The organism is Dokdonia ponticola (assembly GCF_042653865.1).
GTDB classification, from domain to species: Bacteria; Bacteroidota; Bacteroidia; order Flavobacteriales; family Flavobacteriaceae; genus Dokdonia; species Dokdonia ponticola.
In genome coordinates this window covers 1-56730 of record NZ_JBHSFV010000019.1, presented here as the reverse complement: position 1 = coordinate 56730, position 56730 = coordinate 1, and the positions used below count along the sequence as shown (strand labels likewise).

63 protein-coding genes (1 of these 63 only partly in view) are annotated in these 56730 nt (G+C 35.8%); 17 read left to right on the top strand and 46 right to left on the bottom strand.

Going from position 1 to position 56730, the window contains the following annotated elements; translation table 11 throughout:
• Together ACFO3O_RS21150 and ACFO3O_RS21145 are read left to right on the top strand one after the other, a co-directional pair.
• Positions 1-270 carry the 3' end of a 3-keto-disaccharide hydrolase gene (locus ACFO3O_RS21150; RefSeq protein ID WP_379982611.1) on the top strand. Its footprint begins 492 nt before the window's first position, so the window shows 270 of its 762 coding nt (coding positions 493-762); the start codon falls outside the window, past its left edge; the stop codon is at positions 268-270.
• 12 nt (positions 271-282) lie between these two features.
• Entirely contained in the window at positions 283-651 is a 369-nt protein-coding gene (locus ACFO3O_RS21145) for an SdpI family protein (protein ID WP_379982609.1), read from the top strand.
• 89 nt (positions 652-740) lie between these two features.
• Here the strand turns inward: ACFO3O_RS21145 and ACFO3O_RS21140 are convergent, their stop codons facing one another.
• The 10 genes from ACFO3O_RS21140 to ACFO3O_RS21095 are packed head-to-tail and all read right to left on the bottom strand — an operon-like array spanning position 741 to position 9746.
• A complete protein-coding gene (locus ACFO3O_RS21140; protein WP_379982607.1) occupies positions 741-1352 on the bottom strand; it encodes a PASTA domain-containing protein in 612 nt (203 codons plus the stop codon).
• Between the two features lie 6 nt (positions 1353-1358).
• A complete protein-coding gene (locus ACFO3O_RS21135; protein WP_379982605.1) occupies positions 1359-2609 on the bottom strand; it encodes a PASTA domain-containing protein in 1251 nt (416 codons plus the stop codon).
• Positions 2610-2620: 11 nt separating this feature from the next.
• A complete protein-coding gene (locus ACFO3O_RS21130; protein ID WP_379982603.1) occupies positions 2621-3340 on the bottom strand; it encodes a hypothetical protein in 720 nt (239 codons plus the stop codon).
• A 12-nt stretch (positions 3341-3352) separates the two neighbouring features.
• Positions 3353-4459, bottom strand: coding sequence for a hypothetical protein (locus ACFO3O_RS21125; RefSeq protein WP_379982601.1), 1107 nt, complete (start codon positions 4457-4459; stop codon positions 3353-3355).
• Between the two features lie 3 nt (positions 4460-4462).
• Positions 4463-4963 (bottom strand): hypothetical protein, encoded by a 501-nt coding sequence (locus ACFO3O_RS21120; RefSeq protein WP_379982599.1) that lies wholly within the window; start codon positions 4961-4963, stop codon positions 4463-4465.
• Positions 4964-4968: 5 nt separating this feature from the next.
• Positions 4969-5844, bottom strand: a complete 876-nt coding sequence (locus ACFO3O_RS21115) for a hypothetical protein (RefSeq protein ID WP_379982597.1) — start codon at positions 5842-5844, stop codon at positions 4969-4971.
• Positions 5845-5878: 34 nt separating this feature from the next.
• Positions 5879-6328 carry a hypothetical protein gene (locus ACFO3O_RS21110; RefSeq protein ID WP_379982595.1) on the bottom strand — a complete coding sequence of 150 codons (450 nt, stop codon included), beginning with the start codon at positions 6326-6328 and terminating at the stop codon, positions 5879-5881.
• Positions 6328-8136 (bottom strand): OmpA family protein, encoded by a 1809-nt coding sequence (locus ACFO3O_RS21105; protein ID WP_379982593.1) that lies wholly within the window; start codon positions 8134-8136, stop codon positions 6328-6330. Before ACFO3O_RS21105 ends, ACFO3O_RS21110 begins: the two co-directional genes overlap by 1 nt.
• A gap of 18 nt (positions 8137-8154) precedes the next feature.
• Complete coding sequence (locus tag ACFO3O_RS21100; protein WP_379982591.1) at positions 8155-8706, bottom strand: hypothetical protein; 552 nt, start codon at positions 8704-8706, stop codon at positions 8155-8157.
• Positions 8706-9746, bottom strand: a complete 1041-nt coding sequence (locus tag ACFO3O_RS21095; RefSeq protein ID WP_379982589.1) for a hypothetical protein — start codon at positions 9744-9746, stop codon at positions 8706-8708. Before ACFO3O_RS21095 ends, ACFO3O_RS21100 begins: the two co-directional genes overlap by 1 nt.
• A gap of 239 nt (positions 9747-9985) precedes the next feature.
• Between ACFO3O_RS21095 and ACFO3O_RS21090 the strand changes: the two genes are divergently transcribed.
• From ACFO3O_RS21090 to nadD, 3 genes are read left to right on the top strand one after another with little or no spacing between them, the layout of a single operon-like run.
• Positions 9986-10843 carry a YicC/YloC family endoribonuclease gene (locus ACFO3O_RS21090; RefSeq protein ID WP_379982587.1) on the top strand — a complete coding sequence of 286 codons (858 nt, stop codon included), beginning with the start codon at positions 9986-9988 and terminating at the stop codon, positions 10841-10843.
• Positions 10844-10859: 16 nt separating this feature from the next.
• Positions 10860-11471 (top strand): guanylate kinase, encoded by a 612-nt coding sequence (gene gmk, locus ACFO3O_RS21085; protein ID WP_379982585.1) that lies wholly within the window; start codon positions 10860-10862, stop codon positions 11469-11471.
• 57 nt (positions 11472-11528) lie between these two features.
• The gene (gene nadD / locus ACFO3O_RS21080) at positions 11529-12110 is read left to right on the top strand and encodes a nicotinate (nicotinamide) nucleotide adenylyltransferase (protein WP_379982583.1); all 582 of its coding nucleotides are present in this window, start codon (positions 11529-11531) and stop codon (positions 12108-12110) included.
• Between the two features lie 414 nt (positions 12111-12524).
• On the opposite strand, the gene ACFO3O_RS21075 is transcribed toward nadD, so the two are convergent.
• Entirely contained in the window at positions 12525-13490 is a 966-nt protein-coding gene (locus tag ACFO3O_RS21075) for a nicotinic acid mononucleotide adenyltransferase (protein WP_379982581.1), read from the bottom strand.
• A 181-nt stretch (positions 13491-13671) separates the two neighbouring features.
• Here ACFO3O_RS21075 and ACFO3O_RS21070 point away from each other — a divergent pair, with 181 nt between their 5' ends.
• The gene (locus ACFO3O_RS21070) at positions 13672-14673 is read left to right on the top strand and encodes an NAD(P)H-dependent glycerol-3-phosphate dehydrogenase (protein WP_379982579.1); all 1002 of its coding nucleotides are present in this window, start codon (positions 13672-13674) and stop codon (positions 14671-14673) included.
• On the opposite strand, the gene ACFO3O_RS21065 is transcribed toward ACFO3O_RS21070, so the two are convergent.
• The 5 genes from ACFO3O_RS21065 to ACFO3O_RS21045 all read right to left on the bottom strand — a co-directional run bounded on the left by ACFO3O_RS21065 (position 14670) and on the right by ACFO3O_RS21045 (position 18225).
• Positions 14670-15065, bottom strand: coding sequence for a hypothetical protein (locus ACFO3O_RS21065; protein WP_379982577.1), 396 nt, complete (start codon positions 15063-15065; stop codon positions 14670-14672). The genes ACFO3O_RS21070 and ACFO3O_RS21065 overlap by 4 nt on opposite strands.
• On the bottom strand, positions 15058-15582 hold the full coding sequence (locus ACFO3O_RS21060) for a GNAT family N-acetyltransferase (RefSeq protein ID WP_379982575.1): 525 nt from the start codon (positions 15580-15582) through the stop codon (positions 15058-15060). The genes ACFO3O_RS21065 and ACFO3O_RS21060 overlap by 8 nt, the downstream gene beginning before the upstream one ends.
• Before the next feature lie 101 nt (positions 15583-15683).
• Positions 15684-16706: a phenylalanine--tRNA ligase subunit alpha gene (pheS, locus tag ACFO3O_RS21055; protein ID WP_379982573.1), complete on the bottom strand. Its 1023-nt coding sequence runs from the start codon at positions 16704-16706 to the stop codon at positions 15684-15686.
• 602 nt (positions 16707-17308) lie between these two features.
• Positions 17309-17863, bottom strand: a complete 555-nt coding sequence (locus ACFO3O_RS21050) for a tyrosine-protein phosphatase (protein WP_379982571.1) — start codon at positions 17861-17863, stop codon at positions 17309-17311.
• Positions 17864-17868: 5 nt separating this feature from the next.
• On the bottom strand, positions 17869-18225 hold the full coding sequence (locus ACFO3O_RS21045; RefSeq protein WP_379982569.1) for a hypothetical protein: 357 nt from the start codon (positions 18223-18225) through the stop codon (positions 17869-17871).
• A gap of 50 nt (positions 18226-18275) precedes the next feature.
• On the opposite strand from ACFO3O_RS21045, the gene ACFO3O_RS21040 reads away from it, so the two are divergent.
• Complete coding sequence (locus tag ACFO3O_RS21040) at positions 18276-18809, top strand: CvpA family protein (protein ID WP_379982567.1); 534 nt, start codon at positions 18276-18278, stop codon at positions 18807-18809.
• A gap of 146 nt (positions 18810-18955) precedes the next feature.
• Here the strand turns inward: ACFO3O_RS21040 and ACFO3O_RS21035 are convergent, their stop codons facing one another.
• The 11 genes from ACFO3O_RS21035 to ACFO3O_RS20985 form a co-directional block, all read right to left on the bottom strand.
• A complete protein-coding gene (locus ACFO3O_RS21035; protein WP_299216764.1) occupies positions 18956-19585 on the bottom strand; it encodes a carbonic anhydrase family protein in 630 nt (209 codons plus the stop codon).
• Between the two features lie 11 nt (positions 19586-19596).
• Positions 19597-21183, bottom strand: coding sequence for a SulP family inorganic anion transporter (locus ACFO3O_RS21030; RefSeq protein ID WP_379982565.1), 1587 nt, complete (start codon positions 21181-21183; stop codon positions 19597-19599).
• A 127-nt stretch (positions 21184-21310) separates the two neighbouring features.
• Entirely contained in the window at positions 21311-21577 is a 267-nt protein-coding gene (locus ACFO3O_RS21025) for a hypothetical protein (RefSeq protein WP_379982563.1), read from the bottom strand.
• A 79-nt stretch (positions 21578-21656) separates the two neighbouring features.
• On the bottom strand, positions 21657-22430 hold the full coding sequence (locus ACFO3O_RS21020) for a tetratricopeptide repeat protein (protein ID WP_379982561.1): 774 nt from the start codon (positions 22428-22430) through the stop codon (positions 21657-21659).
• A gap of 1 nt (position 22431) precedes the next feature.
• Positions 22432-24204, bottom strand: a complete 1773-nt coding sequence (locus tag ACFO3O_RS21015) for a BatD family protein (protein WP_379982559.1) — start codon at positions 24202-24204, stop codon at positions 22432-22434.
• A 16-nt stretch (positions 24205-24220) separates the two neighbouring features.
• Positions 24221-25090 (bottom strand): tetratricopeptide repeat protein, encoded by an 870-nt coding sequence (locus tag ACFO3O_RS21010; RefSeq protein WP_379982557.1) that lies wholly within the window; start codon positions 25088-25090, stop codon positions 24221-24223.
• A 10-nt stretch (positions 25091-25100) separates the two neighbouring features.
• Positions 25101-26135 (bottom strand): vWA domain-containing protein, encoded by a 1035-nt coding sequence (locus ACFO3O_RS21005; protein WP_379982555.1) that lies wholly within the window; start codon positions 26133-26135, stop codon positions 25101-25103.
• A gap of 72 nt (positions 26136-26207) precedes the next feature.
• Positions 26208-27212, bottom strand: coding sequence for a vWA domain-containing protein (locus tag ACFO3O_RS21000; RefSeq protein WP_379982635.1), 1005 nt, complete (start codon positions 27210-27212; stop codon positions 26208-26210).
• Positions 27212-28873, bottom strand: coding sequence for a hypothetical protein (locus ACFO3O_RS20995; RefSeq protein WP_379982553.1), 1662 nt, complete (start codon positions 28871-28873; stop codon positions 27212-27214). Before ACFO3O_RS20995 ends, ACFO3O_RS21000 begins: the two co-directional genes overlap by 1 nt.
• 9 nt (positions 28874-28882) lie before the next feature.
• Positions 28883-29749, bottom strand: a complete 867-nt coding sequence (locus tag ACFO3O_RS20990) for a DUF58 domain-containing protein (protein ID WP_379982633.1) — start codon at positions 29747-29749, stop codon at positions 28883-28885.
• Positions 29750-29872: 123 nt separating this feature from the next.
• On the bottom strand, positions 29873-30877 hold the full coding sequence (locus ACFO3O_RS20985) for an AAA family ATPase (RefSeq protein ID WP_379982551.1): 1005 nt from the start codon (positions 30875-30877) through the stop codon (positions 29873-29875).
• Between the two features lie 162 nt (positions 30878-31039).
• Here ACFO3O_RS20985 and ACFO3O_RS20980 point away from each other — a divergent pair, with 162 nt between their 5' ends.
• From ACFO3O_RS20980 to ACFO3O_RS20955, 6 genes are all read left to right on the top strand, one after another.
• Positions 31040-31912 (top strand): aldo/keto reductase, encoded by an 873-nt coding sequence (locus ACFO3O_RS20980; protein ID WP_379982549.1) that lies wholly within the window; start codon positions 31040-31042, stop codon positions 31910-31912.
• Between the two features lie 82 nt (positions 31913-31994).
• Positions 31995-32792 carry an SDR family NAD(P)-dependent oxidoreductase gene (locus ACFO3O_RS20975; RefSeq protein WP_379982547.1) on the top strand — a complete coding sequence of 266 codons (798 nt, stop codon included), beginning with the start codon at positions 31995-31997 and terminating at the stop codon, positions 32790-32792.
• Between the two features lie 186 nt (positions 32793-32978).
• Positions 32979-34115, top strand: a complete 1137-nt coding sequence (locus tag ACFO3O_RS20970) for an ATP-binding protein (RefSeq protein WP_379982545.1) — start codon at positions 32979-32981, stop codon at positions 34113-34115.
• 1 nt (position 34116) lies between these two features.
• Positions 34117-34878 (top strand): metallophosphoesterase, encoded by a 762-nt coding sequence (locus tag ACFO3O_RS20965; protein WP_379982543.1) that lies wholly within the window; start codon positions 34117-34119, stop codon positions 34876-34878.
• A gap of 355 nt (positions 34879-35233) precedes the next feature.
• Complete coding sequence (locus ACFO3O_RS20960; protein ID WP_379982541.1) at positions 35234-36364, top strand: SPFH domain-containing protein; 1131 nt, start codon at positions 35234-35236, stop codon at positions 36362-36364.
• A 76-nt stretch (positions 36365-36440) separates the two neighbouring features.
• Positions 36441-37562: a TFIIB-type zinc ribbon-containing protein gene (locus ACFO3O_RS20955; protein WP_379982539.1), complete on the top strand. Its 1122-nt coding sequence runs from the start codon at positions 36441-36443 to the stop codon at positions 37560-37562.
• 50 nt (positions 37563-37612) lie between these two features.
• Here ACFO3O_RS20955 and ACFO3O_RS20950 read toward each other — a convergent pair whose 3' ends face one another.
• The 6 genes from ACFO3O_RS20950 to amaB form a co-directional block, all read right to left on the bottom strand.
• The gene (locus tag ACFO3O_RS20950) at positions 37613-38341 is read right to left on the bottom strand and encodes a glycerophosphodiester phosphodiesterase family protein (RefSeq protein WP_379982538.1); all 729 of its coding nucleotides are present in this window, start codon (positions 38339-38341) and stop codon (positions 37613-37615) included.
• An 11-nt stretch (positions 38342-38352) separates the two neighbouring features.
• Positions 38353-39021: a hypothetical protein gene (locus ACFO3O_RS20945; RefSeq protein ID WP_379982536.1), complete on the bottom strand. Its 669-nt coding sequence runs from the start codon at positions 39019-39021 to the stop codon at positions 38353-38355.
• A gap of 136 nt (positions 39022-39157) precedes the next feature.
• Positions 39158-39760, bottom strand: a complete 603-nt coding sequence (locus ACFO3O_RS20940; protein WP_379982534.1) for a hypothetical protein — start codon at positions 39758-39760, stop codon at positions 39158-39160.
• 3 nt (positions 39761-39763) lie between these two features.
• Positions 39764-40678 carry an OmpA family protein gene (locus tag ACFO3O_RS20935; protein ID WP_379982532.1) on the bottom strand — a complete coding sequence of 305 codons (915 nt, stop codon included), beginning with the start codon at positions 40676-40678 and terminating at the stop codon, positions 39764-39766.
• 120 nt (positions 40679-40798) lie between these two features.
• Positions 40799-41977, bottom strand: a complete 1179-nt coding sequence (locus ACFO3O_RS20930) for an MFS transporter (protein ID WP_379982530.1) — start codon at positions 41975-41977, stop codon at positions 40799-40801.
• A 332-nt stretch (positions 41978-42309) separates the two neighbouring features.
• Complete coding sequence (amaB, locus tag ACFO3O_RS20925) at positions 42310-43863, bottom strand: L-piperidine-6-carboxylate dehydrogenase (protein WP_379982528.1); 1554 nt, start codon at positions 43861-43863, stop codon at positions 42310-42312.
• 120 nt (positions 43864-43983) lie between these two features.
• Here amaB and ACFO3O_RS20920 point away from each other — a divergent pair, with 120 nt between their 5' ends.
• On the top strand, positions 43984-44130 hold the full coding sequence (locus tag ACFO3O_RS20920) for a hypothetical protein (protein ID WP_379982526.1): 147 nt from the start codon (positions 43984-43986) through the stop codon (positions 44128-44130).
• Between the two features lie 52 nt (positions 44131-44182).
• On the opposite strand, the gene ACFO3O_RS20915 is transcribed toward ACFO3O_RS20920, so the two are convergent.
• Positions 44183-44722, bottom strand: a complete 540-nt coding sequence (locus ACFO3O_RS20915) for a 3-hydroxyanthranilate 3,4-dioxygenase (protein WP_379982524.1) — start codon at positions 44720-44722, stop codon at positions 44183-44185.
• Positions 44723-44857: 135 nt separating this feature from the next.
• Positions 44858-45352: a CAP domain-containing protein gene (locus ACFO3O_RS20910; protein ID WP_379982522.1), complete on the bottom strand. Its 495-nt coding sequence runs from the start codon at positions 45350-45352 to the stop codon at positions 44858-44860.
• Between the two features lie 266 nt (positions 45353-45618).
• On the opposite strand from ACFO3O_RS20910, the gene ACFO3O_RS20905 reads away from it, so the two are divergent.
• Entirely contained in the window at positions 45619-45975 is a 357-nt protein-coding gene (locus ACFO3O_RS20905) for a hypothetical protein (protein WP_379982520.1), read from the top strand.
• 684 nt (positions 45976-46659) lie between these two features.
• Positions 46660-47697, top strand: coding sequence for a hypothetical protein (locus ACFO3O_RS20900; protein ID WP_379982518.1), 1038 nt, complete (start codon positions 46660-46662; stop codon positions 47695-47697).
• Between the two features lie 103 nt (positions 47698-47800).
• Here ACFO3O_RS20900 and ACFO3O_RS20895 read toward each other — a convergent pair whose 3' ends face one another.
• The 5 genes from ACFO3O_RS20895 to ACFO3O_RS20875 all read right to left on the bottom strand — a co-directional run bounded on the left by ACFO3O_RS20895 (position 47801) and on the right by ACFO3O_RS20875 (position 50947).
• Positions 47801-48001 (bottom strand): class I lanthipeptide, encoded by a 201-nt coding sequence (locus tag ACFO3O_RS20895; protein WP_379982516.1) that lies wholly within the window; start codon positions 47999-48001, stop codon positions 47801-47803.
• Positions 48002-48444: 443 nt separating this feature from the next.
• Entirely contained in the window at positions 48445-49476 is a 1032-nt protein-coding gene (locus ACFO3O_RS20890) for a Vgb family protein (protein WP_379982514.1), read from the bottom strand.
• Between the two features lie 252 nt (positions 49477-49728).
• Positions 49729-49905 (bottom strand): hypothetical protein, encoded by a 177-nt coding sequence (locus ACFO3O_RS20885; RefSeq protein WP_379982512.1) that lies wholly within the window; start codon positions 49903-49905, stop codon positions 49729-49731.
• 540 nt (positions 49906-50445) lie between these two features.
• The gene (locus ACFO3O_RS20880; protein ID WP_379982510.1) at positions 50446-50607 is read right to left on the bottom strand and encodes a hypothetical protein; all 162 of its coding nucleotides are present in this window, start codon (positions 50605-50607) and stop codon (positions 50446-50448) included.
• Between the two features lie 169 nt (positions 50608-50776).
• A complete protein-coding gene (locus ACFO3O_RS20875; RefSeq protein ID WP_379982508.1) occupies positions 50777-50947 on the bottom strand; it encodes a class I lanthipeptide in 171 nt (56 codons plus the stop codon).
• 267 nt (positions 50948-51214) lie between these two features.
• Between ACFO3O_RS20875 and ACFO3O_RS20870 the strand changes: the two genes are divergently transcribed.
• Positions 51215-51544 (top strand): hypothetical protein, encoded by a 330-nt coding sequence (locus ACFO3O_RS20870; protein ID WP_379982506.1) that lies wholly within the window; start codon positions 51215-51217, stop codon positions 51542-51544.
• Positions 51545-52012: 468 nt separating this feature from the next.
• Here the strand turns inward: ACFO3O_RS20870 and ACFO3O_RS20865 are convergent, their stop codons facing one another.
• The 6 genes from ACFO3O_RS20865 to ACFO3O_RS20840 form a co-directional block, all read right to left on the bottom strand.
• Positions 52013-52564: a toxin-antitoxin system YwqK family antitoxin gene (locus ACFO3O_RS20865; protein WP_379982504.1), complete on the bottom strand. Its 552-nt coding sequence runs from the start codon at positions 52562-52564 to the stop codon at positions 52013-52015.
• A 39-nt stretch (positions 52565-52603) separates the two neighbouring features.
• Positions 52604-53092 carry a DinB family protein gene (locus tag ACFO3O_RS20860; protein WP_379982502.1) on the bottom strand — a complete coding sequence of 163 codons (489 nt, stop codon included), beginning with the start codon at positions 53090-53092 and terminating at the stop codon, positions 52604-52606.
• 224 nt (positions 53093-53316) lie between these two features.
• A complete protein-coding gene (locus ACFO3O_RS20855; RefSeq protein WP_379982500.1) occupies positions 53317-53853 on the bottom strand; it encodes a DUF6705 family protein in 537 nt (178 codons plus the stop codon).
• Positions 53854-53864: 11 nt separating this feature from the next.
• Positions 53865-55541 carry a hypothetical protein gene (locus ACFO3O_RS20850; RefSeq protein ID WP_379982498.1) on the bottom strand — a complete coding sequence of 559 codons (1677 nt, stop codon included), beginning with the start codon at positions 55539-55541 and terminating at the stop codon, positions 53865-53867.
• A gap of 238 nt (positions 55542-55779) precedes the next feature.
• Positions 55780-56268, bottom strand: a complete 489-nt coding sequence (locus ACFO3O_RS20845) for a DinB family protein (RefSeq protein ID WP_379982496.1) — start codon at positions 56266-56268, stop codon at positions 55780-55782.
• A 261-nt stretch (positions 56269-56529) separates the two neighbouring features.
• The coding region (locus ACFO3O_RS20840) for a hypothetical protein (RefSeq protein WP_379982494.1) at positions 56530-56730 on the bottom strand (201 nt) is incomplete at its 5' end.

Below are 56730 nucleotides of genomic sequence, written 5' to 3'. Positions count from 1 at the left end.
ATGGCAGCAAAGCCCACAGGCGAGTGGAATAGTTATGACATCGTCTTTCACGCTCCAGTATTTAATGAGGCGGGTAAAAAAGTAAAAGCGGGAACCCTTACTGTGTTTTTAAATGGTGTTTTAATACAAGATCACTTTGAATTGAAGGGTAGCACAGAATACATAGGCTATCCAAAAAATAATCCGCACGGGGATGGACCTATTATTTTGCAAGATCATGGCGACAAAAGTGGGGTAGGCTTTAGAAATATTTGGTTGCGTACCCTGTAAATGAATACGGGAATGTATACAGACGTGCTTTTTACAATAGAAAATGGTGCGCTCCTTTTTCAAGGGATTCTTTTCTTATGTTTAACTTATTATTACCGTAAAAACCCACCTAAAAAAATCAATCATTTTTACGGCTATCGTACCCGGCGTTCCATGGCCAATCAAGAGATATGGGACGTTGCCAATAGACAAAGTGCTAAAGATCTTTGGCGTGTAGCATTAGCTACAATGATCTCAGGTCTGATCTTACTTCCTTTTGAGACTACACCAAAAGTTTTTATACAACTAGGTGTATTGCTTCTAGGGATCGGGATTGCTGTGTGGCATACAGAAAAGGAATTAGATAAAACCTTTGATAAAAACGGGAATAAGCAATCATAATTAGCTATGCAAAGGAGTTGGGAAATGTTCCGCTTTCGCGAAAGCGTATATAATCAGCTAAGTCCTGTACCTCCTAATACACATTAATTTTAGGCATCACTACTATCTTCAAACGTGAGTGAAATAACATCTGATGCCCTTACAGTTGTTTTTGCTTCAGGGCTTTGACTTGTTATTTTTTTGGTGTCATCACCAGTAAGAATTTCATAGTTTAAATTAAATTCTCCTAATACATCTTGTGCTTCGGTTAAGGTTTTACCTATAAGATCAGGTGTTTTTCTAAGTTCAGCGCCTTCTGGAGCAGGAATAGGTTTTATGGTAAAATCTAACTCGACACTTGCATTTACATTAAGGTTATACTTGTTTGTATTGGTCGCATTAATAGGTGTTGCATACATTTTCACCTTTGATAATCTGTTAGATTGTATTTGAGAAGAACTTCCCGATTGAGACATTGCCAATGATATTTTGGCTTTTACTTTTGTTTCTGGAATGGTATAAAAAGTAGGCTGATATCCGATTTCGCGCAAGCGTTTATTCATAATATCCCCATCCTCATTATCGTACAAGGCAAGTGTTTGTGCCAATGAACCTGCATCGAGGGCAGCCTGTGCATCTGCGACGCCTTCACCTATAGAAGCAATAAGATTGCCCAAGGGTGCTGCCATAGTATCATTCATAAATTCTTTTGGATTTGACATGGTCTCTTAGTTTAGGTGTTGGTTGTTTTTTGCAAAAATGACAGTGATTGTGGTGTCTGGTGTTGTTGTTATTCCTGGCTCTGGAGACTGCTTAAATGCTTGTCCTTCAGAAAGGATGCTGTTCTCAGTATCTATTAATTGATATACAGGATCTAAACGTAAACTAAATTTTTCAAGGTAATTACGAGCCGCAGTTTCTGTAAGGCCTATAAGCTTAGGAACAATAAGTTCGTTTACGATAGGAGTTTCGTCTTCTGTAATATCAATTTTTATATCGCTAATAGCTGCTCCATTAATAGCCGAAGCATTATTGATATCAATCACTTGAAAACGTAATCCTCCTTCATCTTTTTCAGCAACAGTTTTTAGATTAATTGAAATATTAGAAAGTTTAAAACCAGAGGTCGCTGTGTTCTCCTTTGCTATTTTAATTTCGTCAATAACATCAGTATATAATTTGTTTGCAGCAACAGATTTAGGAATATATTCTTCTTCAACAGTTTCTTGTGATAATAGGTCTAATTGATCTTGTAATGTTTGCTTTTCAACCTTTAATGTTGAAATAGTATTTAGTTGTTGCTGTTCTATATTCTTATAATGATTGATTTCTCCAAGTTGTGTATTTATTGTTTGCCCCTGTTGTGTGATCGTAGCCTCTAGCACTCCTTTTTCTGCTTCCAAAGAGCTAACCCTACGGTTGAGGAAATCAATTTCTTCTGCTTGCTCAGCAGAAGTTGTATTTGTTTCAGTATTTGCCTCTTGCTGTCTAAGTTGCTCTTTTAATTCATCTACTTCTTTTTGTAAATCTTCCATTTCAGGAGTAGTATCCTGTGTAGTCTTTGTTGTGGTAATAAGCACAGAGGGTACTTTAGGATTGTCTAATCCTTCTATTTGTTCTCTTTCTAAGAGAAATAAATTTCCAAAATCATAAGAGATAGCATCCTCAAGCATACTATAATCTCCTTGCTTTGAAAGGAGATGTACCTGTTCTTTAGCATTAGCATCTACCAGTCTAAACATAGGCATTCCTCCAGCTTGTAATACTTCACGTACCTTGCGCAATGTAGGTTGGTCACCATATATACGAGAAGGTATGTAATAGTCAAAGGTGTAGCTGCCTTCTTGGTATCCTGTGATTTCCGAATCAATCTTTTCCCAAGTTTTTGTCTCACTATTAAAAAATTGAATGGCGAGTTTCATTTCTTGTGGTATTTTACCAAGATGATCTCGTAGGGTTACTTTAAAAAATAGTTTCATACTTGATAAGATTATAATTTACTAATAGAAATTTTTTTAAAAATTGTTCCCGCATTTATATCAAAAAAGAGCACTTTACCACTATTATAATCTGTAGGATCAATAGTAATTGTATTAGTCGCAATACCTAATCCATTTGTGAGCACTTCTTGTGCATCAAAGCTTGGCGTTGTTATTAATGCAGTATCATTAACAAGTGTTGTTTTATCTTCATTAAAGTTAAACTCTACACGCATGCCTGATAGTTTTTCTCCAGCAGCATTTTCCATGACGACCTCAATAGGTACGCTATAGATATTGTTTTGTAGTACAGGTTCTTGGTAGTTACAACGTAATAGTATTTGTGGCACTCCTTCATTAGGCATTGTAGCCACAAAACGACCACTTATGGTACTGACCACTTCACTAGATGTCTGAGAAGTTTTTTGCTGAGGTTTTATAGGCCTAAACATCATTTTAGGTTTGTAATACACAGCACTTTTAGAAGGAAGTGCATCATCATTTACTGGTGATGATACAGCAGTTGTTGATGTCTCTTGAGGAGTGCTTTCAAATTCTGAAGTGACTTGTAAATTAAAATCTAGGTATGGGATTTGGTACATGGTATTAGGGCGCCCATATTCGTCATAGGGTTCCATATTACGTAGTTTATGTTGTGCTTCATTAAGACTATCTGTGATTCCTAGTAGAATTTCTTTAAGTGTTAAAGCACCTGATGATTGATTATCCATAATATATATAGGTTAAAAAAAGCGATCGTCTTTTTTTTGTTGTTTACGTTCTTGAGCTCTTGCTTGCTTTCTAGCTTCGGCTTTGAGTTCTTCTTTTTTAAGAGCTAGCGCTTCTTTTAATCGCTCTTTCTTTAACAAATCTCGTTTTTCCCAAAGGCCTTTTGCAATTTTAGGAGCCACATTCATTTTACGTTCTATTTCTTTTTTGTACTTTTTTGTTTGAGAAACAGCTTCTCTTTTTTTATCAAGAATATCTCCCCAATTCTTTTTGATATCAGGTTTTTTAAAAGGCATTTCTTTTTTTGAAACTACTTTTTTGATATCGATAGTAAGCTTATTTATAGCCCCTTTTTTATTTTTTGAATCTAGGTATGCATATGCATCTTCTACAGGTTTCTTTATACGTTTAGGAATTACTTCTTGTACTCTTTTATCCTTCAGTATGTCTAATGCCTTTTGTTTTGTAGCCTCTTGTTTTTGAATCCACTTTGAAACAGTCTCTTTTTGTTCTTTGAGTTGCGCTAATGAACGTTGTGTGGTTTGCTCTCTTTTTGAAAGCCATTGTTGTGCCTCTTGTTTTTTTTCTTTTATGACTTTATTAGCTTCAAGACGTTCTTTAAGCCATTGTTCTATATCATTTTTGGTATGCTTTTTACGTACAGGATTTTTTGGCTTTGAAAAGGAGGAATCCTTTTTCTTAACAGGTCTTTCTTTTCTCGTTGTTTCTTTTTTTGCAACTGGATCAACCTGTTTTCTTTTGGGTTTGGCTACTGTTGGTTTTTTGGCATGTTTTTTTTCCCATGCAGCAGCTTCCTTTTTTTCTTGTCTCTTTTTTTCTAAGAGAGAGGCTCTGTTATCAGCCCATTTTTTTTCATCTTTTTTCTTTTTTGAAATGGGGATAATTTCGCTTTCGCGAAAGCGTGGATCTCCAGCTTCCTTTTTTTGAGTACCAGGGGCATTTTTAAGTGCGTGTTCTAGCTCCTCTTTCTCCTTAAGTAGTGTTTGAATGTCTTCATTCTCCTTAAGAATGTCTTCAAAATTTAACGAAGGAACTTGCTGTTCCTTTACTGTATTTTTTGAAGTATTATTCTTTAAAAATGAGGTCCACTTTTTTGCCATTACCTATGATGAAGGGTTTTCAGTACGTAATAATTCTTTTAATCGTTGTTCAAAAATAGCAGGAGAAGGTACTGTTACCAGTTTGGTGCGAATCATCGAACTTCCTTCAGCCGAGTATTGGTACTTTTGAGAGTAACTCGCATTTACAGATGCCGTTACCATAAAGGCTCTCACTTTTACCTCAGCACCAACACTAAATTCTCTAGATTGAGACATAGAAAAAGAGGTTTTGATTTCCATAAGTGTATCTACATACTGATAAAATGTAGGTGTAAACCCTAAGGCAAGCAAACTGTACCCTGGTTCTCCTTCTTTTAGTTTGATGAGTGTATTAGGATCTTGGACTAGTTTGCCATCATCATCTTCTTTAAAACCAGACATCATTTGAGCAATCTTAATAGATACTTTATCCAATGCATACTGTGCCTCAGCAATCCCTGTCCCGAGATTTTTAACCATCTCGGGAAGGGGTGCATTCATGAGTTCTTTGGTGATATTAGCCATTACCTCTAGTTGTTAGTAGCTTCTCCTCTTGCAATTTCCATTTGTTCTTGTATACGCTGTTCCAGAATTGCTGGTGGTGGGATAGGAACAAGTTTGGTGCGCATAAGACTAGATCCTTCTGCAGAGTAACTAAACTTTTGAGAATAATTTGCATTCACTTGAGTAGTCGTTATGTTGCGGCTTGCTCTAATCTGACCTCTTCTAAAACCTATAGAAGCACTTCTGGTTTTGCTATTTGTTTTTACATCAAAACTTGAAGAGCCTTCTCTTGTAAATTTAATAGCCACTTTTGCTTCTATGATAGTGTCTACAAATTGGTAAAACGTAGGAGTGAATCCTAATTCTAACATCGAAAGACGTTGTGGGATGAAAATCTCGGTTACAGAAGGAGAAGCAGAAGAAACGAGCTCTATTTTAGTGTCATCAACACTATACTCATTACTGGTGTTTTTTTCACGTACATGTCTAAATGTATCTGAATTATAGGCATCTTCGTTTACTATATGAGTTTTTGTTGTTACAGAAGTTTTATAAACCCCATCTACAATATCAAGACCGTGAGTTGGGCTAGTTGCAGTCTCAACATATGCAGGCCTAAAGATCTGATTTTTTATACTATCATCTGTCGTAGTATTATAAATGGTAACGGCATCAGAGATAGAAACTCTTTCTTTTCCAAAGAAGACCCGACTATCTGTAAATGTAGTATTTCCGTTTTCATCGGTGATGGTGTCAAGACCTCCCATCATTTCGGCTACTTCGATAGAATTTTCATCGAGTGCCATTTGCCCTTCTGCGATCGCAAACGCCATTTGGCGTATCATATCGCCCATGGGTACGTCAAGAATTTCTTGACCTATACGTGGATTGTTATTAAACATAGTTTTTATTTTTAATTATTAGTGATTTAAATCGTTATGAATCTGCAGCGAGTTCTTTTAATAGTTCATGATACGTGTCTGGCGCAGGTATGGCAACAATACGAGTAGCAATAGATGAGGCACCTTCTGCACTCATCTCAAACTTCCTAGCGTAACTTGCGGTAAGACTTGCACTAAATATCTCAGTTTTTAATTCTGCAGATCCTCCTACGCTAAAAGACTCTGACTCTGACAATGAGAATTCTAGTTTTGCCTCTACTGTGGCTTCGGTAAACTGATAAAAGGTAGGTGCAAACCCTAAAGCGATCAGACTATATTGCTGATCTCCAATAGTTACTTGATTTGCACTCATCGCATTTGAAAGTTGTATAGAATTTTTATCTAATGCAGCTTGTGCATTGGCAATAGAGACTCCCAATTGCTCAATGAGCTTAGGAAGTGGTGCATTGACCAATGTTCTTGATATTTCAGCACCAACAGACATTAAGAGGCACTATTTGAATTGGACAATACCTGCGTGATGTAATCCAAAAACTCTTGAGGTGCTGGCACAGATTTCATTCTAGCGGCAAGAGATGCATTTCCTTCTACAGACATATCAAATTGTCGCGAAGTTCTAAAATCTATACTTCCACTCACGGCAAAGGTTCTGTTACCATCTACTTCTTTTGAAGACGTATTTAAACGTGTCTTAGAAGTTTCGGTTTCGCTTACAAATACCTTTGTTTTTTCTTTGTCAAGTTCGGCAGAGGCAACACCATCTACCGTGACATCAAGCTCTTCTGACTCACTATTATATACAGTATAGTTTACCATAGATTCTTCGTGTAGCAAGTAGCTTAGCTCTCCTACTTTTTCGTGATGGAATCCAGCAATAAGACTTTTGCTAGAGAGTTTAGAACTCTCATCTACAGCAGCCTCTTTAATAACAACTTCTTCACCTCCATAGGTAAATTTGATAATAGCAGGAGGAGCAACAGCTGAGGTGTCTTCTAGAACAATAAATTTATTTGCATCTGTAGAAGCTACATTAGGTGTTGCTTGAGCAGCATTGATTTCCCCGCCTTCAAAGAAAATATAGTCATTATCTGAGATAACCTCTATAGACACATATCTAAGATTTTCATCTCTTGCGGTAGCCCCATTTGCTAATTTTTCACCTTCATAGAGTGCGCTTTTAATTCTATCTTTAAGCGTTGGGTCATTACTTATTTTTCCAAAGAAATGACGTGTGATAGCATCTACTCTTCGTTTACTAAGATCTTTATTATAATCAGCATCACCGCTTCCATCAGTATATCCTATGATATTGATTTTTGAATCTGTATCTTCTCTTAATACCTGTCCTAATACGTCTAAGTATAAAGATAATTCTGGAGTTGCATTTGAAACAGCTCCTTCTTGATAGGTTGGGTCAAACTCGTCTTTATCCCATCCAAAATAGATTTTAGGTTTTTCAAATGTAGTTCCATCTGTCGTAAAACCATCTTCTGTTAGACCGTATACGGTACCTGTGTTTTCTGTTTTTGCTCTGTTAAATGTCGTATTGAACGTTCCATATTTTTTGAAACTTTTACTAGTGTTTAGATTAATATCTATTCCACTAGCACTTGTTGTTGGATAGACACTATCTAATTTTAAAAGTCCATATGAACTTGTAGGTGTTTCAGGAATATACAGGGTAATATAAGGCCCTGCTTTTCTTATAATTACTCCAGAAGAAGATTGATTTACAACTTCTTTTGCCTCTTCAATTTCTTTGCTTACACGATACTCCTGATTATTGGTGCGTACATTTTCTCCGAAGTCTTCCACTCTAGAAATTGTTCCGTCTTCCTGATGCATGTTATAAGAATCAGCATTAAGGGTGATGTTACTTTCTATTTTCGCTTTAAGCGAAATATCTTTTACAGATTTAAATTCTTTTCGGGTTTTCTTCTTCTTTTTATCTTCTAAACTCTTGAAGAAATCTTTGTCAAAGTCGGCATTGCTTTTATAGTCTGCACTCAGTTTTAAACTAAACTCATCTGATTTTTTTAGAGCCATACGTAGGCTGATAGAAGCGCTCACATCTGCATAATCAAAAGAATAAAAAGCAGGTGTGAATCCTAATTCTAATAAAGATTTATCGCCTACTTCGGTTTCAGAAAGCTTGGTCAATTGTTTGATCGAATTATCATCTAACTTTTCTTGTGCTGCTGCAATTCCTAGAGCAAGTGACGTAATAATGTCAGTAACATCTACTTGTTGTAAGATGCTTGCGCCGTTAGTAATATCTTCTGTGTAACTCATGTGTTTTGGTTTTTTTAATTATGAAATAATTGCTGGGAGTTCAAAGGCAATTTTTGGGTTGACAACATCTGCTCTTACGATAAAGTATTGATGCTTCTTTTGTAAGGCAGCGATTTGTTGTTTGGTAATCATAAAACCACGTTGCAACCAGTTTACTAATTGATCTGTAATAGGTTGTTTGCCATTACCTACATGACTTTGAGCCTCTTTAAGTAGTTCTAATGAGATATCTTTCTCATCTTTATATAAGTACTGTATGGCTTTCTTTTCCAACACAGTAGCGTAATGTTTTTTTATAAGTGCACTATCATCACTTTTCTGATCCAGAAAATCTATATAGCGTTCACAAAAACTAATCACCTCATCATGAGCGCCAGATAGTTCTAAAGCTTCCATCACACACTGACTATAATGCTGAAAGAAGATTTCGCTATCTTTAGACTGTTGCATCATTTTGATAGCTTCTTTATAATGACGTAAGGCTTCTTTGTAGTTTCCTTCCAGACTATACATCTTTCCTTTTTCAGCAATACGTATATGTAATGTTTCGTTTTTAGTATGTGTTTCCATTAGGCAGTGATTTCTAAAGATGTTTGTATTTCGATTAATTTTGATTCGATATAACGAGCGATCAATTTTTTGATGAATGGAGAACTCCAAGACTGACCTTCTTTTGAAGGAAGTTGGTCTTCTGCAATAAATTGATTTAGTAAATTTTGTGTAGCTTCTAGATCGATTATTGAATCTATATGTATTTGCGTATCTGAGTTTGCCAAAGCTCTACATGCACAGTGTAATCCAGTTGTTTTATACTTTTCTATTTGTGTAATAGCTTCCTGTATTGTGATTCCTTCTTCTAGCTGTACAGGAAGATTTGTTAGTACAGTATCTATAATTTCTTCTGGCATTCCAATGGTTGTCATAAGAGTTTCTTTATGACGAGGATTGGATGTAGTTACTTTTTCCAGAAGAAGTTCATAACGAAGATGACTCTCATTGCAAATCGTCAGTTTATTACTAGTGCCATATTTACGCCATATACGCTGACTATCGCTGTATGAAATAGTAATAAACGGGTATTCTTTTGTGTTTAATTCTTTAGAAATCTGTTCTTGTAATAGCTTTTCTCCAGGTAGTACCGTAATTGTATAGGTGTCGTTTGTTATTTGAGAAGCTACCACTCTAGCATCTACTCTTTTTGAAAACGCATCTACTGTTGCTTTTGAGACCCCACCAAGTACAATCCCAGAGGGTTCAGCTAGGAGATGAAACGCCTCTTTAAGACTACATCCTAAAAATTCGCTTACTTGACGCGTAACGGTAGGTAATGCTTCTATATCTTCTATATATACACTTATTTCATAGCTTGTATTACTAACGGGTATAGATACAGAGGCATCTTGAACGCTTACTTCTAGACCTAATTGTGATAAGGTATCAGTAGCTTTTTGAGCAAGCGCATCATCTACTTTGTGAAGTAAAACAGAAGGGGCTCCATAAATAAGTTTTGTAATAAGTTCTTGAGGGATCTCAAAGGCATCTGAGAGTATTTTTGAAGCGATAGGTTTTGCAGTACCTATAGAATCAATAATCACGGAACTATTTGTCATAATGGATTTTTATTAATTAAGAACCCCAAAATTGATATAATTATAAACGATTTATGAGGGGCGATAACAGTTATTGCCTAAGGCAAATGCCCCTTTTTTAATTGGGTAAAATACTTGTACTTTTTTATATTTTTATTTGTACAGGTTTCCGCTTTCGCGAAAGCGTACTCACAAAATATCCTTGTTGTTCTTATTTTGATAAGACATTTGATCCTTGTAAAACTCGTATATTTGTTGATATGATAAAATCAATGACTGGCTTTGGGAAGAGTGTGATACAGCTTCCTGGAAAGAAGATTACCATTGAGGTGAAGTCTCTAAATAGTAAGAGTCTTGATCTTAATGCACGTATTCCTTCTACGTATAGAGAGAAAGAATTGGCCATGCGTAACCGTGTTGCAAAATCATTAGTACGTGGTAAGGTTGACTTTGCTTTGTATGTAGAAAGCACAGGTGAAAACACAAACACCAAAGTGAATGAAGGTGTTGTAAAGGAATACATGCGACAGCTAGGTAATGTGGCAGATAGTGAACCTGTAGAACTTTTAAAAATGGCTGTACGTCTTCCTGATGCATTAAAAATAGAGCGTGAGGAGATGGATGAAAATGAATATAAAAGTATCCTAACAACCCTAGATAAAGCATTAGAAGAGATTAATACCTATAGATCTGATGAAGGGAAGTCTCTAAAAGGAGAATTTGAATTACGGATCAATAATTTACAAGAGTTACTAGAAAAAGTAGTGGTGATGGATGTAGATCGTTTGGATAGTGTCAAAACACGTCTTGAAAAAGCAGTGTCAGATCTTAAAGTAGAGTTGGATGAAAATCGTTTTGAACAAGAATTGATTTATTACTTAGAAAAGTATGACATTACCGAAGAAAAGGTGCGTCTTAAAAATCATTTGGATTATTTTACAGAAGCATTAGACTCTGATGATTCTAATGGTAAGAAACTAGGCTTTATAAGCCAAGAAATAGGTCGTGAGATCAATACCATTGGTTCAAAGTCGAATCATGCTCAAATGCAACAACTGGTGGTGCAAATGAAAGACGAATTAGAAAAAGTAAAAGAACAAATGCTTAACGTACTTTAAAATCTTTACATAAGGCGTGACAAAAGAAAAACAACACTCAGGGAAACTTATCGTTTTTTCAGCTCCTTCAGGAAGTGGTAAAACAACCATCGTTCGCCATCTATTAGCACAAGAGGCGTTAAATTTAGAATTTAGTATTTCGGCGACGAGTCGAGAGGCGAGAGGTGAAGAACAAGACGGAAAAGATTATTATTTTATCTCTCTTAAGGAGTTTAAGCAACACATTAAAAATGAAGATTTCCTTGAATGGGAAGAGGTGTATCGAGATAATTTTTATGGTACACTTAAAAAAGAAGTTCAACGTATTTGGGCAATGGGCAAGCATGTGATTTTTGATATTGATGTGGTAGGAGGATTACGAATTAAAAAGAAGTTCCCAGATCAAACACTGGCCGTTTTTGTAAAACCACCTAGCGTAGATGAACTTAAGATACGCCTTAAAAAACGTAAAACAGAGAGTGAAGATAAGATCAATATGCGTATTGCAAAGGCATCTGTAGAGTTAGCAACAGCACCTCAATTTGATCACATCATTCTTAACGATGATTTAAATAAAGCATTGAGAGAAGCTGAAGCGCTTGTTTCAAATTTTATTAAAACTCCGTTGCCAAAAAGCAAAGAAGCATAAGCTTGAGATTTGAAAAATATATAAGATACAAAACAAGTATTATAACACCCATCATCATTGAAAGTAGGACTCTATTTCGGAACATTTAATCCTATACATGTAGGACATCTTGTCATTGCAAATCACATGGCAGAGTATAGTGATTTAGATAAAATATGGATGGTGATTACGCCTCATAATCCTTTTAAGAAGAAAAGTAGTTTGCTAGATAATCATCACAGATACCAGATGGTGCAACGGGCCCTAGAGGAGTACCCTAAGATTGACGTAAGTACTATAGAATTTAACTTGCCACAACCTAATTATACTGTCAATACACTCACCTATCTGCAAGAAAAATATCCTGATTACCAGTTTTGTTTGATTATGGGAGAAGATAATTTAAAGAGCTTCCATAAATGGAAAAATTACGAGGTGATTCTTCAAAATCATGAGATTTATGTGTATCCACGTATTTCTGAAGGCACTATAGAAACGCAATTTGATAACCATGCTAAAATACATAAAGTAGCAGCACCTATTATGGAGATATCTTCCACTGCGATACGCAATGGAATCAAAGAAAAAAAGAATGTAAGACCCTTACTTCCTGCTGAGGTTTTTGAATATTTGGATGAGATGCATTTTTATAAGTCTTAAAAAAGTAAGATGCCCAAGCTAGATATAGAAAATCCATATTCAAGACGGGGGTATTATTTTGGGGTTCTTGCTTTGATCTCATTTCTTGTGATTAGTCTACTACAAGGAGTAAAAAGAATTACCGATACGAAAGTCCCTTTAACATTATTTATAACCATTTTAGCGATCTGTGTTTTTTGTGCTCTTATATGTATTTATAATGCTATAAAGGGAAGAAAAGAAAGGAATTCTATTAAAAAGATATTGGCAATAGTACTTGCAATGGCCTCGTTTATATTTATTGTATTGTTACTAAAAGAGATTCTCTTTCTGTCATGGTCTGATTATTACACATAAGTATATACCAAAAAGAAACCGCTCACAGTGTTTAGTAACACTAGTGAGCGGCTTCAAACTAAATAACCAACCAAAATTTTAGAGCGCTGTAAGCTTTTGTAGCTTTTTTGTTTTAAGCGCTTGTATGTCTTTTTTAATATCCTCCGTTTTCTTTCTGTATTTCGGAGTCTTCTTATTTTTATCTTCTTCTGAAGTTCTGAACTGTATATATCCTTTTCCTCTGAATTGGTATGTCGTTCCTGAACTTACTTGAAACAACTCTATGGTTTCATCATCTATAACGATGAGTTCAAAAAATTCATTGTCTGGAAAATTATAATCTAATGTTAAAGTTTTTAAGTACAGATTCCCAGGCACATTAGCTACATCATAAATACCATCATAATCCCAAAATATATGATCAATAGCCGTGCCATTTGCATCTTCAGAACTTCTAAAGTTTCCGCTTTGTCCAGCTGGAAGAAACTGTAGGAAGTTTTCGTTGTCAAATGGATTTACATTTCCTTCGTCACTAGTGTATATTTTTTCCCAAGCTTCAAACTCTTGTAAGAAATAATGGATGTTTTCATAAAACACAAGATCATAATCAAAAGTGCTTCTTTGGTATCCTTCTAATACATATCTACTTCCTGTACTTGGCTCATAAAATTCTATCTCATTTACCGATAATTGACGCACATCAAAGCTATATCCTCCGTCAAGGTCATGTTGTACATCCAATTCAAAGTTAAACGTGTTATAGAAACCAATATCAATTCCAAATCCACCACCATTACTTCCAATTCCAGAAAGATTGTTATTTGCAAAGACGTTTCCGTTTCTAAACGAAACTGTAAATGCCTTTTGTAAAAAAGGAATCGCTACAGGTCCTGAAGAGCGATTAATATCAACATACCAGATTTCATAATCTGTAAGTACTTCATTTAAGGTTATTACAGGTGTTGTGTCTACAATAATGTCGTCTTCAACAATAACTTCTGTATAACAAGAAGCACATAAAATGCTTACTAGCGCAAGTGCCGAAAGGAGTTTGATCGTCTTCATAATCTTTCTGTTTTTGATTCACGTTACTAAAACCAAATGGCGTGCCAAAAATATAAATACCTAATATTCAGTTTTTTAATATATATTTATGCGCTTTCGCGAAAGCGTACCAAAACCAAAACCCTACAGATATACTGATAAAAATGTCTTATTTTTACACATACAGTATAATGATAAGCACATGAAGGAAAAACCTAAATTTGGAGTTATTGGAGGAGGAAGTTGGGCAACTGCTATTGTAAAAATGCTTTGCGAGAATCTTGAACATGTAGGCTGGTATATGCGAAGTGTATATGCGGTAGAGCATATAAAGAGAGAGCAGCATAACCCTAGTTATTTAAGTGCGGTAGAGTTTAATCCTGAGCAGTTGATTTTGAGTAATGATATTAATGAGATTATTAACTACGCAGATATTATTGTATTTGCAGTTCCATCTGCTTTTTTAGGAGGCGAACTTAAAAATATGACAGCCTCATTAGAAGGTAAAATCATATTTTCGGCTATTAAAGGGATTATGCCAGAAAGCGGCAAACTTGTAGGGGCTCATTTTCATGATATTTACAATATCCCATTTGAAAATATTGGTGTTATTTCAGGACCTTGTCATGCAGAAGAAGTAGCATTAGAACGATTGTCTTATCTCACTATTGCTTGTGCTGATGATGAGATTGCTCAGACTGTTGCAGACCATCTTTCTTGTGATTATATAAAATGCACGACGAGTGATGATATTATAGGAATTGAATATGCGGCAACGCTTAAGAATATTTACGCGATTGCAGCGGGAATAGCTCACGGATTAGGGTATGGAGACAACTTTCAGAGTGTGCTAATGAGCAACGCAATACGTGAGATTAAACGCTATGTAAAGCGAGCTCATAAGATGAAACGTGATATTAATGGCTCTGCCTATCTTGGAGACTTATTAGTGACTGGCTACTCTGTTTTTAGCCGAAATCGAATGTTCGGTAATATGATTGGAAAAGGATATACGGTGAAGAGTGCACAAATGGAGATGTCTATGGTTGCTGAAGGGTATTATGCCGCAAAAAGCGCTTTAGATCTCAATAATACACGAGAAAAAAAAGCACGGATTCCTATTATAGAAGCCGTGCATAGTATTTTATATAAAGGCAAAGACCCTAAGAAAGTTTTTAAGAAACTTACGGAGCGATTGGATTAAATGGCCAAAACCCCTTTTTTAGGCATTACAGGGATTGATTTTAAACTTCTTTCTTTGATACTAAAAGCTGGAAATTCCCAGCGTTTTTCATACATCTTATTGTTTAAAAAGTAAGTGACCGTGTAGAAGTTGTCTACTTTAAAAATACTTTCCTCCATAAATTCAATTTTGGCAAAACCTTTTGCAGGGAGTATTGCGATTTTGTGTCGCGTATGAGAGGTCATTTGCGTGTTACTATATCCTTGTACAGTGATTAAAACAATTTCTAAAGGCTCCTTACCATCGTTTATGATATAGGCATTCCAATCTTGGGTCTTATATTCTTCATGAAGTTCTTTTACCGCAGCGATATATACATCTTTTACTTCTGGAATTTCTATGTCTTTACGCATGTTCTGTAGTATTACGATAAAGCATTACTGCTTCTGTGTCGTTAGAGAGAGTAATCATTTTAATAAACCTGAGTCCTAGTTTTTCTAGTAATCGTTGTGATGCTGTATTTTCTTTTACGGTGATACCACTTACGGTTGCAATACCATGCACTTCTTTACCATACTGTATGACTTTGGAGGCGCTTTCAAAGGCATATCCTTTGCCTTCGTATGATGGTAAAAAAGCAAAGCCAATATCAACACCTTCTATCCCTTCCCTATCGTACAAGCCACAACAACCTATTAATTTATGATCTTCTTTTCTGATGACCATATAATTTCCAAATTGCTTTTCTTCAAACTGAGGTAGCATTTTTGAAGTAATGTATTGTACGGCATCTTCTTCTGTGCGTACATTACGATCTCCTATATATGATATCCATTTAGGTGTATTAAGTAATTCCAAGACAAAAGGCGCATCTTTTATATGGGCAGGACGCATATAAAGACGTTCGGTTTCAAGGGTGTATTCTTCCATAATATTGCATTTCAGAGAAGATAATAGTATTGCTATCGTATAGGCAACTTATTCCGCTTTCCTGTCTGCCGACAGGCAGGCGCGAAAGCAAAAAAACTATTTTATAAAGCACTTTTAAACTGCTCTAAGAAACGAATATCATTTTCACTCAGCATTCGGATATCGGAAATTTGATGTAGTAATAGCGCAATACGATCTATTCCCATACCAAAAGCAAAACCACTATATTCTTTACTATCAATACCACAGTTTTCAAGGACATTTGGATCAACCATCCCACAACCCATGATTTCTAACCAACCTGTTCCTTTGGTCATTTTATAATCGGTTTCTGTTTCTAGTCCCCAATACACATCTACTTCAGCACTAGGTTCTGTAAATGGGAAATAAGAAGGGCGGAGTCTAATCCTACTTTTACCAAACATTTCGGTTGTAAAGTATTGTAATGTTTGTTTGAGATCTGCAAAAGAAACATCTTTATCTATGTATAATCCTTCTACTTGATGGAAAAAGCAATGAGAACGACCGCTTATAGCCTCGTTACGATACACACGTCCTGGGGAGATGGTACGTATAGGAGGTTTATTGTTTTCCATATAACGCACTTGTACCGATGAAGTATGAGTGCGTAATAACACATCTGGATCTGTTTGGATAAAGAACGTGTCCTGCATATCACGCGCAGGATGGTACTCGGGTAAATTTAAAGCGGTAAAATTATGCCAATCATCTTCAATTTCTGGACCTTCAGACACATTAAACCCTATGCGGGAAAAGATATCTATAATCTGATTTTTTACAATAGAGATAGGATGGCGTGCGCCAATTTCTATAGCTTCTCCTGGACGCGAAAGGTCATTTATACCACTTATAGAAGTTTCATCTGCATTTTCTAGGGCATCTTTAAGCGTATTTACCTTTTCTAAGGCGACCGTCTTGAGTTTATTAATCACTTGTCCGTACTCTTTTTTAAGCTCATTAGGAACATTACGAAACTCTGCCATAAATTCATTTACGACTCCTTTTTTTCCTGAATATTTAATACGGAATGCTTCTACATCTTCTAGCGTAGCTGCAGAAAATGCCTCTACTTTTTCTATATGTTCTTTGATCTTGTCTAGCATGGCTATTGTTTTATCCCTTAAAAAATAGGGAGGTGCAAATTTAGTAAAAAACGGGTATTAGTGATGTAAATCTAAAGAATAATGATTTTTTGTATCTGTGTAAAAATATGATGACTTATTAAGTCCAAATACATCTTTTATATCTGATATATAATTACTTATAAATAAAATTACCAATATTGTATGTCTTTATTTTGTATCTTGATAAAGAATCAAAAAAGTAAATTATGTTAAAAAAAATGTTAGAATGCAAGGGAACTAAGGAACTTAGTTCAAAAGATCAAAAAAGTGTGAGTGGTGGTTATGTAGCGTATCCTTGTAGTGGACCGAATGGTTCAACTTGTTACAGAGGCGGTAAACACTGCCCAGGGACCTGTATGTCCGGAGAGTGTATTCCTTGGTAAATTTTAGGAATAAATTTTATGTATACTAAAATACACCATTGTTTCTAGTGCTTATGAACTCTTATCTCTCTATAAAACAAAGATATATATCTTGAAAAGCCCTGTCAAGCAGAAAATAAATTCGATAAATAAACGTGTATTTTAGTGTATTCAGACCTATAGTCTTATGCTATACTTGTGTGTACTATGATGTCAATTTTAATCCCTTTTAAGAATATTCTCTTTAATCTTCACAAGATCAACACGGTTAAAATAATTTTCTAAAGGTTCCATACCTTTCATAGACATTGTAATAAGGGCTTCATTTACATCTCCATCGCTAAGCATATATTCTTTACAGATGACGCTTTTATCAACTCCTAAAATGAGTAAAACCGCTGCGACGACAATCCCTGTTCTGTCTTTTCCAGAAAGGCAATGTATCAACACAGGATAGGATAGTTTTGGATTTTCAAAAAGACGTATGATAGCGTTGAGCCAAATACGCACCTCTTTTTGTTTGGCATCGTATTTTTCAATCTTATTAGACATAGGAAAGTGAAAATAAGCACTATCAAAATCATCTGGATCACCTCCATTTCTTAGGTTAACGATTGATTTTGCATATTCAATTTCTTTATGATCTTTCAGATAATCAATACTTCCGCCTCTATAAATACGACCTTCAGGGAGCACTGTTTTTTCAGATATCAAATTGACAAATGCACCCACATCCCTAAAATTTACACAACCCTTGGTATAATCTAAGCCCATGTATATTAGGAAATAAGTTCCTTATCTATAAAATACTGCACAATAGCATCCTTCATTAAAACTTGTTGCTCTCCTGCTTTTAGAACGGGTAAAGGCTCCAGAATTTTATAATGTGGCCAGCCATCAGGATCCTCATAATCAAACTGATAATACCCAAAAGGCTCTAATAATCTACATATCGCAATATGCATTAAATTGACTTTATCGTCTTTTTTAAATGTCTTGTCCAGCTGCCCCAATTCTTGTACACCAATAAGATATATAATGCTTTCAAGATCTAAGGTATCTCCCTCAGCAAAGCGTTTTGAAAGTAGCTGTACGACTGTTTCCCATCGCTCTTTTAATTGTGTGTCTCTTGCCATAAATAACAGCAAAGATAACCTTACATAGGTTAAATTACTATATTTAGGGCATGAATACGATCGATATTGTTTTTGGAATTATTCTCATTTTAGGAGCCATACAAGGTTTCAAGAAAGGCCTATTTGTAGAGCTAGCATCTCTGGTAGGGCTTATTGCAGGAATCTTTGGAGCTATTTATTTTTCTCATTTTGTGGGAGATTGGCTTGCTGAAAAAACAGCTTGGAGTGAGCAAGCTATTAACCTTACTTCCTTTGCGATTACCTTCATTATTATTGTTCTCGCCATTTCTATGGCAGGAAAACTTCTCACCAAAATAGCCGATTTTGCCATGCTTGGGATTGTAAATAAAATAGCAGGCGCTGCTTTTGCAGTGCTTAAATATGCTTTTTTATTAAGTGTTGTTGTTATGTTTGTAAACGCTGCCAATGACCGTATTGGTTTTGTAAGTGAAGAAGCTATGGAAGAATCCGTTCTTTTTACTCCAGTAAAATCATTTGCACCAATGATTTTGCCTTCTATCTTGGCAAAAGCCAAAGAAGAGAATATTTATAACCCAGACAAGAAAGAGGAGGAAGCAGAATAATTATTCTCTTCTAGAGACCGCTTTCGCGAAAGCGTACACAGCCTTAGTTATTGCTTTTAAATATTTTAAGCTGCTTTTTAAATCAAAAAAGAGGAAAACTGATATGTCTTTCCTCTTTTTTAAGGTTATATTTATGTAAGAATTGCTTACTCCATGAACGTTACATTTCCATCATTAATGTCATACATAGCACCAATAATTTGAATCTCACCATTTTGCTCCATTTGTTTAAGAACAACACTTCGCGATTTTATATTTTCAATGGCAATTTGTACATTTTCTATGGCAACTTCATTTACAAAATCTAAATTTTCAGAAGTAAGAGATGGTTCGTTTTTACGCTGAACAACAGCAGCAACTGCAGGCTCTATTTTATTAATCAATGCCGTTAGATTCCCTAAACGCACGTGATCACAGGCCCCTTTTATAGCGCCACAACTAGTGTGACCTAATACAACAAGAAGTTTAGTTCCTGCCACTTTACAGGCAAATTCCATGCTTCCTAAAATATCTTCGTTTATAAAATTTCCAGCAATACGAATACTAAATATATCCCCTAGTCCTTGGTCAAAGACCAACTCTGCAGAAACCCTAGAATCTATACAGCTTAGTATAGTAGCAAATGGAAATTGACCTTCTGAGGTGTCATTTACTTGTTCAAGTAAATTTCGATTTGCCTTTAGGTTATTCTGAAAGCGTAAGTTTCCTTCTTTTAGAAAATCTAGTGCTTTTTGAGGGGTCATTGTTGATTGTGATTCGGCAGTATGTGCTTTCATAATTATATATTTTATGCTGATTTAGATCTTAAGTTAAAAAATTCTATAAAACTTTCAGGATTTTCTATGACACCTCTTTGGGAAATAAGTTTGATATCTATATGTCGATTTTTTGCTTTCTCAACAAAATCCTCTAATATTTCTACAATATCATTATCTAGGTATCTAGTGTTTCTTACATCTAATTCAAGATATGTATTTTCTGGCAGTCGATCTAATTCTTTTAATATGGCTCCCTTATTGAAGAAAGTCACTTCCTCTGCAAGTGTCATTTTCATTTTCTGTTTCCCGTTACTAACATCCACATCTTCTTTGTGTAAAAAATGTGAATTTTGATAGCTTTTATACAATACCACAACAATCCCTACAGCAAGGCCTATACTAATACCCCATAACAAATCTTTGAATACAATGACTAATACGGTAACAATAAAAGGTAAAAATTGTTTCCATCCAGCGTTCCACATAGCTTTAAATGTAGAAGGCTTTGCAAGTTTAAACCCAACTATAAATAGGATAGCTGCTAATACTGATAACGGAATGTAGTTAAGTATTTTAGGAATAGCTATGACAGAGATAAGTAATAAAAATCCATGTACAATAGCACTCATTTTTGTTTTCCCTCCTGATTGTATGTTAGCAGAACTACGCACAATTACCTGAGTAATAGGTAAGCCTCCTATAAACCCAGAAATAATATTTCCGGTACCTTGAGCAAGAAGTTCTCTGTTAGTAGGAGTGACTCTCTTTTCTGGATCTAATTTATCTGTAGCCTCAACACAAAGTAACGTCTCTAAACTCGCAACTAAGGCAATCGTAAATCCTGTAACCCATATTTCAGGTTTTGTGATAACCCCAAAATTTGGAAAAGAAAATTGCCCCATAAAGCTATCAATACTATCTGGAATAGGAACGGAAACTAAGTGCTCTTGAGAGATGGAAAATAGATCTGAGCCTTGTGTGACTAAAAAGTATATAATCCCTGCCGCTACGGCAACAAGTGGACCTTGAATAATACTAAAAATCTTCCCTTTTTTAGAAAGAACGTTACTCCATAAAAGCAAGATGCCAAGACCAATAATAGCAATAAGTGTAGCTCCTGGACTTATGAAGTTGACTGTATTTATAATTTCTGAAAAGGTGTTCTCTCCATCTATTTGGAAAAAAGCAAAATCACCTTCTGGATCTGCATCGTAACCAAAGAAATGAGGAATCTGTTTAAGGATGATAATAATTCCAATACCGGTAAGCATTCCTTTAATTACAGAAGAAGGAAAATAATAGCCTATAATTCCTAATCGTAGAAATCCAAAAGCTAACTGGATAACCCCGCCTAAGACAACAGCAACAAGAAAGTTTTCATACCCCCCTAAGGCTGTAATAGCTGTAAGGACAATAGCTGCAAGTCCTGCAGCAGGACCACTCACACCTATTTGAGAGCCACTCAAAGCGCCTACAACAATACCTCCTACAATTCCTGCAATAAGTCCTGAAAAAAGAGGGGCGCCACTGGCAAGAGCAATCCCAAGACATAAAGGGAGTGCTACAAAAAATACAACGATACTAGCAGGTAGATCGTTCTTTAAATATTTGAACATGATAATATAATATAGTGTTATGGCACAAGGCGCATAACTGTTTAGTTTAGAAAGATAATGGGTACGTATAGTTTTTCACAGGAATTAATTTGGTACTTCGTTTCCTGCAAAGGTGTACAATTAAGCACTAGGCTCTGTGTTCTGGAGGAGGAGATTGTACATCTAATATATGACTTCCGTAAAAATGTACTATATGATTATTCTGGAAGTTTAAATACGATTTTTTTGCTATCGCCGGTGTTGAGTATAGTTCAAAAAAAGTGTCTTTTTCATCGAGTTCTTTCTTTGATTCTTTTTTGTTTTCATCCTCGCCAAGTTCCAGTGCAACTTCGATATCTGCTTGTTTATTTATAAGCACCATAAAGGAAGGCCCCAATATAGATAAGGACAACATGAACGCTAGTGATATGGTGAAAATACTTCGCAAGACACTAAAATAGCTAATTTTAATGTATTATCTAGTAAAAGCGTCTTTAAAAATTATTTAGTAATTTAATATCATCTTTTGGGATCCAACCTGTTTTACCGTCTATAAGCTTGATTCTATTCCATTGTTTTACTTCTTCGAGGACAAATACTTTTGTCCCTTCATGCAATGTGAAAGCAAGGGTACTGGAGAGGTTAGGTTCGCTCTTTACTTCTACTTCTGGTGTAAATACAATAGCTGGATGGTCTTTTTCCGCTTTCGCGAAAGCGGTATATGCAAAACTCACACTTAGAACACCCAATATTAGTACAACGATAGATGTGATAAAAAATAAGCGTTTTCTGAGGGTGCTATACGCAAAATAATATCCTAAAAAACTAAGGACAAAAAGAAACATACATATCACAGAAGCTTTTGCCCATCCATCTACCGTAAAAATTCCTACTACGGTATTTATCCATTCCTGAATAGTGTTTTTTGGAAGCGGTTCTATAGCATCTATCTTCATGTTTTCGGCAAAGGCAGCATTATTGCGTATATCTGGATCTGAAGGAGCTAGTTGCAATGCTTTTTCATAGTAGTATACCGTAGGGGCTACATTATTGAGTTTATAGTGCGCATTAGCAAGATTAAAATACAGAGAAGCAGATTCTACTTTTTGATCTAATATTCTTTTATAAGCATCTATAGCTTCTTGAAATCTTCCTTGTGCATAATGCTCATTGCCTGCTTTAAATAAAAGCTCTGTCTGTTGGGCGTAGGTTGTACAACTTAAAAGAAAAGTAACGACAACAAGGAGTAATTTTGAAATTTTTGTCATCTTATAACTGTTTATCCATGGTTGATATTACACGAACGGCCTTGTCGTAGTCTTGTTGCATAGCTACGTTGCTAGAAGGCGTATATCTAGCAAACTCACAACTTTCCAATAGACTTATAAATTCAATAGTGTTAGCACCATCTACGTCCCGCTCTTTAAGCAGTCTCGTAATACGATCTTTGCTCATTTCACTAGTCTGAATATTGAGTTTTGCTTTGAGATAATTGTGAAGTGCACGCTCCATAGCCACATAAAACGCTTTTTGATTTCCTAGATTTTTCTTGGCTTCGCTTAAAAATTTACGCGCTAGCTTATCTGCTTTACGTATCCGATTGCCTTGTACATCGCTCGTATAGGCTTGTCGTTTTTTGCGAATAATCATTGCGACAGGAATCAATAAAAACGGACCTAGCAATAATGCCCAAAATAACTCAGACTTAAAGAATTTCTTTTTGGCAATAGACTGGAGGTTAGACGTTGTTTTTATGTAGGCAAATTGTTTGTCTGCAGCGACCACTTGCTGTTTGTTGATGCCGTTAGTCGTTGTTGTTGTCTTTTCTGGTTCTGAATCTACAGGTCCATTGTTGACTTCTATAACAATTTCATCAGAGGTTTTACGCTCATACCGTTCTGTTTTTGGGTTAAAGTAACTAAAGGATAAAGGAGGGATAGGGTACTTGCCTTTGTAAGAAGGAACTACCGTATAGGTACTCTTTTTAAGACCGCTCATTCCGCTTAGATTTGTACGCACTCTATCTGCATTTTCAGGTTCATAGACTTCTAACTTACTTGGCAAATTAGGTTTTGGAAGTTCAAAAAGTTTTAAGTTTCCATTTCCATTGGCTTCTACACTTATCTGAAATGCTTCAGAGGCATCGAGTGATCTTTTATCAGTTTTTACCGTAAAGTCAAATTCTCCGACAGCCCCTGTGAAGTCATCAGGTTTTCCATCTAATGGCAGCGGTTTTACATTTACGGTTCTGTTTTTTGCAGAAACGGTTATATTGGCGTTTTGAGTTAAGAATCGGCCAAAAATATCACGTCTGTTTGTAGGTACCGATACAGAGACGTTAAGACTTAGGGGTTCAATGTTAAGTTTTCCAGTTTTTTGTGGATATAAGACCGTACGTCGTAAGATCACATATCGATAAGGTTCCCCCTCGTATTCACTATCGTATACTTTGAATTGCTTCTCGTCAATGTTCTGACTCCAGAAGTCGGCGAATTTTGGAGAATCTATTTCTCTCCAATTACTCACACTTGTTTCTGGAGATACATACAGTTTATAAACAACAGTAAACGCCTCATTAAGGTATGGACTGCTTTTTGAAACTTCTGCGACAAGGTGAATTTTTTCGGAAGCTATATAGGCTGCATCGTTACCGTCTTTTGGTTTGTCAACAGCAGCGGTAACGGTTACTTCTATCGGGGGAGATTTATAGACCTCTCCATTGATGGTAATTTCTGCTTGGTCAATCGTAAATGTCCCTCTTTTGGTGGGGGCAAGTATATAACTAAATGTTTTAGAATAGGTGCTTTTTCCGTTTACCCAACTTCTGCTTACCGCTTGATTAGGTCCTGAGTAAATGGTAAATCCTTCAAAATCGGGTCTTTTAAAATTATCCCCATCTTGATTTAATTCAAAATCGATGCGTAATCGTTCATTGACCCCTAGTTTTTTCTTGTTTACTTTGGCATTAAAGGACACATCCTGTGCAGATACCGTTGCTATAGAAAGCAAGATGAGAACGTATATGTACAGTTTTAGTTTCATAGTGATATTAGTAGGTTTACCAATCTTTTTCGGTTTTTACTTTTGCGCCTTTTTGCTTCTTGGCATTGATCTTTTCTTGCGTTTTTTGCTCTTCATTACGCATGGCTTCTAGAAGGCTACGTACTTGTTGAGGCGATAACTGTCCAGGTTGAGGAGCTTGTTGTTTTGGTTGTTCTTTCTTCTCATCTCCTTTATCGCTAGACTGCTCTTTTTCTTTATCCTCAGGCTTTCCATTTTCATCTTCTTTCTGTTCTCCTTTGTCTTCTTTTTCTTTTCCTTCATCATCTGTCTCTTTCTTTTCGCCGTCGTCGCTCTCTTTTTCGTCTCCTTCTCCGTTTTTGTCTTTTTCGTTTTTATCTTTATCTTGATTCTGATCTTTATCTTGATTTTCGTTTTCATCGTCGCCACCGCCACCGCCGCCACCGTTTTTGTCTTTTTCTTTTTTGGCTAGCATGAGATTATAACGTGTCTCTTCATCAGTTGGATCGTTGCGTAGCGCATTTTTATACGCCGCTACAGCGCCTTCCCAGTTTTGTTGTTGATACAGTGAATTCCCTAAGTTATGGTAGGCTTTATGTTTTTCTTTTTTAGTTTGTGCTACATCGGCTGCTTTTACAAGAGAAGCGGTGCTTTCCTCATACTTTTTATTGATATAGTAGTTATTTCCTGCATTGTATTTTGCGGGAACACTAGATGGATCTAGGGAAATAGCTTCTCTGTAGGCTACTTCCGCTTTCGCGAAAGCGTTCTCAGAAAGATGCTCATTACCATCTAAAACAAGTTCTCTAGCCGTGTCTGCATACGGATTTATAGGCACCTGCTTTTTTTGCTGTGATAGTGCCATCGTAGAAAAACAAAGCAGGTATGTATAAAGAAGGTATTTCATAACAATCTTTTTAGTTTTCATTGAATAAGTTTAATTTTTTCAGCCAACCTGTTTTGCGGTCTAATAAAAAGATATCTAGAAAAAGAAGCAATAGCCCTGCACCTAAAAACCACTGAAATTGATCTTTGAAGTCGGCAAATTGTTTGGCTTCAAACTCTTTTTTATTCATTCCATTTAAGACTTCTTTTACTTTTTCGGTGACCTCATCGGTATTTTTTCCATAGATGTATTCACCATTCGCTTCAGAAGCAATGTCTTTTAAGGTCTGCTCATCTAATTTTGTGATCACAGTTTCTCCGTTTTGATCTTTTTTATAAGACTGTACAATACCATTTCGTTTTAAAGGGATTGGTCCTCCAGTAGTTTCGCCAACACCAATAGTAAAAATACGAATGCCCTCTTGGTTAGCTTGCTCCGCAATATTGGATGATTCTCCTACATGATCTTCTCCATCTGAAATGATAAAAAGAACCCTGTTGGTTTGTTCTTCGTCGTTGTAATAGGTCTTCGCAAGCTCGATGGCTTCTCTAATAGCAGTTCCCTGACTTGAAAGCATATCCGTATTCATCTGACTCAAAAACAGCTTTGCGCTGCTATAATCAGTGGTAATGGGCAGTTGTGGATAGGCACTGCCTGCATAGGCAATAATTCCTATACGGTCACTTCCTAAATTATTGATAATTTGAGTAACAAGCTGCTTAGATTTCTCCATGCGATTGGGCGCAATATCTTCTGCCAACATACTTTTTGAAACATCGATCGCAAAAACAAGATCAACCCCTTCTCGTTTTACAGTTTCTAATTTTGTTCCCATTTTAGGATTGACCAGAGCAATCACTAAGAAAAAAATAGCAAGGCTAATGACAAAAATTTTAAGAGCTGGTTTAAACAAAGAGCGTTCTGGGCTTAATTTTTTAAGCAGTGTACTGTCTGCAAAGCGTTTTTGCGCAGCACGTTGCCAGAAGAGAACTCCCAAAAATAATAGGATAATTACTGGGATTGCCAGTAATAACCAAAACCATATTTTTTCTTCTAATAGATACATTGTTGTATATGCTTTCGTACTTCGGCAAGCTCAGTATAAACTTCGGCTATACCGAAAGCGGACTTATTTTAATTAAACAAAACTTCTAAACACGGTAAACTTAAGGAGTAATTCAAGTAACAATAAAATACCTGCTAGTAAGATAAGCGGACGGTATTTTTCTTCATAATTAGTGTACTTAAACTCTTCTACTTCTGTTTTTTCTAGTTTATCTATCTCGTCATAAATATCTTTTAATTTTTCATTATTTGTCGCTCTGAAGTATTTTCCTCCAGTAACTTCTGCAATTTCTTTTAATAAATCTTCATCTATTTCTACAGGGACATTATCATATACAAAAGAGCCATTATTATTTAATGCTACGGGAGAAAGTGCCGTTCCATTAGTTCCTACGCCTATGGTGTAGGTTTTTATACCAAACTCTAAGGCGAGCTCACTCGCTATTTTTGGATCTATAAATCCTGCATTATTCACTCCATCTGTCATTAAAATAATCACTTTACTTACAGCTTTACTGTCTTTAAGTCTGTTTACTGACGTAGATAGCCCCATCCCAATGGCAGTACCTCCTTCAATAATATTGTTATAGCGAATGCTATTAAGGGAGTTCAATACAATGTTTTTATCACTCGTGATTGGTGTTTTTGTATAGCTTTCTCCTGCATACTCGACAAGACCAATACGATCGTTGGGTCTGCCTTTTATAAAATCGGCAGCGACGAGTTTTAAGGCCTCCAAACGATTAGGGCGTAAGTCCTTTGCAAGCATACTTGCAGAAACGTCAATAGCAATTACAATATCAATTCCTCTAGTGCTTTTTGACTTTGTTGTCACTTCTGTCGTTTGAGGACGCGCCATCGCTGTGATAAGTGCTGCCAATGCAACTAAGCGTAACAAAAACAAAATCGGACGTAGCTTAGGCAGTATACTGCTGGTTGTTTTAAAGCCTTTTACACTCGATATTTTTACAGAAGGCGTTTGTTTTTTACGTTTCCAGACATACCATGCTATAGCGATTGGTAGTGTCAAGAACAACCAGAAAAACTGCGGATTAGAAAATTCAATACCATCAAACATCATTCGGTCTCGGCTTTTTGTAGTTCAACACTCTTGATAATACGCTCTGCAATTTCTCCAGTGTAGGGATCTTCTTCGTTCCAAGTAATTAATACTTGTTGAATGATATTTTCTGCGGTAAAGCTAAGTAGCGCATATTCCCCGTTGATGATGATATTTTTCTCTTTGTCAATTACAAATTTTCCTGTACCAAAGGTTTTAACACCCTCAGCTCCATTAGGTGTTTTGTACTCTTCTTGTTTTACGATATCAGGGGTAAACCCTCTCTTTTCTAATTTGGCAATTTGAGAAGTAATGATTTCTTCTATATTAATTTCTGTTCCTTGAGGCATGGAGATTTGTGTAACCGCAACAGCTATGGCAGGAGGAGTAGTTTCCCAACTAAATATAGTTGCTTCTACTTTCCCTTTCATTCTATCAGGAAGAGGAACCTCTTTTCGCTCCAGTGCTTTTGGGGTACTAATCACCATACTCGGAAAGCCATATTCACTCGTGATCCAATTTCCTTCGGCGAGTTCACGTGTCTGATTTCCTAGTACAAAATCTTTTACTTCATCATAGCCTTTTATAGCAATACCAGCGATGAGTGCAATGAGCAGAATTCCAATAACACCTGCAATTCCTGTGAGCCATAATTTTCGGGTACGCTTACGTTCTAAGGCTTCTCGGTAATCTTGATCCTTCATGAGTTCTTCTACCGTAGGTTCAGGAAGGACTTCTTTGGTTTCTTTTACAATTTGCTCAATAGCAAATCTATCTGCTTCCGCTTTTCCAACAGGAGGATTGATACGTGCAAATTTCACAAGATCAGCACGTTTGAAAATATCTTTCAGTTGTTGTATGGTCTCTGGGTTGAAGTCAATATGACCACTATCTTTTTCTAGTTCTAGGCGCTCTATAAGCTCGTCTGTGGTGCTTTCTAATGCTCTATCATATACTTTCTGATCATAATAACGACGTACGGTATCGGTCAGTGTAGAGTAATATTCTTTGTATTTCGCGGAAGCGATAAAATCTGTTTTATCCAGCGCCTCAAGAGATGCAAGTGCTTGCTCAAAAGGAGGGATGTATTTTTCTGCTTCTACTCGTTTTTTATGTCTACGTAGCAACCAATATAAAAATAAGGCAATAGCGAGTAAGATAGGAACGATCCATAGTAAATATTTCCAGAATTTACTGTAATCTGTAGGAAGTTCTATGGCAGGTTTAATGTCATACAATCCTTGATTAACGGTATCTAAGACCACATTGGCAACCTCTACTTGAAAAGAATCGGTTTGTATGGTGCGATCTCCTATAAGGATACGTTGTCTCGGGATTTTATAAGAACCACTATCAAACTGTGTAAGCCCATACTTCTTGATCAATGTCATTTTCGCTTCCGCGAAAGAAGTATCCACTTTGTAACTTTCGATCATTTCTAAGGGAGAAAATGTCTGTCCTTTTGGGAAAATCACCGTTGCTAGCTGATCTGCTTCTACAGTTACTGTGTATTTAATCTCTTCTCCTAAACGAATTTTTGTCGTATCTATCTTTGCCTTTACAGTGGGCTCTATTTGAGCGTTTACTGACAAAAAAGAGAAAAGAATACATACGAAAGACACACCTAGGGTGTGTTTTATGTTTTTTATTCTTTTTATAGTATTACGGGGATGCATCATCTCTTTTTGTTATCCTCTTCGTTTAAAATAGCCTAATAATTTTTTTACGTAACTCTCATCTGTGCGAACGTTGATCACACCAGCTCCACTTTTTTTGAAGCATTCTTCGTAGTAAGCAACACATTCTCTGTAAAAGATTTCATAGTTTTTACGTACTTTTTTGGAGGAGGTATTGACAAGCATTAATTCGCCTGTTTCTTCATCTTCCATTTGTACCATTCCTACATTTGGGATTACCTCTTCTCTTTGATCGTAGATTCTAATCCCGGTGATGTCATGTTTATTACTCGCAATTTTGAGCGTTTGCTCATACCCGTCTGCAATAAAATCAGAAAGAATAAAAGTGATGGCTTTTTTCTTCATCACACTACTTAAAAATTTAATTGCCTGCGCGATATCTGTTTTTTTAGAGGAGGGTTTAAACTCTAAAAGCTCTCGTATAATGCGTAATACGTGTGATTTTCCTTTTTTAGGAGGAATATACAGTTCGATCTCATCGGTAAATAAGATCAATCCTATTTTATCATTATTCTGCAAAGCACTAAATGCTAGGGTAGCAGCGATCTCTGTTACAATTTCATTTTTAAATTGCTTATCGGTACCAAAAAACTCAGACCCACTTACATCTGCGATGAGCATGAGGGTGAGTTCGCGTTCTTCTTCAAATACTTTGACAAAAGGTTCGTTATATCGAGCAGTTACATTCCAGTCAATATTACGCACATCATCTCCAAATTGATATTGTCGTACCTCACTAAAAGTCATACCACGTCCTTTGAAAGTAGAGTGATACTCTCCTCCAAAAATATGATCAGACAATCGTCGTGTCTTGATCTCAATCTTACGTACCTTTTTGAGTAATTCCTTTGTATCCATAGGCCCCCTAGCCCCCAAAGGGGGAACTAGCAACTTGTATGTTTTATTTATTTTTCAAAATCAAAGATTTTTTATCCATTGTATCCGTTCTAGTAAGAATTCCCCTTTTGGGGGCTAGGGGGCTTATGGTACTTCGATTTGATTTATAATCTTGTTAATGATATCTACAGATGTAACGTTTTCTGCTTCTGCTTCATAGGTAATTCCAATACGGTGACGTAGGATATCGTGTACAACGGCTCTTACATCTTCAGGGATCACATACCCACGACGTTTTATAAACGCATAACATTTTGCAGCAATAGCAAGGTTGATACTTCCACGAGGGGATGCTCCAAAGCTTATCAATGGTTTTAAATCTGCCAGTTTATAATTTTCTGGGTATCGTGTTGCAAAAATGATATCAAGAATATATTTTTCTATTTTCTCATCCATATACACATCTTTCACCGCGTTTTGCGCACGGAGAATCTGCTCTACGGAGACCACAGGATTTACTTTTTCAAAACCACCCTTTAGGTTTTGACGAATAATCAGCTGTTCGTCTTGAATTTTTGGATAATCGATGACCGTTTTTAGCATAAAACGATCTACTTGTGCTTCAGGTAATGGGTACGTTCCTTCTTGCTCTACTGGGTTTTGAGTTGCCATAACAAGGAATGGTTTGTCTAGTATAAATGTCTCATCACCTATAGTTACTTGCTTTTCTTGCATGGCCTCCAGAAGTGCAGATTGTACCTTTGCTGGCGCACGGTTAATCTCATCGGCGAGCACAAAATTGGCAAAAATGGGTCCTTTTTTAATACTAAAGTCATTGACTTTCATATTGTAGATCATAGTACCTACTACATCGGCGGGAAGTAAATCGGGTGTAAATTGTATACGGCTGAAAGATCCGTGCACGGCTTGAGCAAGCGTATTAATCGCAAGTGTTTTTGCAAGACCAGGCACTCCTTCAAGTAAAATGTGACCTTGGCCTAAAAGTCCGATAAGTAATCGTTCTATCATATGCTTTTGACCCACAATCACTTTGTTCATCTCCATCGTCAAGATATCTATAAAAGCGCTCTCCCTTTCTATCTTTTCATTGATAGCGCTTATATCTATCGTTGTCATATTTTCTTCCATACTTTAAAATTATGTTTAGTGGTATTTTAAAACACTGCAAAGTGCGGTTTTATTCCCAAACTTCTTGTTAACAATTGGTTAAAAAATCTATCAAATAAAGGGCTTCGCACGTATTTTCCTATCTTGGTAAACCCTATTTTTAGGGATAACACAAAATTAAAAATGAAGACGAAATTTTCAAAAATTATCCAGGGGTGTATGACGTGGGGTGCTTGGGGAAAACAACTTGATAGCAATCAAATGGTTGATTTGATGCATCACTGCCTCTCACAGGGGATTACCACATTTGACCATGCAGATATTTATGGTGACTACACGACAGAAGGGGATTTTGGAACCGCTTTCGCGAAAGCGAACATCGACCGATCCACCATTCAATTGATTTCGAAATGCGGTATTCAATATACGGGAAAATCAAGACCAGAAAACCATGTAAAACACTATGAGTATACTGCAAAATATATTATTTGGAGTGCCGAAAGGTCTTTACAATTACTACAAACGGAGTATTTAGACCTATTATTATTGCACAGACCGAGTCCTCTCATGCAAGCAGATGAGGTTCAAAAAGCGATTGAGCAGTTAAAAGCGCAAGGTAAAATTCTAGATTTTGGCGTTTCAAATTTTACGCCTTCTCAATCGGATCTGATCGCTACAAAATTACCGATTTTGGTGAATCAAATAGAGTTTAGCCTTACGCAACATAGTGCGATGCATGATGGAAGTTTAGATCACATGCAAACAAATGGTATTACGCCTATGAGTTGGAGTCCGTTGGGAAGTGTTTTTAGAGAAGATACGGCTCAAACCCAGCGAATCAAGGCATTGCTACGTACATTGACAGAAAAATACAATGTGACTGAAGATCAGTTGTTACTTGCGTGGATTATGCAACACCCAGCAGGTGTGCATCCCGTGATTGGAACGACGAGTAAAGACCGTATTACCAATGCAGTAAAAGCAGCAAGTATTACACTTGAGTTACAAGATTGGTTTGCTTTATTAATAGAAAGCCAAGGGCATAAGGTACCGTAGGCCCCTAAATCCCTAAAGGGGACTTTTTTAAAAGAGATTTGTATAATAGATAAAAAGATACCCGCCTTCGCGGGCATACACAATGAAAGAGAATAGTACAGAAAAACAAGATGTTCCCCCTTTGGAGGCTAAGAGGCTCGCATTAATAACAGGAGCCACTAGTGGTATAGGAAAAGCAACAGCAGAACGCTTTGCAAAAGAAGGGATCAATTTAATTCTTTGTGGGAGGCGGCAAGAACGTTTGGACGAATTACAACAAACGCTTCAAAAGCATGTAAAGGTACACACGCTTACCTTTGATGTGCGTGATAAAGAAAAAGTAGCAGTAGCAATTGACAGCTTACCTCAGGAGTTTAAGCGCATAGATATTTTGATTAATAATGCAGGAAATGCACACGGGTTAGATCCTATCCAAACGGGAAGTACCGATGATTGGGATGCTATGCTCGATATTAATGTAAAAGGACTACTCTATGTGAGTAAAGCAATTATTCCACAAATGGTAGATCGTAAGAAAGGGCATATTATTAATATAGGATCTACTGCAGGGAAAGAGGTATACCCTAACGGAAATGTGTATTGTGCAAGTAAACATGCGGTAGATGCCATTAACCAAGGAATGCGCATCGATCTTAATAAGCATAATATTAGAGTAGGAGCTGTGAATCCAGGGATGGTGGCAACGGAGTTTAGCGAAGTCCGCTTTAAGGGAGACACCGAGCGTGCTGATAAAGTATATCAAGGATTTGATGTGTTACAACCGCAAGACATTGCCGATATTATTTATTTTGTGGTATCAAGACCGTATCATATCAATATCGCCGACCTCGTTGTGATGTCTACTGCACAGGCGAGTAGTACGATTATAAATAAAAAGTAAGCCCCCTAGCCCCCAAAGGGGGGATTAAAAAATAGCGTAATACGCTATTTTAGAACAGTACTCTATTTTGTGTGATTTGATAAAAACCTAAAATGATATAATTCTCTCCTTTTGGGAGAGATGCCCAAAAGGGCAGTGAGGGATTAGAGAGGGATAAAAAGATTCCCGCCTACGCGGGAAATGAATATGATTAATAAACGACTTCTTATCAAAAATTTACTAGCTCATAATGATGAGAACAGTTTTTATGATAAAAAGCGTAAGATTGATATAAGTAACAAAGAAGGGAAGGCAAAATTTTTAAAGCATATTTGTGCGTTGTCAAACTCCAATCCTAAGAATAATTCTTTTATCGTTATTGGGGTAGAAGACGGGGATAATGCTATTTCTGGGGTTCCTTTTTTTGATGATAGTAAACTGCAAAATCTCATCAATGCCTATTTGGAAAATCCGCCAATTATCTCTTATGAGAATATTCCTTTTCCTCACTTGCCAGAAGACAAGGTTGTAGGTCTTGTGACGATTCGGTCACAAAATAAATTGACGGCATTAAAAAAGAATATCTGGAAATATTGGGGAGGGACTGTTTTTTTTAGAGATGGTAGTATCTCAATGCCCAAAGTCTTTAAATCGGATGTAGAGGATGTAAACAGTGCCATTGTTGCAAGTATAGAGAATCATGCAAAAAATAATATTGAGTTAACGTTAGATGGGGTGATGGATTTTATAAACCATCGCCATAGTAATATGGAAAGCCAATATAAGGTGTTTAAAGAACAGTTTGTACTTTGCTGGGCAGGAAACAAAAAAGTAGTCAAAGGCGAGACGTATTACTCAAGAGTCGATATTGAGCTTATCAATGAGCAAGTTCGCTTGTTTTATTCGGCATTAGATGAGGTAACAATTTCCTATGATGAAGATTCGTTTTCTATTTTAGAATATGTACATCTTGGCGTTCAGGAACGGTTTAAATATTACCCTTTGGAGGAGGTGGTTATACGCTTTCGCGAAAGCGGAACCTACACCATTGATACCCAGTTGATTTTTGATCCACCAGAGGTTGACAAACGTACCTTGTATCATATTTATAATAACAACAACGTTATTTTTTATAAACTAAAACGTAAAATTGAACTCAATCAAGGCGAGTACAATGATTTATATGAATTGCCTAATACATACTTAATTTGTTATTTGAATGGTTTTGAAGGTGCTATTCATAAGTTGGAAGAAGTGAAATCATTTCTTAAAAAATACCAAGGAGATATATACAATCGATATAAAGAAACCATGCGCATTTTGCGTAAAGTAAGATATAATTAATATGAGGAGAACACTCGCTATAGGAGATATTCATGGAGGATTGCTTGCACTTCAACAGGCGTTAAAAAGAGCCGATGTCACGTTTGATGATCATTTAATTTTTTTAGGCGATTATGTAGACGGATGGAGTGATAGTGTGGGGGTAATTGATTATTTAACCGAGTTGTCAGCTAGACAGCAAGTCACTTTAATACGCGGTAATCATGATGATCTTGTACATCAATGGTTAACGGGGAAAGAGATGAGTCCAAAATGGATACAACATGGGGGGCAGAGTACAAAGAATGCTTATGCACTATTGTCCCAAACCGAGAAAGAGGCGCATCTTCCTTTTTATGAAAGGCTTAAAGATTATTATATAGATGATCAAAACCGTATGTTTTGTCATGCAGGATTTCAAAATCTTAATGGGCCAAGTCATGAATGGCATAGTACTGCTTTTTATTGGGATCGAACATTGTGGGAGATGGTTTGTGCGATGAGAGAAGATTTGGAACCTTTGGATGATTTATATCCAAGACGTTTGCAGCTTTTTAAAGAGATTTATATTGGACATACACCTGTGACTAGAGTAGGAGCTGTTGTTCCATTACAAAAAGCAAATGTTTGGAATATAGATACAGGGGCTGCTTTTATGGGGAGTATCTCTATATTGGATGTAAATACCAAAGAGTTTTGGCAAAGTGATCCTGTATGGGAGTTATATCCAGAAGAGAAAGGACGCAATAATCGATCTTTTTTAGGGGTAAAAGCACTTATATAGAAAAATAGCGGTAAAAAAAGGGGTATTTGCCCCTTGCCGCAATAAGAAAGCTAAGGGATATTTGTAAAAGATTAACCATTCAAAATAATAGGTGTATAATCCTATTCACGAGTTATATACATTCAATGCATGTTGTTTGTCAAAAATCATTTAGGAATTGAATACTATTCAGTACCAATTTAATTTTAATAAAGGGGAATAGCTTTACGTGAATTTGATAGATATGCTTATTCAGACTTGATGCACCACAGATAGTCATTTGAATATTAAAAACGTCCGATACTTGGGGGAGTAGAGGACGTTTTTTTGTGATATATTTTGTAGATTTAGAACACCAATAAAAAACTAATCAATTATGGGAATTTTCGATAAGATCAAAGAGAAGCTAACCAATGAGTTTATTGATATCATTGAGTGGCTTGACTATACAGATGATACTATTGCGTATCGTTTTGAACGGTATCAAAACGAAATAAAAAACGGGGCAAAACTTATTGTACGTGAAGGACAAACCGCTGTTTTTATAAATGAAGGACAACTTGCTGATGTGTTTACACCAGGAACGTATGACCTAACTACACAAAACTTACCTATCCTCACCACACTAAAAGGATGGAAATATGGCTTTAATTCGCCTTTCAAAGCAGAGGTGTATTTTGTTAATACGCATCTTTTTACGGATGAAAAGTGGGGAACCAAAAATCCTATCACTTTAAGTGACGAGCGTTTTGGTCTTGTAGAAATCCGTGCTTTTGGAACGTATGCCTTTAAGGTATCTGATCCAGGAAAGTTTATTGTAGATATTGTTGGTACCGATAGTAATTTTACCAACTTTGAAATTAATGAACATCTAAAAAGTCTCATTGCTACTCGTTTTACAGACACGGTAGGAGAAGCCAATCTTCCTATAGAACTTTATGCAGCCAACACTTCAGAGCTTTCTGAAACCTGTCAAGAGGTTATGCAACCAGAATTTCTCTCTGTTGGGATTTCCTTAGAGCGTTTTTACATTGAAAATGTCTCTATGCCAGAAGAGCTCAAAAAAGAGATTTTTGAATATAGCCGTATTGACAAATTAGATCTAGATAAGTTAACCAAATTTAAAACAGCCAAAGCCATTGAAGCAGCTGCTGCCAATGAAGGCGGTACTGCAGGCGCAGGCATGGGTATGGGTATGGGATTTGTGCTCGCACAGCAAATGGGTGGAATGATGGCACCACAGATGGGTGGACAGCAAATGCAACCACAAGCACCGATGTCACCTCCTCCATTATCGGTTCAAGTTCAGTATTTCTATGCAGCCAATGGAGCACAACAAGGTCCCGTATCTTTTGATCAGTTGAAAGCACTTTTTGCAAGTAGAACGATTAATCGCGATAGCCTCGTTTGGAAACAAGGAATGGGAAATTGGACAGCACTTAAAGAAGTAGAAGAATTGAAGTCCTTCTTGGGAGGAAATACACCACCTCCTTTACCGCAACAATAACGTATTTAAATAAAAAAGATATTTGTAAACTTATATAGATTGCGCTTTTTTAAAAAAAGCGCAATTCTTCTCTTTTATGGCAACATCAGAATCGGCTGTACAACAACAAGCAGAACTCAAAAAATCATGTGTTAATTGTGGCGCAGAGCTTACATATAAGCCTGGCACATCCTCTATTACATGTGCCTATTGTGGTCATAAAGAAGAGATCACCGTAGATCCAAATGGCTTTGAAGAACTAGAATTATCTCCCTATCTACAAGAAATGGGCGCACAGTCACATAGTGAGAAAATCTCTATGTTGCACTGTAAAAACTGTGGCGCCAATCAGCATATAGAAGAAAATTATAAATCACTGCATTGTGTATATTGTAGCATGCCTTTGATTGTAGAAGATATGTATACAGAAGATTGGATCTTGCCAGGGGCTGTATTACCATTTCAAATAGATCAAAAACAATCTTTCCAAACGTTTAAAAAATGGGTGAATGGACTTTGGTGGGCACCCAATAACCTTAAAAAAGCATCTTTAGACCCCCAGTTTACAAAAGGCTTGTACTTGCCCTTTTGGACGTTTGACGCACAGTTAAAAGCAGATTATACAGGGCAAAGAGGCACGTATTATTACGAGAATCAATCGTATAGAGACAATAAAGGGAATTATCGTACACGCCGTGTGCGTAAAACACGATGGCAGTATGTATCTGGGAAGGTCTCTGGTTTTATAGATGATACGCTTATCAAAGCTTCACAACAAAAAGCAGGACGTATTCCTAAGAGTATCGCACGTTGGAATTTAAAAAAATTACAGCCTTTTAACAGTAATTATTTAAGAGGATTCATTACAGAGAAATATACGATTCCTTTAAAACAAGGGCATCTTGAATCCAAAGAAGAGGCGCGTCGTATCGCAGATCGCTGGTGTAGGCAAGACATAGGTGGTGATACACAACGTGTGAGTAGTATTGATATGAAACTTTCTGAAGAGACCTTTAAGCATATTTTACTTCCCGTATATGTAAGTGCCTATAGGTATAATGGTAAAGAGTATAACTTTTTTGTAAATGGAGAGACAGGTGCTGTTTCTGGAAGTAGACCTTACTCTTTTTGGAAAATCTTTTTTGCAGTACTAGCAGCTATTGCCATCATTATAGCTATTGTGATGGTTGCACAAGCTTCTGAAGGAGGTTCTTATTAATGATGACACCTTTTTGAGGTCGATAATCAAAAGAAAACATAAATGCTCTTTTACAATTGAGGGATAAATCCCTCAAAAATCACATTATCAGCGATTGTAGCGTACGTATTCATTTGGATTTGATTTTTTACCGTCCAAAGTAGTACTGGTATTCCTTTTTCTTTAAAATAAGACACTCTTTTATTCGGCAAATCATCGATATCATACGCGATAAAATCAGGATGCATATATGTATTCAGCTGAAAATAATCAAAAATATAATTTAGCGGTTTGACAGCGAGAGAAGGTTCTGCTAATTGCCCTACAGGATAAGGGTGGTTTTGTTTTTGAAGCCATTTTACGGTAGCACTATTAAAAGATTGTAAGGCAATGGCTCCTTGATAGTTTTTAAGTAATGCAAGTGTGTTTCTCTCGAGTTGTTTAGAAAGACTATTTGTTTTGAACTCGATGAGTAAAGGGACTTGCCCTTTGACAAGATCAAGGACTTCTTGAAGTGTAGGGATGGTTTGTGTTGTTTTAAATAAGGCACATGCTGAAAGTTCTTCTTTTTGTAACGATTTGGTCTTTTTCGGGTGATCGCAGGCTCGTTTTAGGTCGGTGTCGTGAAAAACAATCACCGTACCGTCCTTTATGATTTGCACATCCAGTTCTATGGGGTATGCTTCTTTTATTGCTTTCGCGAAAGCGGATAAAGAATTTTCAGGAATTATATGAGTATCGTCGTGCAAACCACGATGAGCGATGGGGGTGGAGGTAAGCCATTTAAATGTCTTTTTCATCTCCAATCATTTTACAATCCTTCTTCTCCTAGTTCTTTTTCTGTAAATACTCTAAATGCAAATTTATACCCTTCGTATGCAGCAATTGCATAAAAGAATAAATCCATTCCACTGAATGTTTCGGACATTATAGGGATAATTAGAGAAGACTCATTAATGATATTGAATGTTTCAATATACCCAAGATTTTCATAATCTGCTGTGGAGGCTATAACACTAAAAAAGTTTCCTAAAAGACAACTTAAAATAGCGATAATAGCTCCTGAGATTCCAAAAATCTGATCTATTCCTTTACCAAATATTCGCATAGAGATTCCAACCCCAGCACCTATAGCTATTGCCATGTATCCAATCTGATATCCTGTGGCCACAGTAATAGCAGCCCATAATGCAGCCCCTATTAAACCTACTGCAACTCCAACGCCTATTGCCGCGGGAAGATTCTGTTCTGTTCTATATTTTTCTAGCGCTTTTTCTGATACTTTAGCAAGTAATACTTGTCGGTCAAGAGATTCTGAGTCATCCATTTGTTCTAGTACAGTCTCGTCATGCGTATAATTTGGACACTCTCCAGAAAAGTCAGCTTGTCTTTTGGTCAGACTACAAACAAGTCCTAGCTCTATATCTAATTCTCTTTTGGTGCATTTTTTACAAAACTGAAGATGTTCTTCTCTTGTCATAATTAAATTATTAATTAGTTTATAGTGATTTAGATAGGAGGGTTTGCAGAGCAATATACGCTAATTTATTTTTGAGAAACAAAAAGTTCCTTTTCATTTTTCTTGAAAAGGAACTTTGTATTACAATAGGGTGTATTTAGTCTTTCCCATATTCATGTTCATCTTGCCATTTTTTGAGTTCGTACCATTTTCCTTCGGTAGCGAGTTGTGCTTGTAAAGGCCAGTTTTTTGGGTGGTGTATTTGAAATCGTTTTCCGCCACTGTCTAGCACTTCTTGACAGGTTTCTACAGAAGTATCTGCTAGGGAAGCCCATGTCTTTATCTCAAAATTATGGAAGAGTTCTTTTATTTTAGGACCAATACCTTCTATAATTGTAAGGTCATTTTCTTTGATAGCTTTCCCAAAAGCAGCTTTTGCGGCAGCAGCATCAAATGGAATTAGCGAAGCTTTGGGCGATGTGTCTGAGGCATCAGAAGAAAATGATGATGTGATACTAGCCGTGGTACTTGCTGCTGCAGTGGCACTTGATACGATACTAAGCTCAGAGCGACACGCATCTAAATCTGCTTTTAAGGAGGCATTTTTACGTTTCCATAGATCAAGATCATTACTTGGATCGTTTTTTTGACCGGCAAGACGCCCTAATAGGTATCCAAAAATGGTACATATAAGGCCTACGATTAAAGGGATGACCCAACATGGAATCGAATTTGTTACGTCTATGATTACTATATTCATTTTTTAGTTTTTTAGTTCGTTTATTCTGACGACAGAACGTCTATTTTTTGCTTTACCTTCTTCATTTGTATTAGTAGCTAGAGGTTCATCAGGTCCTTTTGATGTTGTGATGATCTTTTCTTCAGGAATACCATTAATAATAAAATCTTGTTTGATAGCATTGGCTCTTTTCAGACCCAAACTTATGTTTGCAGTACGTCCTCCCGTATTGTCTGTGTGTCCCTCTATGGTTATAGAAGAACCCTCTACTTTGTCCAAATAACGACTGATGTCAGCTATTTTTTGACGTTGCTCGTCCGTTGGGTTAATAGATGCTTGCCCATTTTGAAAGTACAGAATCAAAGGGTTGTCATTAAAACGCTTTTTAAGTGCTTCTAATTCTTGTTCTTCTTGGCTATTCCCTTCAGATATGGCATATCTAACTGGATCCATATATAAAGAATCTGTTATCACAAGGTCATTATTTTCTTTTCCAAAGATGTTTATTTGTCTTGAAGGGATCCCTTGAGTACTTAGGTAATTTTTAATGGAGTTTGCTCTTGCAATACCTAGGTTTGGAAATGCAGACGTATTGACTTCACTTCCTGTATAAAAAGCGGTAATATCTATAGACTTTTTGGTGTTATTACCAAGGTGTGTTTTTACGTGTTGTATTCCATCAGTAACTCCTTTTGGTATAGTTTGATGAAGATTAAAATCAGAGGGTTTAAAGCTAAAATTAGCAGTACTTGTATATGCAAAGGTTGCATTTGGGCTAAGATCTTTGATCGTAAAGCCTGTATTGATCGGTTCGGGTTTTACAGTAACTACTTTCTCTGGAATTTCTTCACTTGTAGTGCAGCAGTAAGACCTCATTAAAATCGTTCCGACACCAATAGTAAGCAAAATACCAAATAGGTATCTCGTCTTTTTGCTCATTCTAGTTAGGTTTGGTTAATAGTGTTTAAAGTTACTAAAAAACAACAACAAAAAATGTAGGCTTCTTATCTCACGAATAAGCATTAGAAAAATGATATTACGGCTAAATACCGATTAGAATTACGTTGATTTACATATAGAAATTATACCAAATATAGGGCCTATGGCTAGGATCAGTAATAGGTATTTGACATCCAGATAGGATTGTAATAGCAATAGGATTTGAATACTTATAATAGTGATGGCAAAACCAATACAGTTGACAATTGTCAATGCTGTTCCTTTATAGATAGGAGGGGCGTTTTGTGCTACAAGAGTTGAAAACATGGGTGAATCTGCAATAACTACCATGCCCCAAAGAGAGAGTATTGTTAGAAATAAAGCTTGTGAAGGGATCATAAATAATAAAGGGGATATCACACAAAATAATCCTGAAAGGGTAAGCGACACCAAAGCTGTTTTTTTAACTCCTTTGTATAAAGAGATATAACCGCCTATAACGCAGGCAAAGGCGCCTATTGCGATGACGACAAAAGAAGAAATAGCGATATTTAATGAGTTATTTGGGTGTATAATAGTGTATGCCGTTATGATAAATGGAACAAATGCCCAGAACGCGTACAGTTCCCACATGTGTCCAAAATAGCCAAAGGCAGCTGCTTTAAAGGATTTGTCCTTAAAAATTTTTGGAATCACAGAAAGATTCAAAGCAGGGCTCTTTGTTCTGTAGGGTCCATCTGGAACTAAAAAATATAAAAGGAACCCTCCTGAAACAGCAATAATTGAGGTAATGATCAGGATGGTTTTCCATGGGAGTTGTTCTGTGAATCCGTGTAATAGATGTGGAAATGCAGTCCCTAACACAAGTGCACCTACAAGAAATCCTAAAGATTTTCCGAGTCCTTTATCATAATAATCGGCAGCTATTTTCATACCTACAGGATAAATACCTGCTAAGAAAAATCCAGTAAGAAATCGTAGTATGAGAATACTCGTAAGTGTGTGATGATTCCAAATAATAACCCCATTGAAAACAGCAGCGATCAAAGCGCTTATGGCAAATACTTTTGAAGGAGAAAATCGATCGGCGATACTTAAAATGGCAAATACAAGAGTTCCTGTGATAAATCCAAATTGAACAGCAGATGTGATATGTGCAAGTGCGTTTTCTGGTAGTGAGAAGTGATTACTAAGATCCTGCAATACGGCATTACTAGAAAACCAAAGCGAAGTTCCGCAAAATTGTGATAGGACAATCACAGGTAAAATCCATTTAGGAATATGTGTCTTATTGATCAAAATTGCTGCTATATTATAAATTGCAATATAGGCCTGTAAAATAGAGAATTACTATCATTTCAAGCCGCTTGTTTTATTTTTTTAAAATAAAAATAAAAATAAAGGTAGGAGTTATTGCCTTTCTGTTGTTTAATAAGCAAACGTATTAATCCTACTGATTAGAATTAAGCTTTTGACTGGAAAACCTAAGAACAACTAGTGCTATTCCTACATATACTATCTCTTGAGAAAGTACGGTTATAGAAAGACTTAATTAAAACTACAAAACTACACAAAAGAAAACCCTCACTACGGAAACGTATGAGGGTTTTTAGTTTTAAAGTTGTTAGGTACTACAAATCAAATTTGATTCCTTGTGCCAGTGGTAACTCAGTTGTGTAGTTAATCGTATTTGTTTGACGACGCATGTACACTTTCCAAGCATCAGAGCCTGACTCGCGTCCTCCCCCTGTATCTTTTTCTCCTCCAAAAGCACCACCTATCTCAGCGCCTGAAGTTCCAATATTTACATTTGCAATCCCGCAATCAGATCCTGCAACACTTAAGAAACGCTCTGCCTCACGAAGGTTGTTTGTCATAATCGCACTAGATAATCCTTGTGCAACCCCGTTTTGAACATCGATGGCATTTTCTACATCTCCTGAGTATTTTAGAAGATATAATACAGGTGCAAATGTTTCATGTTGTACAATAGGGAAGCTGTTATCTGCTTCGGCGATGGCAGGTTTTACATAACATCCGCTTTCATACCCTTCTCCAGAAAGTACGCCACCTTCTACGATAATTTTTCCTCCTTGTGCAACTACTTGCGCTAAGGCATTGTTATAATTAGCAACAGCATCAGTATCAATTAATGGTCCTACATGGTTATTTTCATCTAGGGGATTTCCGATACGTAATTGTCCATAAGCAGCAACAATCGCATCTTTTACTTTATCATAAATACTTTCGTGAATGATGATACGTCTTGTTGAGGTACAACGTTGCCCACAAGTTCCTACAGCGCCAAAAACACCGCCTATCACGGTCATTTTGATATCTGCATCTGGCGTTACGATAATCGCGTTATTACCACCTAACTCTAATAATGATTTTCCAAGACGCTCACCAACAGTACGAGATACAATTTTACCCATACGTGTACTTCCAGTCGCAGAAACTAGAGGGATACGGGTATCTGTGGTCATAAACTCACCTACTTTATAATCACCGTTAATAAGGCATGAAATTCCTTCTGGCAGCTCATTTTCTTTTAATACTGCGGCTATGATATTTTGACAAGCAACCCCACACAATGGTGTTTTTTCTGAGGGTTTCCAAACACATACATCCCCACAAATCCACGCTAAAGCGGTATTCCAAGCCCAAACAGCCACAGGGAAATTAAACGCAGAGATGATTCCTACCACACCTAATGGATGGTATTGCTCATACATACGATGTCCAGGGCGCTCAGAATGCATGGTAAGACCATGTAACTGACGAGAAAGACCTACAGCAAAATCACAGATGTCTATCATTTCTTGTACTTCACCAAGTCCTTCTTGATATGATTTACCCATCTCATAAGACACCAATTTACCTAAAGGTTCTTTAAGCTCACGTAGTTTTTGACCAAACTGGCGGACCACTTCACCACGAAGCGGTGCTGGTTTTATTCTCCAAGTTTTGAAAGCAGTGGTCGCCGCTTCCATCACCTTGTCGTAATCTGCACGGGTGGTCGTAGTCACTTTTCCTATAAGTTGACCATCCACTGGAGAGTGTGACTCAATGGTGTCTCCATTAGAAAACCATTGGTTTCCTGTAGAAGTTCCATCATTTATATCTTTGATACCAAGCTGTTTTAAGGCTTCGTCTATACCAAAATCTGTAGCAATTGTGCTCATTTTGTTTTGTTTTTTATATTAAAGAAATCGTTTGCGAAGATACAGATAATCTTAGGCTTGAAAAAGAATACGGTAGCTTTATTACGGTTGTAATTGTGTGATGTTTCATTCCTCTCAAGAATGGGTGTACAATGCGTTGTTGTGAAATCGAGAGGCATTGAATTTCTTGGATTAAATGCAGTAGGACTTGATCTTCCGTCCACTCCAATAAGCTGGTTTCTCAATGGGGTGCTGGTTTTTTACGCTTTCGCGAAAGCGGACCCTTGAATATTTGTGCAGTATAGAATAGTATCCTACAAATGTATGGAAGGAAGTATCATTACTCCTTTGCTAAAAAACGTTGATCAGTAGGCATCACCTCGCCACAATTGGAGCAGGTGCGTTTTGCTACATCGCCATAAAAATCCTTAAAGTGTGTCAAAAAATCACTTTCTATATCGTGAAGTGGGAAGTACACCTCGTGTAGTTTGGTGTTGCAGTTGTCACAAAACCATAATAGCCCATCTTTACCTTCAAGGTTATCTCTTTTGCGCTCTATTACGAGTCCAATAGAACCTTCATGACGTACTGGAGAATGAGGAACACCCGCGGGATGTAAGTACATATCTCCAGGGCCTAAAGCCATTGTTTTTTTCTGTCCGTCTTCTTGGATGTGAACTTCAATATTTCCTTCTAGTTGGAAAAATAGCTCCTCAGTCTCGTTGTAATGATAGTCTTTACGGGCATTGGGACCTGCTACAATCATGACAATATAGTCACCCGCATCTTTGTATAAGTTTTTGTTACCTACAGGTGGTTTAAGAAGATCTCTGTTTTCTTCTATCCATTGATTAAGATTAAAAGGTTTTGCTATAGCCATGATCTAAAAAGAATTTGTATAAAAATACAATATTCTTGGAATACAATGCTTGGTATGATCGTATACACCCAAAAAAAAACAACCCCGCTAGTACTAAACCAACGGAGTTGTAAACCAATTATGGTTTGGGGATCTTTAATTCACAAATATGTGGGTAAAAAAGTTAACACCACTTTCTGTTTGGGCAACACTAATACCCGAATGGGTATAATCACCTTCTATAGCTTGTTTATGGTCAGGGCTATTTAACCACCCGTCTACTACTGCTTGTGCCGTGCGATATCCAAAAGCAACATTTTCACTTACTGAAGAAGCGCCATTGGCTTTTAAGTAATCAGACCGTTCAAAGAAATTGTCGTGACTTACTCTATTGTTTATAATCATGTAAGTAGTATGCTCCATCGCTTCCTCTTTTGCTAATGCGTGTGATGAAAAAGGCGGAAGATTGAGAGAAGCTCTGTGCTCATTGATAATAACTAAAATTTCATTTGACATGGTGTCGTCATTCTCTATATTTAATTCGCTTTCAAAATTTGCAGTCGATGTTATATCTTCTGTTTCTTCTGGGCTACATGATAAAAGTAGGCAAGCCAATCCCATGACAAATAGGGAATTTGTTAGTAACTTCATGATTTGGGGTATTATGATTTGGGATTGCTAAAATAGAATAAAAATGCACATAAACGTCATAAACGTGTATTTAATCGATGAAATACACACTTTCTTACAAATTTTACGGAAAAACCGTTGAGTTTCTTACGCTGTAAAATCGACTTTATGAAATCACTGATATTATTTTATTACTTTTAGTGTGAAAATTTTAGGTTGTGCGCATCGTCTAGTAAAATGAATTCATCTTCATCTACTTATGGATGCATGATGACCAAAAAGAGTATATGGAAAAAAAATGTCTAGAATGTGGAACACGTATCCTAGGAAGAGCAGATAAGAAATTCTGCAATGATGCTTGTCGGAACAGTTACAACAATAAGTTTAATAAAGATTCTAAAAATCTTGTACGCACCATTAATAATAGACTACGTAAGAACTATCGTATTCTAGAAGCATTCAACCCAGGAGACAAAACTAAAACGACAAAAGCAAAACTGATTGCTGCCGATTTTGACTTTAATTACTTCACGAGTACATATAAGACAAAAGCAGGTGCTATTTATTATTTTGTATACGACCAAGGATATTTACCGATAGATGGCGGCGAATATTATGCACTTGTCAAACGTACAGTTAAATAATTTTTAAGAAAATATAAAGTAAATAGAATCTTTATGGCTTGGTTATTGTCATATGTTTAACGGTTGTTTAGTAGTAAAATTTCAAATTTATTTTTAAATTTGAAGCTCAAAATAATTACAAAAATAAAGGTCAAGAATCTGTGAAATGTATACGAATACTTGATTTTTATACGTTATCATAAACACCTCAATAAAAAACAGTTGATATCTCAAAAAGATATCTGTTCGCTTTTAAGCACCACTTTAAAAGAGCGTTTTGTTTTTATAGATAAAACAGAGTATAATTTTAATTTTTTAAAGCAATGAAAAAGCAACACAATTCCTTTTTATGTTTTTACATGCAAGGCATGTTTTAAAAACACAATCACACTATTCTATCCCTTTTTAGAATAGTTGTTTTCCTTTTTAATCTGCACCACACACCAAGGAAAATAGATGTACTTGCTCTTTTAAAGGAGAGCATTAAAATCGATATTAGTAAATAACAGGTTGTCGGGGGACAATACCTTTGTTTAAGAATCGTAAGTTGTATTATATGAGTCATATATAACATAACTTGACATTTTGATGTCTTCAGAAATGAATCCATCAATGCTATGACTTTTTTATGCACCACATCAAAAAAAGCATATTGAGCCTTCCCTAAAAGCTATTTTAAAGTATTAATTTAAAAAAGAAATTCAGATGAAGAACCATTCTTCAAAGGCGGGTGTGGCCTTAATTCGATCAGTGTCAGATGCCAAGAGCAACAATCAGCATCTTATATATCCTCCAGCAAACAGAACCAGTCATTTTGTTAAAATTACACGCTTAAAAAGCAAAGAAAAAAGAAATGCTGCTATGCAAAAAGCGGCTAGGTTGTATAATGTTTTTGAGACGTGTGCAGAGGTGCGTAGTGCGTTACCCTCATTATATGATTTTTCATGTTGGCTTACAAAGCATAAAAATGAGCTTTCCTATACTTTGATCAAAAGAAATATAAAAGGAACTGCCTTATTGACAGAAGCACAAGAAATTTTTATTTGGGAAAATGTAATTTATCAAATTGTAGAAAATAAATCCTTACCCGTAAAAGAGGCTCTTATAGGACTCCTAGTCGCTAATGAGTTTTTAAGAGCGATTACTGAGTTTGGTCAGAAAAACGAAGGGTATTATGAAGACATTGTATTTACAGAAGAGCAACAACATTATTTTGAAGCGATCACCTACGCAACTGTCGTTGTGACCAAAGAGCTGCTTTATAAGGATACGACAACAGCGGTCGCAACACAAAAAAGTCAACATCAACAAAGATGTATAGCACAGTGTATTCTGATACAGAATAAAATAGATTCATACGAAAAAGTACTTGCTGAACTTAAAAAAATCAACACGGTATACGATAGAGATTTTGACCAAAGTTTTCAAAAGACGTTACAGCAGCAAACAGACATTGTAACAACGCTCGCTGATGAGGTATCACAAACAACATCACCTATGATAGATGTGATTTCGGGGGAAGAGGTTGACAAACAGATAAAGATACCTACTTTTCTTGTTGAAATTAAAAAACCAATTCAATTACAATCGATTGTACATAAGGTGAAAACAGCAACAAAAGAAGTAATAGAAAAAGATTTGATTCCAGCATGTAAAACCTTACTAGAAGCAGTCACCTTATTAAGGCAGTCTATTGTCTATTACCAAAAGTGCATAGAAATACTGTCATCTAGGTGTATGTAATATGATATGCCACTCAACGTTTAAAAAGCTTAAGCAAATTAAAGCCCTGATTATTTGTATAATCAGGGCTTTTTAATGCTTGAATATCAGAAATTAATTTTCATTAATCACAACAAACGGTTTGTACAGATGCTGTAGCGACTTCACATGCAGGGCCACAACTTTTGTATCCACAAAATGATTGCGCAGTGTCACATCCATTTCCTGGTGTAGTTCTAATACCACCTCCTTGGATATGCATACGATTAAAACTAGAGATAATGTCTTTGTTAAGGCTCAGGCCTTTAATGCTCTTTTTTTTCATACTAATAAAGTTTTAAAGATTAAAATAATACTTGAAATTATAGCTATTACTAATAAACTACAATAGAATATGTATAAGCGTAGGCAGCTATCATAAAACTGTAAGGAAATACTTCAAAAAAGCCTTTTAGATACGAATAGGTAGGATAAGAAAAAAGAAAAGCGAACCGAAGTTCGCTAAGTCTATAAATAACATAAAAGGTGTCTAGTACGAATATAACACGCTGCGTATTCCCACAAATTTCCATAACCAAACATCCTGCTTGTAAAAGATTTGTTCTTTTCCTCCTGTACCACCACATACCACAGGTATAGGGTTAATAAATGATGAAATACAATTAAAACACTTGGGAGTCAGTTAATTACTATTTTATCATACGTTGTAAAATTCATATAGTGTAGACGGTGTATGCTCTTGCCTGTGAGTCCGCTTTCGCGAAAGCGTTAAAACCGAATCACCCCAACACGATCTTTCATCATTTCAGTAAACCACAAATTACCATCGTGATCCATTTTGATACGATGCATCATCGTTCCTGTGCTAGGCACTACATGAATACTAAAAGGAATTTCTGAAATAGAAGCGCCTGTCACCTCTCTAATAGACGCATCAAACTTAAGTAGATAATCAGGACCACTCGTCGGCTGACGTTTATGATCGACATAGACTTGTACCCATAAATTCTTATCCCGGTCAAAGACTAAGGAAGCGAGGATATCATTTTTTTGAAGCGCAGGAACAGGGTATTCTGTGATGGTACCGTTCATATCGATCTTTCCAATTTTTACACCGGTCTCTTCCGTAAACCACATACACGATTCGGAAGGATCAGGAATGACAGCAATGGGCCTGCTATTGGCGGTTGGGATGGTAAATTCTTTTACAGTTCCGTCGGGGGTTACGTGTAAGATTGCACTGCTAAATAACTCTGTTCCCCACATGGCCCTGTTCGATCCTGCCGAAAGAAAAATAGGCAAAGAGGAGAGATTGTCTAACTGAAAATGCTCCACGGTTTCAGTAGCAATATTAAATTTTCCTACCGTACTCGTGCGCTTTCCTGTAAACCAAATATGCTTCCCATCGGCATCGAGGCCGATTCCGTGGGGCGCCACATTGATAGGCGTTTTGGCGTCTTTGGCATACAACTTTACATCAATTTCTTTAACAATACACCCATCGGAATCTAGTTGCGCCACGGTACCTTTAAACTCCAACGACACCCAAAGATTCTCTTCTGTATCTAATAACAATCCATGTGGCCCACTCCCTTTAGGCATATTAAAATAGGTGATAATGGTACCTTGATAATCGAGTTTTGCGACGAGATCCATGTTTTGCCCTGTGACATAAATAAAGTTTTTATCAATGACCAGTTCATGCGTAGAGCTTTTTTGGTCACTCGGCCAGAGGAGAGGATATTCTGTGATATTTCCGTTGGTCTTTATAGAAGTATCGGTGTGATGTTCGTGCATCATAGCTGTTTTTCAGTGAGTTGTGTGACCTTAAATGTAAGGATAAATTAGGGCTTTCTCGGTTTTTAAACGCTGGTTTTTTTCAGTATGCCTTCCGGTAGGCAGGTTCGCGAACTAACTGCCTGAGCGTATAAAGTCTATTTCTTTTTTTAAATCCAAAAGAAAGAGTCAGAAGTGTGGTTTGAGAAATACTAAAATAAAGAGACAAAAGAAAAGCGAACCTTGGTTCGCTTTATCGTATTTTTTTTAAGTGGATTAATCTTCTGCCTCACATTCAAGATGCTCTGCACAATACACAATTTCTCCACCAAGTTCACTACATTCTACTAAATCACTATACGTATAGATAAAACAGTAATACGCACCCCCATGAATAGATCGTTGCTGCGTTTTATTTAAAACGGTTCCTAAATTTGAAATGTTCTTTAACATAGTACTGATTTTTATGGTTACTAGTACCTCTAAGTTACTAAAAATAATTAATAATCAAAAAGTTACGGTAAATCCGTACCGATAAAACAAACTCACGATTACCCTAGTTGAGAAGCGATCACGGTAGGATACAGAGAAAAGGAAAGCGAACCGAAGTCCGCTTTTTAATTTAGCAAAGCTCTTGTCTACACTCATTGAAACAAGCACTAAATTCTTCTTTGGTTTGAAAATTTTGTGATCGACAATAATCTAAACATACTGAGCAGAATACAGGAGAACCTCCTTGAATTAGCTTTTGTTCTTGTGTACTTAATGATGAACCAAGATTAGAAATGTTTTTTAACATAATCATAATTTTTAAGATGAATACTACATCTAAACTAATTAAAATAATTAATAATCAAATAGTTACGGTAAATCCGTACCAATAAAACAAACTCATAATTATGCTAGTGGAGAAGAAATAACAATCCTTTGCCCCATAAAAAAACTCCTGTTTTTGCAGGAGTTTTCAATGTTATAATAGTGTGCAGGTCTCTATTAACAGCCTGTTGAGCACGCGGTTCTAGTTGCCATTCCTTGGCACCCTTCAACGCCTGAGCCTTCTTCGGCAAATCCTACACCTCCTAGCACTCTTGTCGCTGTAAGGTTGGAAATAGTGTTTTTGTTTAACTCTAAGGATTTTAAATGTCTCTTTTTCATAATATATATTTGTTAGTTAATATGCTAATCAAGATAGAGAAAATTATTGACAATCAAATATGTACGGTTTTGCCGTATTTTCCTTTTAGGAATGGCTGGCAAAATTAAACCACAAAAAAAACTCCTGTTTTTGCAGGAGTTTTCAATAACACATTACCACGTTCGTCTATCAACAGCCACTTATCGGGCAAATGGTTATGGTAAGGTTGCCCTGACATGCTGTATCATTGGTGCCTTCTTCCGCAAAAGGAGGGCCAAACCCACCTTGTACTCGTGTAGCCGTAAGTTGTGAAATTGTTTTTTTGTGTAACGTCAAAGATGTTAGATGCTTTTTTTTCATGATGGGTATGTTTATAAGATGAATAACACATTAAATATACTAAAAATACTTGATCATCAAATAATTACGGGTTTGCCGTAAGCATCTAAAAATGTTGAAAGCAAATCATAAAAAAAACCCCAATCTCAGAAAGATTAGGGTTTCAGTACCCCAAACAGGTCAATTATCGAACTTTTTGATAGAAGATATAAGTTTAATTATAGCTAACATTTAGATATTAATGTCTATATTGTCTAATAGATACCAAATAAAAAATACCTAAAAGCTATGACTGACTATGAAATAAAATTTATCAAATTCTATGAAAAATTTTCATTAGATGGCGGTAGTGCTAAAGAAAAACTATCAACTTGGGCTAATGAACTTGAACACGCTTACACCCTATCTTTATCTGAAAATGGTACAGATTCTTATTTTGAAGATGAATGGGAAAAGATTCAAAAAAACTTACTGAGAAATACTTCTTCCACAGATCATTATCATTTCCAAAATATGATAAGAGAATCTTTACACGGAAAACATAAAACAACAATTGAAAAAAAGTATCTATCATTCTTTTTCATAGAGTATAATAGGATTAAAAAAAATAGACTTTGATTTTCAAAATAAAGTACTCTATTATTACAGAATAATACATGACGTAATCCTCATTGTAAATATACATCAAAACGAAAGCATAAAAATCAAAGTATTTAATGCTTTTTTTCTACTGAATATCTGGCTATCACAATTGTCTATTCTATACTTTTTTATTATTCATTATTGTATATTATAGTTTCTTCCTAATAAGTAGTTTAATGATAATACCTATTTGCCCTAAGTGATATAGAATATGATGTATAACACCTTCTAATAAAAACTCAAAAGGGTTACTGCCTATAAATCTATCTTCTTGGTATGTACTTTCAAGAAAAGAATCATCTTTATTTTCAAGTAGTACAATAAATGATAAAATACTTTGTTTGTAATCTTCTTTTAATTGTTTACAACCAATAGCCTTGAGTTCTTCATTAGAAGGCTTTTATCGAGTTTCTGATAGTTTCTGTTCTTATCAAATTTGTAGTTTTAGTCATCAAAGTATTGCTCTTTAGTAATCACTTTACCATGTCTATAATAACATTTAACTTCAGTTAATAAATTACAATTTTCATCTCTGGGGTATTTCATAAATATACCGTGAATTTTACCATCTTCATCATAAGAGAACTTACCTGTAATTATACTATCGTCTGGATGAAACCAAGTTCCTGTTCCTGATAATTTTTTTTTATTGTTATAAGTACGTATAAATCGAATTTTTTTTAAGGTATAATACCTTTCGTGGCTTCCAATTAGTCTCCCGTTGAAATAAGTATATTTTTCTTGAACACTACCACTAGGGAAGTAATAAACACCTGATCCATGTGGTTTATCATTCTTTATTTTAAATCTCTCCTTCAATACTCCATTTTCATAATAAGATTCTTGAAGTACCTTTTGACCATCGATAAATTTTTGTGCAATCCAGAGTTCACCATTTTTATGAAAAATAGTTTGGTAATTTATTGACGGACTTGAATCTTGAGCCTGACTCTCTAAACAGAAAATAGTAATTAATAAAAATAATATATGTTTCATGATTGGTAATGGTTCAATAAAAATGTTGATGTAATTTAGTTATTTTCTAATAAGAAGTTTTATAATAATACCTATTTGTCCTAAGTGATATAGGATATGATGTATAACACCTTCTAATAAAAACTCAAAAGGGTTACTACCATTAAATTTATCTTCTTGGTATGTTTTTTCAAGAAAAGAGTCATCTTTATCTTTAAGGAGGATAATTAATGACAAAATACTTTGTTCGTAATCTTCTTTTAGTTGTTTCCAACCAATAGTTTTAAGTTCCTCATTAGAGCGCCAATAATCAGGTTGATAAACTTGCTGAATAGATAAATATGCCTTTATCTTATTAATTACATTTATATTTAAAGCTGTTAAATGTCCTATAATCTCAGCAACACTATGAAGTTCAGGTATAGGACGTGTAAACGCTGTAAGATCTGTGATACCGTCTATTTTCTCCATCATATTAGCCCCTAGCCATAAAGACTTATAATTTATAGCTTCTAATTGCTGTGCATACGCTTGTACTGTTGTATTCATAATTTTATTAAATAATAGAACTATACCCAAAAGACTCTTTTAAAATGTGGTGCAATGACTAAAGATCAGATGGGTAAATAGTTCTATTTTTTTGGATTAAAAGTTTAGTAAGAAAACTATATTACCTATTAATGAAACCAATAGGCTTAGATTAGATCACTAGGTAATTAACCCTCCAACATGATATTGAAGGGTTAATTTTAATGTGGTGTTTAAATAAACACTTATTGCTTGATAAGTGTAATATCTGTCGGTAGAGAAAAATTCTCACTGCCAACATAATCAATTTTAAAACCTTCGCTCGCCCTTAGAGATAGAGTTGCAGTATTATCGTCCAATAAAGTAAATTCACCAACTTTATAAGCTCCAGTTGATACATCTACCATAATCACATTATAGCTAGTAGGTGATAAATAGTTTACGTAAAGAACAGCGTCAGGGGTTACATTAATTTCACTAACAAAAGCTATTTGAACTCCATTTTCTATGTATGTGTATTTCCCAAATATTTCATCTCTAAATTGCTGTAAATTTGGAGGGTAATTAAACATCTCAAACTCTTGTAAAGTGATTTCAAAAGAGTTATCTCCGTCTTCCCATTTCCAAACACCTACAATAGCATCGTGATGGTTATCAATATCTTTTATATAAAAATTTCTATTTTCTATTGATTCATAAGAAGTGCCTAATGGCACTATTTGTTGCGCTTTACACGCTACTGTTATAAATAAAATTCCTAAAATTATTATTATATTTTTCATTTTCTATATTTTTAGTTACAATTACTTTCTGAGAAATCATTATTATTTTTTCTTCTCACTCTCGTCCAATCATTTAAATCATTAACGTTACCTCTGAACAAAGTTAGACCTAAATTATTATCTTTAAAAATCTGCGTCATTTGCCTTTCTGCTATTTCAGGATCAACGTTTGCTAAAAGGCCAGATTTTCTAAAAATGTTTTCAGTAATATCAAGATTACTCAACAAAAATGAGCCAGTTTCTGCAAAGTCATTTTCACTTGAAAATGTAATCGCATATAAAGTATCATCATCGGGACTATTACTTATACCAGGCGAAGTCATTACCATAACAAAATCACTAGTATTGGCTATTCTTCCTTGGCTGTAAAGAGTATAAAGGGCATAAAAATCTCCCGGAGAAAAAATAGAAAGTGTACCGTTACCATCATTAAAGTGGTTATGAATATAAGAATCAACGGGGTCTTGTGGCGTTGGAGCATTTATTTCTTTTTTACCTTCTTGACTTTCAAACCTATCCATATCAGAATAATTCATATTATCATTATCATCATTTCTACCATAATAGGCTATTTCAGTATTACCAGAATTATTAGCGATAAGTTCTTGCATACGTTGTTGAAAGCTAGGACTATTTCCTAAATTTTCTAATTTTCTACAATCTCTATTTAATCCTAAATCAAATATAACACCTACTGTTTCATTAGTCTCTGTGTCTTCAGGTTCTTCTTCTGGCTCTTCTTCCATACAAGTTACTCCATCGGGAGCACAATCACAAGGATCGCCATTGCCGTCATTGCACATCTCAGGAAGTTCAGGTAGATCATCAGGGCATCGTACGGTATCTTCTACACTTTTATCTCCATAGGTAATCACAATAACCCATGAACCTCCCATACTAGGGTTATTACATTCACTAGGTTCATTGTGTAAAAACTGCCTCCAAACACAAAGCCATTTAAGATCAGCTGATACATCAGGGTCTGGTGGGGGATTATCTCCATTCCCACCTCCATCACCATCACCTGGGCCACTTTCTCCGGGACTAGGATTTCCTTCATTACCACCACCGCCACTTGGTTCACCATCATCAGAACATGGACTTCTCGTTTCCCCATTGATAGCAATACCATTCATCAAACTTAATTTTGCAATATACCTACCTGTAATACTGTAATGTATAATCTCTCCACTAAAGGTTGAAAAATCTTGCGAATCTCTATAATTAGGAATCCAATCTTCATCTGGTCGATACTCCGTGATATATGAGAATAAACCACTTGAAGATTCTTGTACCACAAGATTAAATGTCGACTTCACGGTGGTATTAGTATTCTCAATAGAAGTAAGTAAAAATGTGTGATTCTTTTGATTATATTGATCTGTTACTTGGATAATCTCGCTAGTTTGTAGCGTACCTATCACTAAATCGGGTTCACTTGATCTATTGCTTCCCCCAACAGATTTTTCGATAGTAAAATGCCCTCTATGATCTCCTAGTGTTGAAAGATACTCTGCTACTTTGGGAATCTCATCTAAAGAAACAGTAGTAGTTGTTTGTAATTGTTCATGTAGATGTCTCCCTAGATGTGTGGAAGGTTCATCATCTTTTTGACAACATATAAAAAGTGTCATTGCTGTGAGAACTAGAAATATTCTAGCCCTTAATAACTTTACATTCTTAATCATTTTTCATTTGTGGTTTTAAATTAATATTCAAATTAAAAGGGGGGCTTAAAATTTTATAGAAGTTCAAATATAGATCCGAAATAAGCATAACGTATTATAAATGAGTGAAGTGACTGATCTAGTTAGGGAACGTTCAAAAACATTAATGTTTCCTTATTAGCATAAAGGAGATGGGTAATTAAGTATGGTTTAATACTTAATTACAGGTTATTTGTTATCCTAATAATTACACTTGAAGTTATTTCCTAATAAGTAGTTTAATGACAATACCTATTTGCCCTAAGTGATATAGAATATGATGTATAACACCTTCTAATAAAAACTCAAAAGGGTTACTGCCTATAAATCTATCTTCTTGGTATGTTTTTTCAAGAAAAGAATCGTCTTTATCTTTAAGGAGGATAATTAATGACAAAATACTTTGTTCATAATCTTCTTTTAGTTGTTTCCAACCAATAGTTTTAAGTTCTTCATTAGAGCGCCAATAGTCAGATTGATAAACTTGTTGAATAGATAAATATGCCTTTATCTTATTTATCACATTTATATTTAAAGCTGTTAAATGCCCTATTATCTCAGCAACACTATGAAGTTCAGGTATAGGACGTGTAAATGCTGTATGATCTGATATACCATCTATTTTTTGCATAACATTAGAACCTATCCATAAAGACTTATAATTTATAGCCTCTAATTGCTGTGCATACGCTTGTATTGTTATATTCATAATTTTATTATAGTCATAGAACTAAACCCAAAAGACCTTTTAAAATGTGGTGCAATGACTATAGATCAAATGGGTAAATAGTTCTATTTTATTGGATTTAAAAATTGGTTTATAGCCTATAGTACATACCTAATCACCTATCTCTAAAGCCAATAAGCATATATTATACGGTATAGTATCCCACTTCAACAAGATGTCGAAGGGTTAATTATAACTAACTTTATTATATAAATTGAATGAAACTTAAACGAATATTTTAAATCAGTTTTTAGTGAGTTGAAGCTGTGTAATAAGCTTAAAAGTTATTTCACTTCTATTATTTTTATGCCTTAAAAGTGCCTTTATTTCATAACCTTCTTTTTCCCAAACAATCCATAACGGTTTTTCCTCGAAAGTGCCCTCTCTTAAATCAAAAGTATTCTTTGCTAAGTGTTGAATGACTTTACCGTTTTCACCTCTGAT

Bases quoted from the DNA above. Each gene is read 5' to 3' on its own strand.
- ACFO3O_RS21020 (WP_379982561.1), bottom strand. From the start codon at position 22,430: ATGACAAAAATTTCAAAATTACTCCTTGTTGTCGTTACTTTTCTTTTA.
- ACFO3O_RS20915 (WP_379982524.1), bottom strand. From the start codon at position 44,722: ATGGCTATAGCAAAACCTTTTAATCTTAATCAATGGATAGAAGAAAAC.
- ACFO3O_RS21140 (WP_379982607.1), bottom strand. From the start codon at position 1,352: ATGTCAAATCCAAAAGAATTTATGAATGATACTATGGCAGCACCCTTG.
- ACFO3O_RS20950 (WP_379982538.1), bottom strand. From the start codon at position 38,341: ATGAAAAAGACATTTAAATGGCTTACCTCCACCCCCATCGCTCATCGT.
- ACFO3O_RS21065 (WP_379982577.1), bottom strand. From the start codon at position 15,065: ATGCGTAAAGACATAGAAATTCCAGAAGTAAAAGATGTATATATCGCT.
- ACFO3O_RS21130 (WP_379982603.1), bottom strand. From the start codon at position 3,340: ATGGATAATCAATCATCAGGTGCTTTAACACTTAAAGAAATTCTACTA.
- ACFO3O_RS20895 (WP_379982516.1), bottom strand. From the start codon at position 48,001: ATGAAAAAAAAGAGCATTAAAGGCCTGAGCCTTAACAAAGACATTATC.
- ACFO3O_RS21060 (WP_379982575.1), bottom strand. From the start codon at position 15,582: ATGGAAGAATACACCCTTGAAACCGAACGTCTTTATATGCGTCCTGCC.
- ACFO3O_RS21010 (WP_379982557.1), bottom strand. From the start codon at position 25,090: ATGAAATACCTTCTTTATACATACCTGCTTTGTTTTTCTACGATGGCA.
- ACFO3O_RS20980 (WP_379982549.1), top strand. From the start codon at position 31,040: ATGAAGACGAAATTTTCAAAAATTATCCAGGGGTGTATGACGTGGGGT.
- ACFO3O_RS20910 (WP_379982522.1), bottom strand. From the start codon at position 45,352: ATGAAGTTACTAACAAATTCCCTATTTGTCATGGGATTGGCTTGCCTA.
- amaB (WP_379982528.1), bottom strand. From the start codon at position 43,863: ATGAGCACAATTGCTACAGATTTTGGTATAGACGAAGCCTTAAAACAG.
- ACFO3O_RS20995 (WP_379982553.1), bottom strand. From the start codon at position 28,873: ATGATGCATCCCCGTAATACTATAAAAAGAATAAAAAACATAAAACAC.
- ACFO3O_RS21045 (WP_379982569.1), bottom strand. From the start codon at position 18,225: ATGGCAAGAGACACACAATTAAAAGAGCGATGGGAAACAGTCGTACAG.
- ACFO3O_RS21030 (WP_379982565.1), bottom strand. From the start codon at position 21,183: ATGTTCAAATATTTAAAGAACGATCTACCTGCTAGTATCGTTGTATTT.
- ACFO3O_RS20975 (WP_379982547.1), top strand. From the start codon at position 31,995: ATGAAAGAGAATAGTACAGAAAAACAAGATGTTCCCCCTTTGGAGGCT.
- ACFO3O_RS20945 (WP_379982536.1), bottom strand. From the start codon at position 39,021: ATGACAAGAGAAGAACATCTTCAGTTTTGTAAAAAATGCACCAAAAGA.
- ACFO3O_RS21125 (WP_379982601.1), bottom strand. From the start codon at position 4,459: ATGGCAAAAAAGTGGACCTCATTTTTAAAGAATAATACTTCAAAAAAT.
- ACFO3O_RS21025 (WP_379982563.1), bottom strand. From the start codon at position 21,577: ATGTTGTCCTTATCTATATTGGGGCCTTCCTTTATGGTGCTTATAAAT.
- ACFO3O_RS20970 (WP_379982545.1), top strand. From the start codon at position 32,979: ATGATTAATAAACGACTTCTTATCAAAAATTTACTAGCTCATAATGAT.
- ACFO3O_RS20955 (WP_379982539.1), top strand. From the start codon at position 36,441: ATGGCAACATCAGAATCGGCTGTACAACAACAAGCAGAACTCAAAAAA.
- ACFO3O_RS21110 (WP_379982595.1), bottom strand. From the start codon at position 6,328: ATGTCTGTTGGTGCTGAAATATCAAGAACATTGGTCAATGCACCACTT.
- ACFO3O_RS20875 (WP_379982508.1), bottom strand. From the start codon at position 50,947: ATGAAAAAAAAGCATCTAACATCTTTGACGTTACACAAAAAAACAATT.
- ACFO3O_RS20865 (WP_379982504.1), bottom strand. From the start codon at position 52,564: ATGAAACATATATTATTTTTATTAATTACTATTTTCTGTTTAGAGAGT.
- ACFO3O_RS21105 (WP_379982593.1), bottom strand. From the start codon at position 8,136: ATGAGTTACACAGAAGATATTACTAACGGCGCAAGCATCTTACAACAA.
- ACFO3O_RS20940 (WP_379982534.1), bottom strand. From the start codon at position 39,760: ATGAATATAGTAATCATAGACGTAACAAATTCGATTCCATGTTGGGTC.
- ACFO3O_RS20880 (WP_379982510.1), bottom strand. From the start codon at position 50,607: ATGAAAAAGAGACATTTAAAATCCTTAGAGTTAAACAAAAACACTATT.
- ACFO3O_RS21135 (WP_379982605.1), bottom strand. From the start codon at position 2,609: ATGAAACTATTTTTTAAAGTAACCCTACGAGATCATCTTGGTAAAATA.
- pheS (WP_379982573.1), bottom strand. From the start codon at position 16,706: ATGCTAGACAAGATCAAAGAACATATAGAAAAAGTAGAGGCATTTTCT.
- ACFO3O_RS20855 (WP_379982500.1), bottom strand. From the start codon at position 53,853: ATGAAAAATATAATAATAATTTTAGGAATTTTATTTATAACAGTAGCG.
- ACFO3O_RS21120 (WP_379982599.1), bottom strand. From the start codon at position 4,963: ATGGCTAATATCACCAAAGAACTCATGAATGCACCCCTTCCCGAGATG.
- ACFO3O_RS21070 (WP_379982579.1), top strand. From the start codon at position 13,672: ATGAAGGAAAAACCTAAATTTGGAGTTATTGGAGGAGGAAGTTGGGCA.
- ACFO3O_RS20870 (WP_379982506.1), top strand. From the start codon at position 51,215: ATGACTGACTATGAAATAAAATTTATCAAATTCTATGAAAAATTTTCA.
- ACFO3O_RS20905 (WP_379982520.1), top strand. From the start codon at position 45,619: ATGGAAAAAAAATGTCTAGAATGTGGAACACGTATCCTAGGAAGAGCA.
- ACFO3O_RS21075 (WP_379982581.1), bottom strand. From the start codon at position 13,490: ATGAAGACGATCAAACTCCTTTCGGCACTTGCGCTAGTAAGCATTTTA.
- ACFO3O_RS20845 (WP_379982496.1), bottom strand. From the start codon at position 56,268: ATGAATATAACAATACAAGCGTATGCACAGCAATTAGAGGCTATAAAT.
- ACFO3O_RS20985 (WP_379982551.1), bottom strand. From the start codon at position 30,877: ATGGAAGAAAATATGACAACGATAGATATAAGCGCTATCAATGAAAAG.
- ACFO3O_RS21095 (WP_379982589.1), bottom strand. From the start codon at position 9,746: ATGACAAATAGTTCCGTGATTATTGATTCTATAGGTACTGCAAAACCT.
- ACFO3O_RS20935 (WP_379982532.1), bottom strand. From the start codon at position 40,678: ATGAGCAAAAAGACGAGATACCTATTTGGTATTTTGCTTACTATTGGT.
- ACFO3O_RS21005 (WP_379982555.1), bottom strand. From the start codon at position 26,135: ATGTATCTATTAGAAGAAAAAATATGGTTTTGGTTATTACTGGCAATC.
- ACFO3O_RS20885 (WP_379982512.1), bottom strand. From the start codon at position 49,905: ATGTTAAAGAACATTTCAAATTTAGGAACCGTTTTAAATAAAACGCAG.
- ACFO3O_RS20960 (WP_379982541.1), top strand. From the start codon at position 35,234: ATGGGAATTTTCGATAAGATCAAAGAGAAGCTAACCAATGAGTTTATT.
- ACFO3O_RS21145 (WP_379982609.1), top strand. From the start codon at position 283: ATGTATACAGACGTGCTTTTTACAATAGAAAATGGTGCGCTCCTTTTT.
- ACFO3O_RS21040 (WP_379982567.1), top strand. From the start codon at position 18,276: ATGAATACGATCGATATTGTTTTTGGAATTATTCTCATTTTAGGAGCC.
- ACFO3O_RS20990 (WP_379982633.1), bottom strand. From the start codon at position 29,749: ATGGATACAAAGGAATTACTCAAAAAGGTACGTAAGATTGAGATCAAG.
- ACFO3O_RS21100 (WP_379982591.1), bottom strand. From the start codon at position 8,706: ATGGAAACACATACTAAAAACGAAACATTACATATACGTATTGCTGAA.
- ACFO3O_RS20890 (WP_379982514.1), bottom strand. From the start codon at position 49,476: ATGATGCACGAACATCACACCGATACTTCTATAAAGACCAACGGAAAT.
- ACFO3O_RS21090 (WP_379982587.1), top strand. From the start codon at position 9,986: ATGATAAAATCAATGACTGGCTTTGGGAAGAGTGTGATACAGCTTCCT.
- ACFO3O_RS20860 (WP_379982502.1), bottom strand. From the start codon at position 53,092: ATGAATACAACAGTACAAGCGTATGCACAGCAATTAGAAGCTATAAAT.
- ACFO3O_RS21035 (WP_299216764.1), bottom strand. From the start codon at position 19,585: ATGAAAGCACATACTGCCGAATCACAATCAACAATGACCCCTCAAAAA.
- ACFO3O_RS20920 (WP_379982526.1), top strand. From the start codon at position 43,984: ATGGGTGTACAATGCGTTGTTGTGAAATCGAGAGGCATTGAATTTCTT.
- ACFO3O_RS21015 (WP_379982559.1), bottom strand. From the start codon at position 24,204: ATGAAACTAAAACTGTACATATACGTTCTCATCTTGCTTTCTATAGCA.
- ACFO3O_RS20965 (WP_379982543.1), top strand. From the start codon at position 34,117: ATGAGGAGAACACTCGCTATAGGAGATATTCATGGAGGATTGCTTGCA.
- ACFO3O_RS21050 (WP_379982571.1), bottom strand. From the start codon at position 17,863: ATGGGCTTAGATTATACCAAGGGTTGTGTAAATTTTAGGGATGTGGGT.
- ACFO3O_RS20900 (WP_379982518.1), top strand. From the start codon at position 46,660: ATGAAGAACCATTCTTCAAAGGCGGGTGTGGCCTTAATTCGATCAGTG.
- ACFO3O_RS21000 (WP_379982635.1), bottom strand. From the start codon at position 27,212: ATGTTTGATGGTATTGAATTTTCTAATCCGCAGTTTTTCTGGTTGTTC.
- ACFO3O_RS20850 (WP_379982498.1), bottom strand. From the start codon at position 55,541: ATGATTAAGAATGTAAAGTTATTAAGGGCTAGAATATTTCTAGTTCTC.
- ACFO3O_RS21115 (WP_379982597.1), bottom strand. From the start codon at position 5,844: ATGTTTAATAACAATCCACGTATAGGTCAAGAAATTCTTGACGTACCC.